This window comes from Pantoea pleuroti, from assembly GCF_014156615.1.
Lineage (GTDB): Bacteria > Pseudomonadota > Gammaproteobacteria > Enterobacterales > Enterobacteriaceae > Pantoea > Pantoea agglomerans.
Genome location: NZ_SBFD01000001.1, coordinates 274314 through 331984 on the forward strand (window position 1 = coordinate 274314; position 57671 = coordinate 331984).

At 54.8% G+C, this 57671-nt stretch carries 48 protein-coding genes, 3 pseudogenes and 1 other annotated feature (2 of these 52 cut by a window edge); of the genes and pseudogenes, 24 read left to right on the plus strand and 27 right to left on the minus strand.

The features are described from left to right. Positions 1 to 75, plus strand: the final stretch of a protein-coding gene (gene ompW / locus EPG66_RS01440) for an outer membrane protein OmpW (RefSeq protein ID WP_182685777.1). Its footprint begins 561 nt before the window's first position; only the last 75 of its 636 coding nucleotides appear in the window; its start codon lies off the left edge, out of view; the stop codon is at positions 73 to 75. A gap of 56 nt (positions 76 to 131) precedes the next feature. On the opposite strand, the gene EPG66_RS01445 is transcribed toward ompW, so the two are convergent. The 6 genes and pseudogenes from EPG66_RS01445 to EPG66_RS01475 all read right to left on the minus strand — a co-directional run bounded on the left by EPG66_RS01445 (position 132) and on the right by EPG66_RS01475 (position 7159). Continuing rightward, entirely contained in the window at positions 132 to 446 is a 315-nt protein-coding gene (locus EPG66_RS01445; RefSeq protein WP_010244430.1) for a BON domain-containing protein, read from the minus strand. A 149-nt stretch (positions 447 to 595) separates the two neighbouring features. Next, complete coding sequence (gene trpA / locus EPG66_RS01450; protein WP_031593124.1) at positions 596 to 1399, minus strand: tryptophan synthase subunit alpha; 804 nt, start codon at positions 1397 to 1399, stop codon at positions 596 to 598. Continuing rightward, complete coding sequence (gene trpB / locus EPG66_RS01455; RefSeq protein WP_010244436.1) at positions 1399 to 2589, minus strand: tryptophan synthase subunit beta; 1191 nt, start codon at positions 2587 to 2589, stop codon at positions 1399 to 1401. Before trpB ends, trpA begins: the two co-directional genes overlap by 1 nt. 46 nt (positions 2590 to 2635) lie before the next feature. Continuing rightward, positions 2636 to 3997, minus strand: a complete 1362-nt coding sequence (gene trpCF, locus EPG66_RS01460; protein WP_031593123.1) for a bifunctional indole-3-glycerol-phosphate synthase TrpC/phosphoribosylanthranilate isomerase TrpF — start codon at positions 3995 to 3997, stop codon at positions 2636 to 2638. 2 nt (positions 3998 to 3999) lie between these two features. Beyond that, positions 4000 to 5594 (minus strand): annotated as a pseudogene (gene trpD / locus EPG66_RS22930) (bifunctional anthranilate synthase glutamate amidotransferase component TrpG/anthranilate phosphoribosyltransferase TrpD). After that, positions 5594 to 7159, minus strand: coding sequence for an anthranilate synthase component 1 (locus EPG66_RS01475; protein ID WP_031593120.1), 1566 nt, complete (start codon positions 7157 to 7159; stop codon positions 5594 to 5596). The pseudogene trpD and the gene EPG66_RS01475 overlap by 1 nt, the downstream one beginning before the upstream one ends. Before the next feature lie 23 nt (positions 7160 to 7182). Beyond that, positions 7183 to 7284 (minus strand) — a sequence feature (Trp leader region). Between the two features lie 153 nt (positions 7285 to 7437). Here EPG66_RS01475 and rnm point away from each other — a divergent pair. Both rnm and EPG66_RS01485 read left to right on the plus strand, forming a co-directional pair. Next, entirely contained in the window at positions 7438 to 8322 is an 885-nt protein-coding gene (rnm, locus tag EPG66_RS01480) for an RNase RNM (RefSeq protein ID WP_413466849.1), read from the plus strand. Between the two features lie 12 nt (positions 8323 to 8334). Continuing rightward, positions 8335 to 8955, plus strand: a complete 621-nt coding sequence (locus EPG66_RS01485; RefSeq protein ID WP_003853883.1) for an L-threonylcarbamoyladenylate synthase — start codon at positions 8335 to 8337, stop codon at positions 8953 to 8955. 10 nt (positions 8956 to 8965) lie between these two features. On the opposite strand, the gene EPG66_RS01490 is transcribed toward EPG66_RS01485, so the two are convergent. After that, positions 8966 to 9613 carry a serine protease gene (locus tag EPG66_RS01490; RefSeq protein ID WP_039386281.1) on the minus strand — a complete coding sequence of 216 codons (648 nt, stop codon included), beginning with the start codon at positions 9611 to 9613 and terminating at the stop codon, positions 8966 to 8968. Between the two features lie 780 nt (positions 9614 to 10393). Between EPG66_RS01490 and rluB the strand changes: the two genes are divergently transcribed. Further along, on the plus strand, positions 10394 to 11284 hold the full coding sequence (rluB, locus tag EPG66_RS01495) for a 23S rRNA pseudouridine(2605) synthase RluB (RefSeq protein ID WP_010670251.1): 891 nt from the start codon (positions 10394 to 10396) through the stop codon (positions 11282 to 11284). 54 nt (positions 11285 to 11338) lie between these two features. Here the strand turns inward: rluB and cobO are convergent, their stop codons facing one another. Both cobO and EPG66_RS01505 read right to left on the minus strand, forming a co-directional pair. Continuing rightward, the gene (cobO, locus tag EPG66_RS01500) at positions 11339 to 11929 is read right to left on the minus strand and encodes a cob(I)yrinic acid a,c-diamide adenosyltransferase (protein ID WP_115758649.1); all 591 of its coding nucleotides are present in this window, start codon (positions 11927 to 11929) and stop codon (positions 11339 to 11341) included. Next, positions 11929 to 12690, minus strand: coding sequence for a YciK family oxidoreductase (locus EPG66_RS01505; protein ID WP_039386366.1), 762 nt, complete (start codon positions 12688 to 12690; stop codon positions 11929 to 11931). The genes cobO and EPG66_RS01505 overlap by 1 nt, the downstream gene beginning before the upstream one ends. Before the next feature lie 173 nt (positions 12691 to 12863). Between EPG66_RS01505 and sohB the strand changes: the two genes are divergently transcribed. After that, a complete protein-coding gene (sohB, locus tag EPG66_RS01510) occupies positions 12864 to 13910 on the plus strand; it encodes a protease SohB (RefSeq protein WP_069026344.1) in 1047 nt (348 codons plus the stop codon). A 30-nt stretch (positions 13911 to 13940) separates the two neighbouring features. Here the strand turns inward: sohB and EPG66_RS01515 are convergent, their stop codons facing one another. Beyond that, complete coding sequence (locus EPG66_RS01515) at positions 13941 to 14189, minus strand: YciN family protein (protein ID WP_031591591.1); 249 nt, start codon at positions 14187 to 14189, stop codon at positions 13941 to 13943. A 371-nt stretch (positions 14190 to 14560) separates the two neighbouring features. On the opposite strand from EPG66_RS01515, the gene topA reads away from it, so the two are divergent. From topA to acnA, 4 genes are all read left to right on the plus strand, one after another. Next, the gene (topA, locus tag EPG66_RS01520; protein WP_031591590.1) at positions 14561 to 17185 is read left to right on the plus strand and encodes a type I DNA topoisomerase; all 2625 of its coding nucleotides are present in this window, start codon (positions 14561 to 14563) and stop codon (positions 17183 to 17185) included. Between the two features lie 184 nt (positions 17186 to 17369). Beyond that, entirely contained in the window at positions 17370 to 18344 is a 975-nt protein-coding gene (gene cysB, locus EPG66_RS01525; RefSeq protein ID WP_003853865.1) for an HTH-type transcriptional regulator CysB, read from the plus strand. A 496-nt stretch (positions 18345 to 18840) separates the two neighbouring features. Continuing rightward, complete coding sequence (locus tag EPG66_RS01530) at positions 18841 to 18999, plus strand: YmiA family putative membrane protein (protein WP_071778593.1); 159 nt, start codon at positions 18841 to 18843, stop codon at positions 18997 to 18999. A gap of 597 nt (positions 19000 to 19596) precedes the next feature. Beyond that, positions 19597 to 22278 carry an aconitate hydratase AcnA gene (gene acnA, locus EPG66_RS01535; RefSeq protein ID WP_182685778.1) on the plus strand — a complete coding sequence of 894 codons (2682 nt, stop codon included), beginning with the start codon at positions 19597 to 19599 and terminating at the stop codon, positions 22276 to 22278. Positions 22279 to 22617: 339 nt separating this feature from the next. Here acnA and ribA read toward each other — a convergent pair whose 3' ends face one another. Beyond that, positions 22618 to 23211, minus strand: a complete 594-nt coding sequence (ribA, locus tag EPG66_RS01540) for a GTP cyclohydrolase II (protein WP_010244482.1) — start codon at positions 23209 to 23211, stop codon at positions 22618 to 22620. A gap of 227 nt (positions 23212 to 23438) precedes the next feature. Between ribA and pgpB the strand changes: the two genes are divergently transcribed. The 5 genes from pgpB (at position 23439) to yciH (ending at position 27057) form a co-directional block, all read left to right on the plus strand. Next, positions 23439 to 24197 carry a phosphatidylglycerophosphatase B gene (pgpB, locus tag EPG66_RS01545; protein WP_064704260.1) on the plus strand — a complete coding sequence of 253 codons (759 nt, stop codon included), beginning with the start codon at positions 23439 to 23441 and terminating at the stop codon, positions 24195 to 24197. Between the two features lie 134 nt (positions 24198 to 24331). Continuing rightward, the gene (locus EPG66_RS01550) at positions 24332 to 24640 is read left to right on the plus strand and encodes a LapA family protein (RefSeq protein WP_010244487.1); all 309 of its coding nucleotides are present in this window, start codon (positions 24332 to 24334) and stop codon (positions 24638 to 24640) included. Between the two features lie 6 nt (positions 24641 to 24646). After that, positions 24647 to 25816, plus strand: a complete 1170-nt coding sequence (lapB, locus tag EPG66_RS01555) for a lipopolysaccharide assembly protein LapB (RefSeq protein WP_182685779.1) — start codon at positions 24647 to 24649, stop codon at positions 25814 to 25816. 198 nt (positions 25817 to 26014) lie between these two features. Next, entirely contained in the window at positions 26015 to 26734 is a 720-nt protein-coding gene (gene pyrF / locus EPG66_RS01560; RefSeq protein WP_182685780.1) for an orotidine-5'-phosphate decarboxylase, read from the plus strand. Further along, positions 26734 to 27057 (plus strand): stress response translation initiation inhibitor YciH, encoded by a 324-nt coding sequence (gene yciH / locus EPG66_RS01565; RefSeq protein WP_010244495.1) that lies wholly within the window; start codon positions 26734 to 26736, stop codon positions 27055 to 27057. The genes pyrF and yciH overlap by 1 nt, the downstream gene beginning before the upstream one ends. A gap of 79 nt (positions 27058 to 27136) precedes the next feature. On the opposite strand, the gene osmB is transcribed toward yciH, so the two are convergent. Next, a complete protein-coding gene (gene osmB, locus EPG66_RS01570; RefSeq protein ID WP_003853848.1) occupies positions 27137 to 27352 on the minus strand; it encodes an osmotically-inducible lipoprotein OsmB in 216 nt (71 codons plus the stop codon). A 347-nt stretch (positions 27353 to 27699) separates the two neighbouring features. Here osmB and araD point away from each other — a divergent pair, with 347 nt between their 5' ends. From araD to EPG66_RS01585, 3 genes are all read left to right on the plus strand, one after another. Then, positions 27700 to 28398 carry an L-ribulose-5-phosphate 4-epimerase gene (araD, locus tag EPG66_RS01575; RefSeq protein WP_031591582.1) on the plus strand — a complete coding sequence of 233 codons (699 nt, stop codon included), beginning with the start codon at positions 27700 to 27702 and terminating at the stop codon, positions 28396 to 28398. 216 nt (positions 28399 to 28614) lie between these two features. Then, complete coding sequence (gene kdgT / locus EPG66_RS01580) at positions 28615 to 29598, plus strand: 2-keto-3-deoxygluconate transporter (protein ID WP_083067934.1); 984 nt, start codon at positions 28615 to 28617, stop codon at positions 29596 to 29598. 144 nt (positions 29599 to 29742) lie between these two features. Continuing rightward, the gene (locus tag EPG66_RS01585) at positions 29743 to 30609 is read left to right on the plus strand and encodes a crotonase/enoyl-CoA hydratase family protein (RefSeq protein ID WP_003853843.1); all 867 of its coding nucleotides are present in this window, start codon (positions 29743 to 29745) and stop codon (positions 30607 to 30609) included. Positions 30610 to 30620: 11 nt separating this feature from the next. Here the strand turns inward: EPG66_RS01585 and pdeR are convergent. The 5 genes and pseudogenes from pdeR to EPG66_RS01610 all read right to left on the minus strand — a co-directional run bounded on the left by pdeR (position 30621) and on the right by EPG66_RS01610 (position 39670). Further along, positions 30621 to 32606: pseudogene (gene pdeR / locus EPG66_RS01590) on the minus strand (cyclic di-GMP phosphodiesterase). A gap of 159 nt (positions 32607 to 32765) precedes the next feature. After that, the gene (locus tag EPG66_RS01595) at positions 32766 to 33056 is read right to left on the minus strand and encodes a YbdD/YjiX family protein (protein ID WP_182685781.1); all 291 of its coding nucleotides are present in this window, start codon (positions 33054 to 33056) and stop codon (positions 32766 to 32768) included. Then, complete coding sequence (locus EPG66_RS01600; protein WP_039386305.1) at positions 33049 to 35118, minus strand: carbon starvation CstA family protein; 2070 nt, start codon at positions 35116 to 35118, stop codon at positions 33049 to 33051. The genes EPG66_RS01595 and EPG66_RS01600 overlap by 8 nt, the downstream gene beginning before the upstream one ends. Positions 35119 to 35319: 201 nt before the next feature. Beyond that, positions 35320 to 37254: an exoribonuclease II gene (locus EPG66_RS01605; RefSeq protein WP_182685782.1), complete on the minus strand. Its 1935-nt coding sequence runs from the start codon at positions 37252 to 37254 to the stop codon at positions 35320 to 35322. Positions 37255 to 37366: 112 nt separating this feature from the next. Further along, positions 37367 to 39670, minus strand: a complete 2304-nt coding sequence (locus EPG66_RS01610; protein ID WP_182685783.1) for an FdhF/YdeP family oxidoreductase — start codon at positions 39668 to 39670, stop codon at positions 37367 to 37369. A 261-nt stretch (positions 39671 to 39931) separates the two neighbouring features. Between EPG66_RS01610 and EPG66_RS01615 the strand changes: the two genes are divergently transcribed. The 4 genes from EPG66_RS01615 to EPG66_RS01630 all read left to right on the plus strand — a co-directional run bounded on the left by EPG66_RS01615 (position 39932) and on the right by EPG66_RS01630 (position 45220). Next, positions 39932 to 41518, plus strand: a complete 1587-nt coding sequence (locus EPG66_RS01615) for a PTS transporter subunit EIIC (protein ID WP_182685784.1) — start codon at positions 39932 to 39934, stop codon at positions 41516 to 41518. 186 nt (positions 41519 to 41704) lie between these two features. Further along, positions 41705 to 43249, plus strand: coding sequence for a methyl-accepting chemotaxis protein (locus tag EPG66_RS01620; protein WP_039386313.1), 1545 nt, complete (start codon positions 41705 to 41707; stop codon positions 43247 to 43249). A gap of 151 nt (positions 43250 to 43400) precedes the next feature. Then, the gene (locus EPG66_RS01625) at positions 43401 to 44132 is read left to right on the plus strand and encodes a YoaK family protein (protein ID WP_031591569.1); all 732 of its coding nucleotides are present in this window, start codon (positions 43401 to 43403) and stop codon (positions 44130 to 44132) included. A 191-nt stretch (positions 44133 to 44323) separates the two neighbouring features. Continuing rightward, positions 44324 to 45220, plus strand: a complete 897-nt coding sequence (locus EPG66_RS01630) for a LysR substrate-binding domain-containing protein (RefSeq protein ID WP_182686025.1) — start codon at positions 44324 to 44326, stop codon at positions 45218 to 45220. Positions 45221 to 45225: 5 nt separating this feature from the next. Here EPG66_RS01630 and EPG66_RS01635 read toward each other — a convergent pair whose 3' ends face one another. The 5 genes from EPG66_RS01635 to sapC all read right to left on the minus strand — a co-directional run bounded on the left by EPG66_RS01635 (position 45226) and on the right by sapC (position 50177). Further along, entirely contained in the window at positions 45226 to 46338 is a 1113-nt protein-coding gene (locus tag EPG66_RS01635; protein ID WP_182685785.1) for a CMD domain-containing protein, read from the minus strand. A 217-nt stretch (positions 46339 to 46555) separates the two neighbouring features. Then, entirely contained in the window at positions 46556 to 47344 is a 789-nt protein-coding gene (gene fabI, locus EPG66_RS01640; protein ID WP_010244547.1) for an enoyl-ACP reductase FabI, read from the minus strand. A 141-nt stretch (positions 47345 to 47485) separates the two neighbouring features. Then, positions 47486 to 48289, minus strand: a complete 804-nt coding sequence (gene sapF / locus EPG66_RS01645; protein ID WP_031591565.1) for a putrescine export ABC transporter ATP-binding protein SapF — start codon at positions 48287 to 48289, stop codon at positions 47486 to 47488. Position 48290: 1 nt separating this feature from the next. Next, entirely contained in the window at positions 48291 to 49286 is a 996-nt protein-coding gene (gene sapD / locus EPG66_RS01650; RefSeq protein WP_010244553.1) for a putrescine export ABC transporter ATP-binding protein SapD, read from the minus strand. Next, positions 49287 to 50177, minus strand: coding sequence for a putrescine export ABC transporter permease SapC (gene sapC / locus EPG66_RS01655; RefSeq protein ID WP_010670235.1), 891 nt, complete (start codon positions 50175 to 50177; stop codon positions 49287 to 49289). Between the two features lie 174 nt (positions 50178 to 50351). On the opposite strand from sapC, the pseudogene EPG66_RS01660 reads away from it, so the two are divergent. Then, positions 50352 to 50632: pseudogene (locus EPG66_RS01660) on the plus strand (Arm DNA-binding domain-containing protein); the annotation flags it as partial. Positions 50633 to 50700: 68 nt separating this feature from the next. Here EPG66_RS01660 and EPG66_RS01665 read toward each other — a convergent pair. Beyond that, positions 50701 to 50904, minus strand: coding sequence for a hypothetical protein (locus tag EPG66_RS01665; protein ID WP_010244562.1), 204 nt, complete (start codon positions 50902 to 50904; stop codon positions 50701 to 50703). Between the two features lie 582 nt (positions 50905 to 51486). Here EPG66_RS01665 and EPG66_RS01670 point away from each other — a divergent pair. Beyond that, positions 51487 to 51864: a helix-turn-helix domain-containing protein gene (locus EPG66_RS01670; RefSeq protein ID WP_240042527.1), complete on the plus strand. Its 378-nt coding sequence runs from the start codon at positions 51487 to 51489 to the stop codon at positions 51862 to 51864. Between the two features lie 236 nt (positions 51865 to 52100). Here EPG66_RS01670 and EPG66_RS01675 read toward each other — a convergent pair whose 3' ends face one another. The 4 genes from EPG66_RS01675 to sapA all read right to left on the minus strand — a co-directional run bounded on the left by EPG66_RS01675 (position 52101) and on the right by sapA (position 56233). Continuing rightward, positions 52101 to 52991, minus strand: coding sequence for a GNAT family protein (locus EPG66_RS01675; protein WP_182685787.1), 891 nt, complete (start codon positions 52989 to 52991; stop codon positions 52101 to 52103). A gap of 295 nt (positions 52992 to 53286) precedes the next feature. Then, positions 53287 to 53493, minus strand: coding sequence for a hypothetical protein (locus EPG66_RS01680; protein WP_031591555.1), 207 nt, complete (start codon positions 53491 to 53493; stop codon positions 53287 to 53289). A 151-nt stretch (positions 53494 to 53644) separates the two neighbouring features. After that, positions 53645 to 54610 carry a putrescine export ABC transporter permease SapB gene (gene sapB / locus EPG66_RS01685; RefSeq protein ID WP_010244573.1) on the minus strand — a complete coding sequence of 322 codons (966 nt, stop codon included), beginning with the start codon at positions 54608 to 54610 and terminating at the stop codon, positions 53645 to 53647. Next, positions 54611 to 56233 (minus strand): ABC transporter substrate-binding protein SapA, encoded by a 1623-nt coding sequence (gene sapA / locus EPG66_RS01690; protein WP_182685789.1) that lies wholly within the window; start codon positions 56231 to 56233, stop codon positions 54611 to 54613. It abuts the gene before it with no gap. A gap of 510 nt (positions 56234 to 56743) precedes the next feature. Between sapA and EPG66_RS01695 the strand changes: the two genes are divergently transcribed. Next, positions 56744 to 57671 carry the 5' portion of an MFS transporter gene (locus EPG66_RS01695; protein ID WP_182685790.1) on the plus strand. 329 nt of this gene lie beyond the right edge of the window, so the window shows 928 of its 1257 coding nt (coding positions 1-928); its start codon is at positions 56744 to 56746; its stop codon lies beyond the right edge, outside the window.

Consider the following 57671-nt stretch of genomic DNA (forward strand, 5'->3'; position numbering starts at 1 on the left):
GGTGGCGAGCAGCAGAATATCAATATGCGCATCGATCCCTGGGTCTTCTTCTTCGGTGCGGGTTACCGTTTCTGATGATGAAGATGATAAAAAGGCCGCTGAATCAGCGGCCTTTTTTGTCTGTTAAGACATTATTTGATCTGCATATTGTTTACCACGGACTTCACGCCCGCCACGCTGCGCGTAACCTGAACGGCACGATTAGCCATCTGTGGTGATGAAACAAAACCGCTCAGCTGAACTTTACCTTTAAAGGTTTCTACGTTGATTTCAGTTGATTTCAGTGAGTCATCTTTCAGCAGTTCACCTTTAACTTTTGTGGTCACCACGGTGTCATCAATATAGCCACCGGTTCCCTCTTTGGTTGCGGTTGGCGCACAGGCGCTCAGTGTCAGCGCAACCACGCCCGCCAGTACAGCACCTGTCAGCAGTTTAACGAATTTCATTGCTTTCTCTCCCTGTCACAAAATGGATGCGACGTTACCGTAACGGCGCATTGTCATTGTGGTGCAGATTTTGCAAAAAGGGCAAATGGGGGAATGAAAAAAAAGGAAACAAATCATGCCTTATCGCGCGATAAGGCATGCTGGCAGGATTAACGGCTGGCGGCTTTAAGGCGGCTGACAAAGTTCTTCAGCTCGCTCAGCATCACCTCAGGCTCTGAATGATGTTTTTCGATGATTCTGACAATCGCAGAGCCGGAGATCGCGCCCGCAGCGCCCGCAGCGATCGCTTCCTTCACCTGTTCAGGCTCAGAGATACCAAAGCCCTGCAGCGGCGGGGCTGCATGGTATTCACGCAGCTTGTCGATCAGATGCTGCAACGGCAGGCTGGCGCGGTTTTCAGCACCGGTAACGCCCGCGCGCGACAGCAGGTAGGTGTAACCCCGTCCGTGCGAAGCGATCTCACGCAGCAGCTCATCGCTGGCGTTGGGCGGACAGATGAAGATGGGTGCCACGCCATGACGCAGCGCGGCCTGACGGAAGGGCGCGGACTCTTCAACGGGCACATCTGCCACCAGCACCGAATCCACACCCGCCTCTGCACAACGGGCATAGAACTCATCCACACCGTTGGTGAAGACCAGATTGGCGTACATCAGCAATCCAATCGGCAGATCCGGATACTTACGGCGGATAGCGGCCAGCATTTCAAAGCATTGGCTGGTGTTGGTGCCCGCCGCAAAGGCGCGTAACGTCGCATTCTGGATGGTCGGGCCATCTGCAAGGGGATCGGAGAAGGGAATACCCAGCTCCAGTGCATCCGCGCCCCCTTCAACCAGGGCGTCAATCACGCGCAGTGAAAGCTCCGGTGACGGGTCGCCCAGCGTAACAAAAGGAACGAAAGCCCCTTCGTTATTCGCTGACAGACGCGTAAACAGTTGATTGTAACGTTCCATCAGATTTCTCCCTGCGCTGTCAAAATGTCATGAACGGTGAAAATATCTTTGTCGCCGCGGCCAGAGAGGTTGACCACAATCAACTGCTCTTTTTCCGGCTCAGCCTGAATCATCTTCATGGCGTGCGCCAGGGCGTGGGATGACTCCAGCGCCGGAATAATACCTTCATCGCGACAGAGCTGTTTAAAGGCGGCCAGCGCTTCGTTATCGGTGATGGAGACATATTCCGCACGACCGATGCTGTTCAGGTGCGCATGCTGCGGGCCTACCGACGGGAAGTCGAGACCGGCAGAGATCGAGTAAGACTCCTCAATCTGGCCATCATGGGTCTGCATCATCGGCGATTTCATACCGAAGTAGATGCCGACGCGACCGTGCTTGAGCGGCGCGCCATGCTCGCCGGTCTCAATGCCGTGGCCCGCAGGCTCTACGCCGATCAGCTTCACGCTGGTCTCATCGATAAAGTCGGCAAACATGCCGATGGCATTGGAGCCGCCGCCCACACAGGCGAGGATCGCATCGGGCAGGCGACCTTCTCTTTCCAGAATCTGCTTTTTAGTCTCTTCGCCAATCATGCGCTGGAACTCACGCACAATCGTCGGGAAGGGATGCGGACCCGCCGCGGTGCCGAGCATATAGTGTGATGTCTCGTAGCTGCCAGACCAGTCGCGCAGCGCTTCGTTACAGGCATCTTTCAGCGTGGCGGAGCCGCTGTGCACCGGGATCACTTCTGCGCCCATCAGACGCATACGGAAGACGTTGGGTGACTGACGCTCCACATCTTTTGCGCCCATATAGATGCGGCATTTCATGCCCAGCAGCGCACAGGCCAGCGCTGAAGCTACGCCGTGCTGACCCGCACCGGTTTCGGCAATGATTTCGTTTTTGCCCATGCGTTTGGCTAACAACGCCTGACCCAGCACCTGGTTGGTCTTGTGCGCGCCACCGTGCAGCAGATCTTCACGCTTAAGATAGAGGCGGGTTTTGGTGCCTTTAGTCAGGTTTTTGCAAAGCGTCAGGGCGGTAGGGCGACCCGCATAGTTCTTCAGCAGGTCGGTAAACTCGGCCTGAAACTCAGGATCTTTCTGGGCGTCGACAAACGCCTGTTCCAGCTGGCGCAGGGCTGGCATCAGGATTTGCGGAACATACATTCCGCCAAATTCGCCAAAGTAGGGATTAAGTAACGTCATTTTTTATCTTCCTTTCTCGGGCCCGCCGTTGAGCAGGCCAGGCAAATCAGTAGGCTCGCAGTGTCTGAAACACAGCGGCAATTTTACGGGCATCTTTGATGCCAGGCGCGCTTTCCACGCCAGAGTTGAAGTCCAGTCCGGCACAGCCGAGCTGCGCGGCTTCAACACAGTTATCCGCGCTCAGGCCACCGGCCAGCAGTACATTGTTGAGCGTCTGTCCCTGCAACAGTGACCAGTCGAAACGCTGTCCGGTTCCACCGTCGCCATTATCAAACACATAACGGTCAACATGAGGCCAGTCGCGCGCCGGTAAGGTGCCTTCAATGCGCAGCGCCTTCCAGATTTGAATCTCTGCTGGCAGAGCCGCGCGCAGTTCAGCCACAAACTCCGGCGTCTCGTTGCCATGCAACTGCACTGCAGCGAGTGAAAGCGCACCGGTTTGCGTGACAACGTCACTTACAGCGGCATTGCGGAACACGCCGACGTAGCGCAGCGGCGCCGCAGCGATCACGGTCTGCGCCGTGGCGGTGTCAATCTGGCGCGGAGAACCTTCCGCGAAGATCAGACCGCCATAGATTGCCCCGGCTTCATAGGCGGCGCGCGCATCTTCGGCACGGGTCAGGCCGCACACTTTATTGCTGCCCAGCGTGACCCGACGCACTGCTGCGGTCAGGTCGGCCTCTTCCATCAGTGCAGAACCAATCAGGAAGCCGTTGGCAAAGTGGCTCAGCTCGCGAATATCGGCATAGCTGTTAATGCCTGATTCGCTGATTACCGTGACGCCGTGCGACAGGCGCGGTGCCAGCTGACGGGTGCGGTTAAGATCGATAGAGAGGTCACGCAGATCGCGGTTGTTGATACCCACGACTTTGGCCTGCAGCGCGATAGCCCGCTCCAGTTCCTCTTCATTACTCACTTCAGTCAGAATGCCCATCTTCAGGCTGTGCGCCACAGCGGCCAGCTGACGATACTGCTCATCATCCAGCACTGACAGCATCAGCAGAATCGCATCAGCCTGGTAGTAACGTGCCAGATAGATCTGATAAGGGTCGATGATAAAATCTTTGCACAGCACCGGCTGGGTGATGGCCGCGCTGACAATCGGCAGAAAGGCGAAGTCGCCCTGAAAATATTTCTCATCGGTCAGCACAGACACCGCGGAAGCGTAATGGCGGTAGACCCCGGCAATGGCGGCTGGATCGAAATCCTCGCGAATAATGCCTTTCGAGGGAGAGGCCTTTTTACACTCCAGGATAAACGCGGTTCTTGCACCCTGCAGCGCGTCGTAGAAATGACGGCTGGCGGGTTCAATGCTGTTCTGAAAGGTAGAGAGAGGCTGCTGCTGCTGACGGGCTTCAACCCAAATCGCTTTGTCCTGAACAATTTTTTCTAACACGGTGCCTTTCATGATTATCCTCTTGCTGCCAGTGCGACAACACGCTCATAAGCCTGTCCGCTGCGGATGGCGTTAAGCGCCTGCTGTGCGTTTTCACGCAGATCTTCCTGACCGAATACTTTAAGCAACATCGCCACGTTGACGGCGACGGCCTCCTCATGGGCCTGCTGGCCATTACCCTGGAGTAAAGAGGTCAGAATGTCACGATTTTCTTCCGGCGTGCCGCCCGCCAGCGCCTCTTTGGGATGGAAGCCAAAACCAAAGTCCTCTGGCGAGAGCTGATAGCGCGTAATTTCACCTTCACGCAGTTCGGCCACATGGGTTACATCGTGCAGCGCCACTTCATCCATACCGCCACCGTGAACCACCGCCGCGCGCTGATAACCCAGCACTTTCAGCGTCTGGGCAATCGGCATTACCAGTTCCGGGCTGTAGACGCCAATCACTGCCAGTGGCGGGCGTGCCGGGTTGATCAGCGGGCCCAGCACGTTAAACAGCGTACGGGTCTTAAGCTGCTGGCGGACCGGCATCGCGTGGCGAAATCCGGTGTGATACTGCGGCGCAAACAGGAAGCAGACATTCAGATCGTCCAGCGCCTGGCGTGCCCGGTCAGCGGGCATATCGAGATTGATGCCAAAGGCAGCCAGCAGGTCAGAAGATCCCGATTTGCTGGAGACGCTGCGGTTGCCGTGCTTCGCCACTTTCAGACCGCAGGTCGCGGCGACAAAGGCGCTGGCAGTCGAGATATTAATGCTGTTACTGCCATCGCCGCCGGTGCCCACAATGTCGGCAAACGCATAATCAGGGCGGGGAAAAGGTTTGGCATCTTCCAGCAGCGCGGTGGCGGCTCCGGCGATCTCTTCCGGCGTTTCACCGCGCACTTTCATGGCGATCAGCGCGGCAGCGAGCTGCGTTGGCTCCAGCTGTCCGGTAATGATGGCGCTGAACAGCTGATGACTCTCAGCCTGATTCAGCGTCTGCGCCTGGTAAAGTTTTTCCAGTGTCTGTTGCATATTTATTCTCCCTGTTACTTCGCCAGCGCCCAGGCCAGCGTCTGCTCAAGCAGGCGCGCGCCCTGAGAAGTCAAAATCGATTCAGGATGGAACTGAAATCCGCATACGCGATCGGTTTCATGGCGAACGGCCATCACCATCCCGTTGTAACTGGCGTTCACCGTCAGCTCATCCGGCGTGTTGCTGCCCACCAGCGAGTGGTAGCGCGCCACCGGCAGCGGATTGCTCAGACCGGCAAACATCGCCTCGCCGTCATGGTCGATTGAAGAGGCTTTGCCATGCAGGATCTCGCCTGCCTGGCCCACATGGCCGCCATAAGCTTCGACAATCGCCTGGTGACCCAGACAGATGCCGATAATTGGCAGACGACCACGCAGCACCCGCAGCAGCTCCGGCATACAGCCAGCATCTTTTGGCGCGCCGGGACCAGGAGAGAGCATCAGCACCGGGTTCTCCATCCGCTGCAGCTGTTCAATTAACAGTTCGGCAGGCAGGTTGTTGCGATAGATCACCACGTTGTGACCAAAGGTGCGCAGCTGATCAACCAGGTTATAGGTAAAAGAGTCGATGTTATCGAGCAGCAGAATATCGGCCATCAGAAGATCTCCTTGCAGTGATGGGCAGTCGCGATAGCGCGCAGTACGGCGCGCGCTTTGTTGCGGCTTTCATCAGCTTCAGCCTGCGGATTAGAATCCAGCACCACACCTGCGCCCGCCTGAACGGTGGCGACGCCATCTTCTACATAGGCGGAGCGGATAACGATACAGGTATCGAGATCGCCCTGGGCGGTGAAGTAGCCCACCGCGCCGCCGTAGCTGCCGCGACGGGTGCGTTCAGCCCCGGCAATCAACTGCATGGCGCGAACTTTTGGTGCACCGCTCAGCGTGCCCATGTTCATACAGGCACGATACGCGTGCAGCACATCGAGGTCCGCGCGCAGCGTGCCCACCACGCGGGAAACCAGATGCATCACAAATGAGTAGCGGTCAACTTTGGTCAGGTCAGCCACGTAACGGCTACCGGGCACGCAGATTCGCGCCAGATCGTTACGCGCCAGATCCACCAGCATCAGATGTTCAGCCAGCTCTTTATGGTCGGTACGCATCTCCAGCTCAATGCGGCTGTCGAGATCGCGGTCCAGTGAGCCATCAGCATGGCGGCCACGCGGGCGGGTACCGGCAATCGGGTAGATCTCAATCTGACGGGAGGTGGCGTCATACTTCAGCGAACTCTCCGGCGACGCGCCAAACAGAGAGAAATCCTGATCCTGCATGAAAAACATGTAGGGGCTGGGATTGCTGTTTTTCAGTGTCTCATAAGCAGCCAGCGGCGACGGGCACGGCAACGAGAAGCGGCGTGACGGTACGACCTGGAAAATTTCGCCGATGCGAACTGCCTGCTGCAGGGTGCGTACTACGTCGCAATACTCTTCATCACTCTGGCTGGTGGTCAGCGTCATCTGTTCAACCGGCTGGACCGGCAGAGCCGGTGCCGGCTGCAGCATCTGGCCGTGCAACTGCTCGATGCGGCGCTGCAGGCGCTGGAACTCGCTGGTGGACGGGCAGAACAGGCTGGCCTGCAGACGCGCACTGCGGGTCTGGTGATCGATCACCAGTAAGGTCTCTGCCAGGTAAAAACAGTAGTCGGGGCAGCGTTGCTGATTATCCAGCTCCGGCAGGGTTTCAAAACCGGCAACCAGATCATAAGCAAACAGGCCACCCAGCAGCACGGCTTCGCGTTCATCGGCAGGAGAGTTGACCAGTTGTGGAATCAGACGCAGTGCATCAAACACCGACAGTGCCTTGAGGCGGGAATCTTCATCCTGCTGATGGTCGGTGCTCTGGGGGAAAGTCAGCTCGCGTCCATCGGGACGAACCTGATTGCTGACCGACGCAGGCAGGGCCTCATCCAGCAGCAGCAGCAGGGCGCGGCCATTTTCTGACAACGCCTGAACGGTGACATTATTGCCCATTGCGCTGACGCGCAGCGCGCTGTCGACAATCAGCAGGCTTTTTAAGTTGCGCTTGCTGTCGATGTCAGCGGATTCAAGCAGCAGGGTTGCCGGACGTGCGCCGCACAGCTGGTGAAACACTGCGGCCGGATCTTCGCGGTAGGGTGCGGTGCCGGTAATCAACTTCACTGTAGGTTTCGCATTTGGCATGATGATTTCTCTAAATTTCGCTCAAAAAAAAGCCCGCTCGGTGGCGGGCTCAGGTATTAGCACAGCGTTTACGCAAAGTGTGCACGACCCTGTCGCCCGTTTTCGGGAACATCGCGCCAACCGTTTAAATGCGTGATTACAACAGCCATGATTGAATACCCGTTACGTGTGAACTTGTGTACTAGTTAACGGGTTCAGGGCGGAAATGTCAATACACTTTTTCACTGACCGTGAAAATCGTTATCATGCTGGCCGGTTTAGTTTTTGCAGGAGTTCTCTTGAGCGATATCGCCCGTTTCCCGGTTTATGATTTACACAGCCACACGCGTGCCTCCGACGGCTTACTGACGTCAGCAGCCCTGGTGCAGCGAGCGGTTGAGATGCGCGTCGGCGTACTGGCGATCACCGATCACGACAGCGTTGCAGGGGTAGATGAAGCGCAGCAAACGGCAATCGATCACGATTTACCGATAAAAGTGCTGGCGGGCGCAGAAATCTCCACCCTGTGGGAAAACCATGAGATTCATATCGTGGGACTCAACATTGATATCCGCCATCCGGCGATGGTGGCGTTTCTGGCCGGACAACATGCCTGTCGGCAGGCACGTGCAGAAGAGATTGGTGAGCGACTGGCGAAGGCACGTATCCCGGATGCGCTGGCGGGAGCCACGCGACTGGCTGATGGCGGCATCATTACCCGCGGTCACTTTGCCCGCTTCCTGATTGAACAGGGTAAAGCAGAGAATATGGTGCAGGTGTTCAAAAATTATCTGGCGCGTGGCAAAACCGGTTACGTGCCGCCACAATGGTGTACAATTAAACAAGCTATTGATGCGATTCATCATTCTGGTGGCTGCGCTGTGCTGGCGCATCCTGGCCGTTACGGTTTATCGGCAAAGTGGCTCAAGCGGCTGGTCGCCCATTTCCGCGAAGCGGGCGGCGATGCGATGGAAGTTGCGCAGTGCCAGCAGCCACCCAATGAGCGCACGACGCTGGCGCAATACGCCAGAGATAATGAACTGGCCGCATCACAAGGTTCTGATTTTCATCAACCCTGTCCGTGGATTGAACTGGGCCGCAAACTCTGGCTGCCCGCGGCGGTTGAGCCGGTCTGGGAACGCTTCCCTGATCTGGCTCCCGGCCTGGCAATCACGGAAAGGTGACACGAGGTTTCTATGAGTCAATTGTTTCATATTCATCCGGACAACCCGCAGCCTCGCCTGATTAATCAGGCGGTAGACTACCTGAACAAAGGCAGCGTCATTGTTTATCCAACCGATTCCGGCTATGCGCTGGGCTGTCGGCTGGAAGAGAAGGGGGCGATGGAGCGTATCTGTCGTATCCGTCAGCTCGACGGGCACCACAACTTTACCCTGATGTGCCGCGATCTCTCTGAGCTGTCGGTCTACTCGCAGGTGGGCAACTCAGCGTTTCGCCTGCTGAAAAACAACACGCCAGGCAACTACACCTTTATCCTCAAGGCGACCAAAGAGGTGCCGCGCCGCCTGATGAATGAAAAACGTAAGACCATTGGTCTGCGCGTGCCCTCTAATCCCGTGGCGCTGGCGCTGCTGGAAGCACTGAATCAGCCGATGATGTCGACCTCATTAATCCTGCCGGGCAACGATTTCACCGAGTCCGATCCGGAAGAGATCCAGCACAGCATCGGCAAGCTGGTCGATCTGATTATCGACGGCGGTACGCTAGGCCAGCAGCCGACCACGGTGGTCGATCTGACCACCGATGCGCCGGAAATTGTGCGTGAAGGGGTAGGCGATACCCGCCCGTTCCTGTAAGCCCTCAGGCTCAGGCACCGCGTGTCGGTGTCTGGGCCAGATTCGACTCTAACCAGCTTTTGAACTGGCCGTAAGGGATATAAAGTGACACATCTTTCAGGATCACTTTGTTATTACGCCCATTTTTAATTGAGTCAGAATAGCCAACAATCACGCCGCCCAGCGTATCATCACGGTTATAAACGCCGCCGCCCGACATTCCCTGAACAACGCCTGCATTGGAGGCCATGGCTATACAGGGACTTTTATTCCAGTTATTCCGAATTGCCGTGCGGGCTAAATTAACTCCCGTCGATTCAACCGGCATCGCCGAAATAAAGCTATAGCCATACATTTTAACCGGATCGCCGATGTCGCTGTTGCGGAACTTAGTCAGCGTGCTGGCGTCATTCTTGTGATAAATAATCGCAAGGTCGCAATAAGGGTGATAAGACTTGACGCGCTGCACGGCAGTTTTGGCGACGTGCGCAGCCGTCAGGCTATATTCAGGCGTCAGAGGAATGCTGGTGCCCAGTGTGCCGAGACCGAGGATCGTCGGAATGCCAGTCACGCTCATATCTACGTGCTGCATCGCCGTACGACTGTACTCAGTGTGGCCCACAGAACACCCGCTCAGCACCAGTGCAGCAAGCACCGGGCACAGCAACAGGTTTTTCATGATGGGTTTCTTTATTCAGGCATGTCGGGAAATCCCTGGTGAAGATTTTTGACATGCAAGCAAGGTTCATCACTGAACCGTATTAACGCAACAACTCCGGATGCGCCGGTTTATTGGATTAATGTAAAAAGACTATTTTTATAAACGAATAACAAAAGCCGGACTTCATTGTTGCAGGACCCCTCTATCGTGAGTCCTGCTTTTTATTGTGCTACAGGAATAAATTATATCAGCTTAATAGTGTCGTACAATTTATTAAAGCTAATAAGAATCAAATGTTATGAAAAATAAGGTTTTAAATAAATCTGCCTTAAGAATAATCTGACATTTTTATATTTACCGACCATTTGTGATGGATAAAATCAACCTGGCAGTTGTTTATTCTGATTTTAATGTTTTATGAAGAAGATTAAAAGCAAGAGTGAATCTATAGAAGTGTAAGATAGTGTTATGGTTTTCATCACCAGAACATCATTTTGATGCCTCCTGAGTGGTAAGAAAATTTAATTGTCATCAGCTATAAAGTTTTCAATAGATGCATTTTATTAATCAAAGGTCTTGTCAGATGATCGCACATTATTCAGAAGCGTATTAAGGATTAATAGAGTTAAAACTATTTGAGGCCAACTCTTCTTTATTGGCTATTAACCCACTCATAAAGCGCGTTACTTCAGGGGGAAATGTCTGTATAATGGGGCCGAATTAATAGGTTAACCTGTTGATTCAGAAAGAATTATCACCCTACCGTGACGCCTGGGAAGGCGACAAAGAGGAAGCTCAATGAGCGAAAAGTTACAGAAAGTCTTAGCGCGTGCCGGTCATGGCTCGCGTCGTGAAATCGAATCGATGATTGCCGCTGGCCGTGTCAGCGTCGACGGCAAGATCGCCACCCTGGGCGACCGCGTCGAAAGCAGCAAATCTCTGAAAATCCGTATTGATGGTCATCTGGTCTCGATTGCTGAATCAGCAACCGAAGTTTGCCGCGTGCTGGCTTACTACAAACCAGAAGGTGAACTCTGTACCCGCAGCGATCCTGAAGGGCGCCCAACGGTATTTGACCGCCTGCCTCGTCTGCGCGGTTCACGCTGGATTGCCGTTGGCCGTCTGGATGTGAATACCTGTGGCCTGATGCTCTTCACCACTGACGGTGAACTGGCGAACCGCCTGATGCATCCGAGCCGTGAAGTGGAACGTGAATATGCGGTGCGCGTCTTTGGTCAGGTCGACGATGATAAAATTCGTCAGCTGAGCAAGGGCGTTCAGCTGGAAGATGGCCCGGCTGCCTTTAAAACCCTGAAATTTGGCGGTGGAGAAGGGATCAACCAGTGGTACAACGTGACCCTGACCGAAGGACGTAACCGTGAAGTGCGTCGTTTATGGGAAGCGGTCGGTGTGCAGGTCAGTCGTCTGATGCGTGTTCGCTACGGCGATATCACCTTACCAAAAGGCCTGCCACGCGGTGGCTGGACCGAACTGGATCTGCCTGCGGTTAACTACCTGCGTAACCTGGTGGAAATGGATGATGAAACGGTCACCAAACTGGTGGTCGAAAAAGATCGTCGTCGCACCAAAGCGAACCAGATTCGTCGTGCCGTGAAACGTCACAGTAAAGTGAGCAGCACCCCACGTGCACCACGCCGCAATCCGGGCAGCAAACGTAACTCCGGCTAAGCACGTTGCCCGATCGCTAAAAACGCAGCCCCAGGGCTGCGTTTTCTTTTTCTGTTACCAGTCAATTCCCTGTTGAGCCTGTATCCCGGCATCAAAAGCGTGCTTAACCGGCCGCATCTCAGTCACCGTATCCGCCATCTCAGTCAGGCTGCGATGACAGCCACGTCCGGTAATGATGACGCTCTGATGCGCCGGGCGCTGTTGCAGGGCCACTATCAGCTCTTCCAGTGGCAGATAATCCATGCTGACCATATAAGTGATTTCGTCGAGCACCACCAGATCCAGCTGCTCATCGGCCAGCATCCGTTTTGCATGTTGCCACACCGCCATACAGGCGGCGGTATCCGTTTCGCGATTCTGCGTATCCCAGGTAAAGCCGGTTGCCATCACCTGAAATTCAACACCGTGCTGTTCCAGCAGGTTGCGCTCGCCATTCGGCCAGTCACCTTTAATAAACTGGATAGCCGCCGCGCGTTTGCCATGACCGGTGGCGCGGAGTGCCGTGCCAAAGGCCGCAGTGGTTTTGCCTTTGCCATTGCCGGTAAAGACCATCAGGATGCCACGAACCTCCGTGGCTGCAGCAATACGCGCGTCAACCTGTTCTTTTAATCGCTGCTGACGCTGTTGATGACGATCGTCAGCCATTATTCAGCGGCTCCCGGTTTTCTGCCTGGCTGGGCATCAAAGCTGATCCCGGTTTTGCGACGGCTGTCATCACCCATCAGATAAAGGTAGAGCGGCATCAAATCGGCAGGGGTTTTCAGCTTATTGGCATCTTCCTGCGGGAACGCGCTGGCACGCATTTTGGTTCGCGTCCCGCCTGGATTAATACAGTTCACCCGCAGCGACTGGTTCTTATACTCATCAGCCAGTACCTGCATCATGCCTTCGGTAGCAAATTTAGAGACGGCGTAAGCCCCCCAGCCCGCGCGACCGGTGCGGCCCACGCTGGAGGTGGTAAACACCAGTGAACCGGCATCCGATTTTAACAGCAGCGGCAACAGCGCCTGCGTCAGGAAGAAGGTGGCGTCCAGGTTGATGTTCATCACCTGCTGCCAGACCTGTGGGTCAAGTTCAGCCAGCGGCACAATCTCACCGAGGATACCGGCGTTATGCAGCACGCCGTCAAGACGCGGGAACTGCTGTGCCAGCTGTTCTGCCAACTGCTGGCAACGTTCTGGTGTCGCTTCGGCCAGATCGAACACCACAGTGTGAGCAGGGCAGAGATTGAGTTGATTGATCGCCTGTTCGACCTGCTGAAGCTTCTCAGGGTTACGGCCCATCAGGATCACTTCTGCGCCATAGCGGGCATAAGTCAGCGCCGCTTCCCGGCCAATGCCATCTGAAGCGCCAGTGACCAGGATAATGCGATGATTGAGCAGGTCGCTTTTCGGTTGATAATGCACAGCGGGGTCCTCCAGCGAAAACAGCATGATTCCGCTTTATGCCTGAATTTACGAATGGGCGCAATCGCCAACCCACGCATTCTGTGCCAGCTGCTGGCATTTCAGGCGACGAAGCGGGGCAAAACGGCTAAACTGGCGAACTGTTTTTGATTCTCTGTTTACTAAGGCGACCTATGGATTTTATTTCAACGTATGGACTGTTTTTAGCGAAAGTGGTGACACTGGTGGTTGCCGTCGCTGTGATTGTCATGATTGTGATGAATGCCGCGTTACGCAAACGGGCACAAAACGGTCAGCTTCGGCTGACTCATCTGGATGATGATTATCAACAGATGAAAGAGGATTTGCAGCTGGCAAAAATGAAGCCTCAGGCACAAAAAGTCTGGCTGAAAAATCATAAGAAAAGTGAAAAACTGAAAGCCAAAGCGGAAAAGCAGGCGGCGAAGCAGGGGCAGGCAGACAGTGCGAAGCCCACGCTCTATGTGCTCGATTTCAAAGGCAGCATGGACGCCCATGAGGTGACCTCACTGCGCGAAGAGATTTCAGCCGTGCTGGCCGTGAAGCAGCCTGGCGATGAAGTGCTGCTGCGTCTTGAAAGCCCGGGCGGCGTGGTTCATGGCTATGGCCTGGCAGCCTCGCAGCTGCAGCGTCTGCGCGATCAGGGTCTGCGCATCACGGCGGCCGTGGATAAAGTGGCAGCCAGCGGCGGTTACATGATGGCCTGCGTGGCCGATCGCATTGTGGCGGCACCTTTCTCGATTATTGGCTCCATCGGCGTGGTTGCGCAGATCCCCAATTTCAACCGCCTGCTGAAACGGAACGATATTGATATTGAGCTGCATACCGCCGGACAGTACAAGCGCACGCTGACGCTGTTTGGTGAAAACACCGAAGAGGGACGTGAGAAGTTCCAGGAAGATCTCGACGAAACGCACCTGCTGTTCAAGCAGTTTGTCCACCAGATGCGCCCGTCACTCGACATCGATCAGGTGGCAACCGGTGAACACTGGTATGGCCGCCAGGCGCTGGACCTCGGCCTGATTGACGAAATCGGCACCAGCGATGATCTGATCATCCGTCAGATGGATAAGTTCAGCGTGCTCGGCGTGCATTATGCCCGCCGCCGTAAGGTGATGGATCGCTTTACGCAGAGCGCCGGCTCGGTGGCAGAGCGCCTGCTGCTGAAACTCTGGCAGCGCGGCGAAAAGCCACTGCTCTGATGATGCGAAACCCGGCCTGCGCCGGGTTTTTTATTCCAGGTGGTAGAGCGGCGACAGCACCACGGCAAGGTGTTTGAACACGTTAAACACCGCCGTGGTTTTTGCCGTCGGCAGTCCATCGGCATCAAGAAAAAACGGTCCGCGAAATACCAGCACATCTCCCTGCTGAATCACCTCATCCGCCTGCATTCCCGCTAAATAATCATCATGTTCTTTGATCAGTGCATTGGCCTTTTCCAGCAACGCCTGGCGGGAAATAGCCTGAGTTGAACTCTGCATTTATTCACTCCTGTTTGACAGCACTCTAATCCTTTCTATATTACTGGCGAGTCACGCGGTGTGACAAATCGGCGTAATCGATGAAAACCTGGCGTAAGTCCGGGCTGAGTGCTAATTAAGTTGCGTAACAGATTTTATCAGGTAGAGTGTGGGCGATTCCGATTTCAGGGATTTTGCACCAGGATGTGCGATGAGTTCAGATAGAAAAAGCACTCTTTATCATGCAGTTGCATAACGCCACATCATCTGATCTGAGATTGACCCCTCCGCCTTGAAATGTTAAACAGGCGCAGCAATATTGAACCCATTGGGTTTTTGGGCATCCAATCCTCTCCCGTTAAGCAGGATGTTTTCATTAGGTAAAGGTAAATATGGGTAAAGCACTCGTTATTGTTGAGTCCCCGGCAAAGGCTAAAACAATCAATAAATACCTGGGTAGTGATTACGTGGTTAAATCCAGCGTTGGTCATATCCGGGATCTGCCGACCAGTGGTTCAACCGCGAAGAAAAGTGCTGACGCCTCGACAGATAAAAAAGTCAAAGACGCTTCGACTGACAAGAAAGTCAAAAAAGTTAAAAAAGATGAGAAGGCCGCACTCGTCAGCCGCATGGGTGTTGACCCCTATCACGGCTGGGAAGCGGACTATCAGATTCTGCCCGGCAAAGAGAAAGTGGTTGCCGAACTGAAGGCGTTAGCCGCCAATGCTGACCACATCTATCTCGCAACCGACCTTGACCGCGAAGGGGAAGCCATTGCCTGGCACCTGCGGGAAGTGATTGGTGGTGATGACTCGCGCTTCAGCCGGGTCGTGTTTAACGAAATAACCAAGAATGCGATTCGTCAGGCGTTTGAAAAGCCGGGCGAACTGAATATTGATCGGGTGAATGCTCAGCAGGCGCGTCGCTTTATGGACCGCGTGGTGGGCTACATGGTCTCGCCACTGCTGTGGAAAAAGATCGCCCGTGGTCTCTCTGCCGGACGTGTGCAATCCGTTGCCGTTCGTCTGGTGGTGGAACGTGAACGTGAGATTAAAGCTTTTGTTCCCGAAGAATACTGGGAAGTTAATGCCGCGCTGACCACGCCGAAAGGTGATGAGCTGTCGATGGACGTGACGCACAAAGGGGATAAAGCCTTCCGTCCGGTCAACCGCGAAGAAACGTATGCTGCCGTCGCGCTGCTGGAAAAAGCGCGCTATGAGATCGTGGATCGTGAAGATAAGCCGACCAGCAGCAAGCCGGGCGCGCCTTATATCACCTCGACACTGCAGCAGGCTGCCAGCACCCGTCTCGGCTTTGGCGTTAAGAAGACCATGATGATGGCCCAGCGGCTGTATGAAGCGGGCCACATTACTTATATGCGTACCGATTCGACCAACCTGAGTCAGGATGCGGTCGCCATGGCGCGTGGTTATATCGAAAGCAATTTCGGTAAAAAGTATCTGCCTGAAAACGCCATAACTTACGCCAGCAAAGAGAACTCCCAGGAAGCGCACGAAGCGATTCGTCCTTCTGATGTGGAAGTGGTGGCGGAAAAGCTGAAAGATATGGAAGCGGATGCGCAGAAACTCTATCAGCTGATCTGGCGTCAGTTTGTTGCCTGTCAGATGACACCAGCGAAATATGACTCCAGCACCATTACTGCCGCCGCCGGTGATTTCCGGCTCAAAGCGAAAGGCCGTATTCTGCGTTTCGACGGCTGGACCAAAGTGATGCCTGCGCTGCGTAAGAATGATGAAGATCGTACGCTGCCTGCGGTAAGCGTGGGCGATGTTCTGGACCTGCAACAACTGCTGCCCGGTCAGCACTTCACTAAACCACCGGCGCGCTTCAGCGAAGCGTCACTGGTGCGTGAGCTGGAGAAGCGCGGAATTGGTCGTCCATCTACCTACGCCGCCATTACCTCGACGATTCAGGATCGTGGCTACGTACGGGTTGAAAACCGCCGTTTTTATGCGGAAAAAATGGGTGAAATCGTCACCGATCGTCTGGAAGAGAACTTCCGCGAACTGATGAATTATGATTTTACCGCCCGCATGGAGAGCAACCTTGACCAGGTTGCCAATAACCAGGCGCAATGGAAAGCGGTACTCGACCACTTCTTCACCGATTTTACCCAGCAGCTTGAACTGGCTGAGAAAGATCCTGAAGAGGGCGGCATGCAGCCGAACCAGATGGTGCTGACCTCGATTGACTGTCCGACCTGTAGCCGTCCGATGGGGATTCGAACTGCCAGTACCGGCGTCTTCCTGGGCTGTTCCGGCTATGCGCTGCCGCCTAAAGAGCGCTGCAAACAGACCATCAACCTGATCCCGGAAAATGAAGTTCTCAATATTCTGGAAGGGGATGATGCTGAAACCAACGCCCTGCGTGCCCGTCGTCGCTGCCAGAAGTGTGGCACGGCCATGGACAGCTACCTGATCGATAACGAACGTAAGCTGCATGTCTGTGGTAATAACCCGGAGTGTGATGGTTACGAGATTGAGAAGGGCGAATTCCGCATCAAAGGCTATGACGGCCCGGTGGTGGAGTGCGAGAAGTGTGGTTCGGAGATGCACCTGAAGATGGGACGCTTTGGTAAGTACATGGCGTGTACCAATGAAGAGTGCAAAAACACCCGCAAGATCCTGCGCAGTGGTGAAGTTGCACCGCCGAAAGAGGATCCGGTTCCGCTGCCAGAGCTGGCGTGTGAGAAGTCAGATGCTTACTTCGTGTTGCGTGACGGTGCGGCGGGCGTTTTCCTCGCGGCCAACACCTTCCCGAAATCACGCGAGACGCGTGCGCCGCTGGTGGAAGAGCTTCAGCGCTTCAAAGATCGTCTGCCTGAGAAGCTGAAATATCTGGCCGACGCGCCAGCAGCCGATCCGGAAGGCAACAAAACGCTGGTGCGGTTCAGCCGCAAGACCAAACAGCAGTATGTCTCCTCAGAAAAAGAGGGCAAGGCAACCGGCTGGTCCGCCTTCTATATAGATGGCAAATGGCAGGAAGCGAAAAAGTAATCCCTGAAGGCCAGCGCTCGCTGGCCTTTTTCTGAGCCTTATATCAATCCGTTCTACTCTCTCACTTAAACTGATATAGTTGTTATAGCATTTCCGACCTTTCCTGATGCATAGCATCTCTTTACCCTCGCGACTATACGTCAACCGGGGATGCGACTCTGTAACTTACCGGGATGGAATAGATATGAAATTACAGCAGTTGCGCTATATCGTTGAAGTGGTCAATCACAATCTCAACGTCTCTTCGACGGCGGAAGGTCTCTACACCTCTCAACCCGGCATCAGTAAACAGGTGCGTATGCTGGAAGATGAACTGGGCGTGCAAATCTTTGCCCGCAGCGGTAAACATCTCACCCAGGTCACGCCTGCAGGGGAAGAGATTATCCGTATAGCGCGTGAAGTTCTCTCCAAAGTGGATGCGATAAAATCGGTAGCCGGTGAACACACCTGGCCTGATAAAGGCTCGCTCTATGTCGCAACCACGCACACCCAGGCTCGCTATGCGCTGCCTGGCGTAATCAAAGGATTTATTGAGCGCTATCCTCGCGTCTCTTTGCACATGCATCAGGGCTCTCCGACCCAGATCGCTGAAGCCGTCTCCAAAGGTAATGCAGATTTTGCCATCGCCACCGAAGCTCTGCATCTCTATGACGATTTAATCATGCTGCCGTGCTACCACTGGAATCGGGCGATTGTCGTGACTGCCGACCATCCGCTGGCAGGAAAAGGACAGGTCACCATTGAGGAGCTGGCCGAATATCCGCTGGTAACCTATACCTTTGGCTTTACCGGGCGTTCAGAACTGGATACGGCCTTCAATCGTGCAGGATTAACGCCACGCATCGTCTTTACCGCGACCGACGCCGACGTGATCAAAACCTATGTCCGCTTAGGTCTGGGGGTTGGCGTCATCGCCAGCATGGCGGTGGATCCGGTAGCCGATCCTGACCTGATTCGCATTGAAGCAGCCGATATCTTTACCAATAGCACCACTAAGATTGGTTTCCGCCGCAGCACCTTCCTGCGTAGCTATATGTATGATTTTATCCAACGTTTTGCGCCACACCTGACGCGCGATGTGGTAGATACCGCGGTTGCGCTGCGCTCCAATGAAGACATTGAGGCGATGTTTAAAGATATCAAACTGCCGTTTAAATAGAATTTAACCTCCCCGCGTAAACATAAGGCTGCCTGGTGCAGCCTTTTCTGTCTCCAGGCTTTAGCGCCAAATGAGAATCAAAAGTTTTGATGATTTTTTTGTAAATGAAACATTGATCACATGTTTCTCCATCGGTCTTTCTTAAATGCGAATTACAACACATTTTTAACTATGTTACTTTGCGGCTTGCCAGGATTATTCCCATACTCCAGTTAAGAGCTGATGTGGGAAGCCAGTAAACATAAGGTTCTTAAGTTGTCTCTATAGTATTAAGTGGATCTGTTTTTAAATTAACTCAAATTTTTAAGCGGGTCTTTTAATTAAATATTGGTTCCGGGATTAATGATTTCTTACGTTACTTAAGCTCATTGATTAATACCGTTAATCGTTTTACTCAATAAAAATAACTGGATTTTTGGCCTTAACGCGTTTAGGATTCCTCCTAAATCTTAATCGATGTTATCAATCATTTTGTTGAGAGTGATTATCAAAAACTATGAATACACGACTGACTGTACAACCGGGTTTCCCGGCAAAAAGCACCAAGGTTGAGCGTACCGGCAACACTCGTCGCAAAGCCTGGTTAACCGTATTCGCTGCCTCTGCGCTGTTTTGGGTAGTTGTTGCGTTAATGATTTGGCGTATCTGGGGCTAAAGCCATGTGGGCAAATACACTCAGCCATAAACGTTCCCTGACCTCGGGTCAGCACAAGACGGTCTCCTGTAAAGGAAAAGAACCCCTTGCAAAGGACGAAAAAGTGTCTATCCCCGATTCGTGGGATTTGAGTGATAACCAGCGACTTTTTATTGAGTCATTTCTGGACCCTAAAAACAAATAACGTTGTCAGACCATTTAATAGTCACTGTTCTTTAATAGCCGGATTTTCCGGTGGGCGTTTAAATGCCCTTCACCACATCCTGTACGACCAAAGGGTGTCGCCTCTATAAGGTGACCGCAAAAACTTTTACGCCCGATTCCGGCGAAGGAGTGAACCAAATGAATATCATTAAAATGTCCTGGCTCAGCGCGTATGCATTCTCCTTTGCGTTCTGGTCTGCGGCGGTGTGGATAACCCTGTAATTTGAATTAAAACACCTTTTTATGATGCCTCGTGACTTCACGGGGCATTTTCGTTTGCGAGCGATTGTAGCAATTTGTGTTGTAATCAAAACGTTAACGAATTTGTGGTCTATCTTTAACATAAACCTTTGTCTCTCTAAGGTTTAAAGACCATGAATGAAAGGAGGAGCTATGTCGTCTACCCTACGCGAGCAGAGTCAGGAAGTACTGCAGGTCGACACCAAAAAATATCACATCTTCAGTCTTCCCCATGCTGCTCAACACCTTGGCAATATCGATCGCCTGCCAAAATCCCTTAAAGTCCTGCTGGAAAATTTACTGCGCTATCAGGATGGTGACTCTGTTACGACGGAGGACATCCAGGCGCTGGTTGACTGGCAAAAAGATGCCCACGCCGATCGTGAAATTGCCTACCGGCCAGCCCGTGTATTAATGCAGGACTTTACTGGCGTGCCTGCGGTAGTTGACCTTGCTGCGATGCGAGAAGCAGTGAATCGGCTAGGCGGCGATGTGGCGAAAGTTAATCCGCTGTCCCCGGTTGATCTGGTCATCGACCACTCGGTCACGGTTGACCATTTTGGCGATGATGACGCCTTTGAAGAGAACGTCCGGCTGGAGATGGAGCGAAACCATGAGCGCTACGTCTTTCTCCGCTGGGGCCAGAAGGCGTTTGATAAATTCCGCGTGGTGCCGCCTGGCACCGGTATTTGCCATCAGGTGAACCTGGAATATCTCGGCAAGGCGATCTGGCATGAAACCGTGAATGGTGAAGAGTATGCCTGGCCCGATACCCTGGTCGGTACGGACTCTCACACCACCATGATCAACGCGCTTGGCGTGCTGGGATGGGGAGTAGGGGGAATCGAAGCCGAAGCCGCCATGCTCGGTCAGCCTGTCTCAATGCTTATCCCGGATGTGGTGGGTTTCAAACTCACGGGCAAACTGCGGGCGGGCATTACGGCAACCGACCTCGTGTTGACCGTTACCCAGATGCTGCGTAAGCACGGCGTTGTCGGTAAATTCGTTGAATTTTACGGTGATGGCCTGGCCGATCTGCCGCTGGCAGACCGCGCGACCATCGCCAACATGGCACCGGAATATGGCGCGACCTGCGGATTCTTCCCGGTTGATGACGTCACGCTGAGCTACATGACCCTGACCGGACGTGATGCCGAACAGGTAGCATTAGTGGAAGCCTATGCCAAAGCGCAGGGGCTGTGGCGCAATCCTGGCGATGAGCCGCGTTTTACCAGCACTCTGGCGCTGGATATGAACGAGGTGGAATCGAGTCTCGCAGGACCAAAACGTCCGCAGGATCGGGTGTCACTGGGCGATGTGCCCGCCGCGTTTGATGCCAGCAACGAGCTGGAAGTGAATCAGGCGCAGAAACCCCATAAAAACGTTGAGTATATCGACAGTGATACCGGGCTGACGCATAAGTTGACCGATGGGGCGGTGGTGATCAGTGCGATTACCTCCTGTACTAACACCTCCAACCCCAGCGTCTTAATGGCGGCCGGTTTACTGGCGAAGAAAGCGGTCGAGCGGGGTCTGAAACGTCAGCCCTGGGTCAAAGCCTCACTGGCACCCGGTTCTAAAGTTGTCTCAGACTACCTGGCCGTCGCGCAACTGACCTCCTATCTCGACGAGCTGGGCTTTAATCTGGTTGGTTATGGCTGCACCACCTGTATCGGTAACTCCGGCCCGCTGAAAGATGAGATCGAGTCTGCAATTAAAGCAGGCGACCTTACAGTAGGTGCTGTGCTGTCCGGCAACCGCAACTTTGAAGGCCGTATTCATCCGCTGATTAAAACCAACTGGCTGGCGTCGCCGCCGCTGGTGGTGGCCTACGCGCTGGCGGGTAACATGAAGATCAACCTGCAGACCGAGCCGCTGGGCCACGATCGTCAGGGCCAGCCGGTCTACCTGAAAGATATCTGGCCTTCACCGGAAGAGATCGCGACGGCCGTGCAGCAGGTCACCAGCGACATGTTCCATAAAGAGTACGCTGAAGTCTTCGACGGTACGCCAGAGTGGCAGGAGATTAAGGTCAGTGAAGCGGCGACTTACGACTGGGATGAGGGCTCGACTTATATTCGTCTGTCACCTTTCTTTGACGATATGGAGAAAGAGCCTAAGCCGGTGCAGGATATTCGCGGTGCGCGGGTGCTGGCCATGCTGGGCGACTCGGTCACCACTGACCATATTTCACCGGCGGGCAGCATCAAAGCGGAAAGTCCGGCTGGCCGGTATCTGCTGTCACACGGCGTGGAGCGTACAGACTTTAACTCCTATGGTTCGCGTCGCGGTAACCATGAAGTGATGATGCGCGGCACGTTCGCCAACATCCGTATCCGCAATGAAATGGTGCCCGGCGTGGAGGGTGGTTATACCCGACATTACCCAAGTGGCGAACAGCTGGCCATCTATGATGCGGCAATGAAATATCAGGCGGAAGGCGTGCCGCTGGCGGTCATCGCTGGTCTTGAGTATGGCTCTGGTTCAAGCCGCGACTGGGCGGCGAAAGGACCACGTCTGCAGGGGGTCAGGGTAGTGATTGCGGAATCTTTTGAGCGTATTCACCGCTCAAACCTGATTGGGATGGGCATCCTGCCACTGGAGTTCCCGCAGGGCGTGACTCGCAAAAGCCTTGGGCTGACCGGTGAGGAGCGCATTGACGTGGAAAATCTTCAGGCACTGACGCCAGGCTGCAGCGTTAAAGTGACGCTGACCCGAGCTGACGGCAGTAAGGAAGAGCTGGACACTCGCTGTCGCATCGATACCGGTAATGAGCTGACCTATTATCGCAATGACGGCATCCTGCACTACGTTATCCGCAATATGCTGGACTGAAAAAAAAGCCGGGGAGACCCGGCTTTTTTATGTAGCTTACAAAGTCTGTAATAAGAAGCTGTGAGACCGTGGCTGCACAGGAACACGGTCAGATCGGAAAGACGCTAATGCCAGTCCATGACATGCCCGGCCCGCGCAATTACGCACCTCATCCCGGAGGTGCGCCCGTACCGGGCCAACGCTTTGCGTTGTTCAAAAACGCTCCCGGCGTTTTTATCCGGGCGGCGGGACGCTTTCCTCTTCTGACTGTGCATCCTGCGCGTTGAGCTAATCCGTTGCTTCAGGATTCTCTCAGATTTGGCTTCTTCAGGGGGCAGATGCCAGTGAGTCCCAGCTTAATTATGACTTCGGCAGCAGATGCCCCATCTTTTCCGCTTTCGTATCCAGATAGTGCGCATTCTTCGGATTACGTCCCACGACCAGCGGCACGCGTTCAACAATGTTGATCCCGGCTTCGCTGAGGATCTCCACTTTACGCGGGTTATTGGTCAGCAGTCGCACTTCATTAACGCCCAGCAGTTTGAACATATCGGCGCACAGCGTGAAGTCGCGCTCATCGGCGGCAAAGCCCAGCTGATGGTTCGCTTCTACCGTGTCATAACCTTTGTCCTGCAACGCATAGGCACGGATTTTGTTCAGCAGACCGATGTTACGGCCTTCCTGACGGTGATAGAGCAGTGCGCCGCGACCCTCTTCTGCGATGGCATTGAGGGCGGCTTCCAGCTGAAAACCACAGTCGCAACGCAGGCTGAAGAGTGCATCGCCGGTCAGGCATTCAGAGTGAACGCGCGCCAGTACCGGCTCATTATCATTAATATCGCCAAAAACCAGTGCAACGTGGTCATGTCCGGTTGCCAGTTCTTCAAAACCAACCATCAGGAAATCTCCCCATGGCGTGGGCAGTTTGGCTTCTGCCACCCGTTTAAGCTGCATGTGACTCTCCAGAACCTTCAGAGGATGCACTATCATCATGATAGTGCACAGGCCAGTGTGGCCCGACAAACGTGCAATATTGTGCCACAACCCGCTAGCGGGCTGGTAATCTCTGATACCAATTGCAGTGATAAAGCACAATTATCCAATCGGCAACGGTTATGTTATTCTTTTTTAAGCTAAAGTTATGGAATTGCTCTCTTTTGACGCCGGGATAAGGGAAGAGGATGTTTAAGATTTCACGTCGTACCACCTTTGGAATGCTGCTGCTGCTGATTATGCCGGTTGCGGTCTGGCTGAGCGGCTGGCGCTGGCAACCAGATGAAAGCAATGCGCTGCTGAAAGGTCTCTTCTGGATGACCGAGACCGTCACCAACCCCTGGGGCATTGTTACCAGCGTCGTGCTGAGTGCCTGGATGCTCTGGTGCCTGCGCTTTCGGCTGAAGCCAGCCATCCTGCTGCTGCTGATCATGAACGCCACCATTCTGGCCGGGCAATACACTAAATCCTATATCAAAGAGCAGATTCAGGAGCCGCGTCCCTATGTGATCTGGCTGGAACAGCATCACGGGCTGGATGAAAAGACCTTCTACGAGCTGAAGCGCAAACAGCGTGGCGAGATGGTAACCTCACTGATTGCCGATGAGACGCAGATCCCAGGCTGGCTGAAACGGCACTGGGCGTTTGAAACCGGTTTCGCTTTCCCGTCGGGACATACTATGTTTGCCGCCAGCTGGGCGCTGCTGGCATTGGGTCTGCTCTGGCCGCGTCGGCACTATAAAACCGTGGTAGTGATCTTTCTGTGGGCCGCCGGCGTGATGGCGAGTCGTCTGCTGCTGGGTATGCACTGGCCACGCGATCTGGCGATGGCAACCATACTCTCCTGGCTACTGGTCACCATTGCCACCTGGCTGGCGCAGCGATTCTGTGGCCCGCTGACGCTGCCGCCGGAAGAGCAAAAAGAGATGGCGCAGCGGGAGCCCTGATTGTAATTCACCCGTAAGACCCCATATTATTAGACGGGTCTGCGTAAAAGCGACTCGCCCGATGCTGCTGGGAGCAGCATTTTTGCTGGAGTTTTGGCATAATTCTACCCGACAACCTCACAACAGGATGCACTGTGAAATATTTGCTGATTTTTTTAGTGGTACTGGTCATTTTCATTATTTCCGTCACCCTGGGTGCGCATAACGATCAGGTCATTACTTTTAACTATCTGCTGGCGCAGGGTGAGTTCAGCATCTCGACCTTACTGGCATCCCTGTTTGGCGCAGGTTTCGTGCTTGGCTGGATTATCTGCGGTTTGTTCTGGTTACGGACCCGCGTCTCCCTGGCGAATGCCAACCGGAAAATTAAGCGTATGCAGACCCAAATCGAGCAGAGTACCGCCCTGGCGACTACGCCATCTTCTCCGGCTGGCCGGGAATAATCCCTGATGCATGAATTGCTGTTTCTGTTACTGCCGGTGGCGGCAGCGTATGGCTGGTATATGGGCCGTCGCAGCGCGCATCAGGATAAGCAACAGGAAGCCAACCGACTGTCACGTGAATATGTCGCTGGCGTAAACTTCCTGCTCTCCAATCAGCAGGACAAAGCGGTCGACCTCTTCCTTGATATGCTGAAAGAGGACAGCGGCACGGTTGAAGCGCACCTGACGCTGGGCAATCTGTTCCGTTCGCGCGGGGAAGTCGACCGCGCTATCCGCATCCATCAGGCTTTAATGGAAAGCGCTTCCCTGAGCTATGAGCAGCGACTGCTCGCCGTACAGCAACTGGGCCGCGACTATATGGCGGCGGGCTTATATGACCGCGCGGAAGATATGTTTAAGCAGCTCACCGATGAAACTGACTTTCGGGTGGGTGCGCTGCAGCAACTGCTGCTGATCCACCAGGCAACCAGCGACTGGCAGCAGGCGATTGAGGTCGCAGAGCGGCTGGTTAAGCTTGGCAAAGAGAAGCAGAAAGGCGAAATAGCCCACTTCTACTGCGAGCTGGCTCTGCAGGCGATGAGCAGCGACGATCTCGATCGTGCCATGAACCTGCTGAAGAAAGGGGAGTCGGCCGATCGCAACAGCGCACGCATCTCGATCATGATGGGCCGTATCCTGATGGAAAAAGGGGATTACGCCAAAGCGGTGGGCCATCTGCAGCGGGTGCTGGAGCAGGATAAAGAGCTGGTGAGTGAAACGCTGGGGATGCTGGAAACCTGTTTCCAGCAGCTCAATCAGCCAGACGCCTGGTCAGAGTTTCTTCATCGCTGTGTTGAAGAGAACACCGGCGCGGCTGCGGAGCTCTATCTGTCTGACATCCTTGAGCAGCAACAGGGATCCGAAGCGGCCCAGAATTACATCAGCCGTCAGCTGCAGCGTCATCCTACCATGCGTGTGTTCCACCGCCTGATGGATTTGAATCTGCATGAGGCGGAAGATGGCCGCGCGAAAGAGAGCCTGATGGTGTTGCGCGACATGGTTGGCGAACAGATCCGCACCAAGCCGCGCTATCGCTGCCAGAAGTGCGGCTTTACCGCCCACGCACTCTACTGGCATTGCCCATCCTGCCGCACCTGGTCTTCGGTTAAGCCTATCCGCGGCCTCGACGGCCAGTAAACCAGCCGTTACTGCCGCACTGTTAATAGTCCATTGTAGTTACAACATACTATAGGTTAAGTTAGCTTACAGCCCTCAGCAACAGAGCAGAATTTGCCAGGCAGGAGGGCAATGGCGATTGTGATGGTCAGACACCGCAGGTAGAATGCTTGCCGTTTGTCTAATGCGCCTGCGGGCGCCTGTTGCAGAGGAAATGCCATGCCTTCACCCCATAACGTGACCGCTTCGCCGATTCTGGTAGCGCTGGATTATCATGACCTCGACAGCGCACTGCGTTTTGTCGACCAGATCGATCCCCGCAGTTGCCGCCTTAAAGTGGGCAAAGAGATGTTTACGCTATTTGGCCCCTCGCTGGTTAACACTCTGCAGCAGCGCGGCTTTGAAATCTTTCTCGATCTTAAATTCCACGATATTCCCAACACCACCGCTCATGCCGTGGCGGCCGCTGCCGATCTCGGGGTCTGGATGGTCAACGTCCATGCCAGTGGCGGGGCACGGATGATGAACGCGGCGCGTGAGGCACTGCTTCCCTTTGGTAAGGATGCGCCTCTGCTTATTGCGGTGACTGTACTGACCAGTATGGATTCAGAGGATCTCAAAGGGCTGGGCATTACGCTTTCGCCTGCCGAACAGGCAGAGCGACTGGCGAAGCTGACCCTGTCGTGCGGGCTGGATGGTGTGGTCTGTTCCGCCCATGAGGCTGTCCGCTTCAAACAGGTTTTAGGTCAGGACTTTGCACTGGTTACGCCGGGGATTCGCCCGGCAGGCAGTGATGCAGGCGATCAGCGTCGCATCATGACACCTGAGCAGGCGAAGCAGGCGGGCGTGGACTATATGGTTATCGGGCGTCCGATCACCCAATCCGCCGATCCCGCCGCCACTCTGCAGGCGATCCTGCACAGTCTGGAGACACAATAATGGCGAAGGATAATCCACTGGTTTACTCAACCGACAGCGGACGCATTACCCAGCCGGAGCCAGCGAAGGAGCGGCCAAAAGGGGATGGTATTGTGCGTATCCAGCGCCAGACCAGTGGCCGCAAGGGAAAAGGCGTCTGTCTGATTACCGGTATCGACCTGGACGACGCGGCATTGACGCTGCTGGCGGCCGAACTCAAAAAGAAGTGCGGCTGCGGGGGTTCGGTGAAAGAGGGTGTTATCGAAATTCAGGGGGATAAGCGCGATTTACTGAAAAGCCTGCTGGAAGCCAAAGGCATGAAGGTCAAACTGGCGGGCGGCTGAATAAAAAAATCGGGCTACCGAAGTAGCCCGATTGTCGTGTAGATGCTTAGCGTAGCCGATTATTCTTTTAATAAGGTCTTTAGTGGACCTGATGACCGATAATACCACCGACAGCGGCGCCACCGACTGTGCCGAGTGCGCTACCATTGGTCAATACTGAACCCCCAATCGCACCCGCGCCCGCGCCAATAGCGGTGTTGCGGTCACGTTTAGACCAGTTAGAACAGCCGCTCAGTGCAACAGCTAACGTGGTCGCCAGTACAACGGCAGTGATTCGTTTCATTGTTGTTGTCATACACTTCTCCTTTGATGTGCTCACAGAGGCAACACTCTTAGTATAGCTCCGATATTTCCTCAGCCCGCTTGTGTCGCATCATTGCCGCATCCGTGTCGGCATGGAAATGTGATCACCATGGACAAACCGTTTGTAGCGGGAGAGTCACAATGCAAACCCGACAGGGCCACGCATTGCCTGAGAGGATTCTAAGCGTTCTGGTTAAATTCCGAAGATAGAAAATTCTGAAATCACGACACATTTTTGCATTCACAGCCATTCCTTCTGCGTTTATAGCCATTTGCTCCATAACTCTTTCGCGTCCGACTCCGCAAAATTCAGGGACGATTGTCAGCAGGAGAAAATAGATGCTGGAACACCTGAAACAACAGGTTCTGGAAGCGAATCTGGATCTACCCAAATACAACCTGGTGACATTCACCTGGGGCAATGTCAGCGCTGTTGATCGCGAACAGGGTTTGCTGGTGATTAAACCTTCCGGCGTGCGCTATGAAGTGATGACGCGCGATGACATGGTTGTGGTCGATCTGGCGAGTGGCGACGTGGTGGAAGGGGATAAACGCCCCTCATCGGACACGGCGACGCACCGCGCGCTTTACCTCGCCTGGCCGGAGGTGGGTGGCATTGTCCATACCCATTCGCGGCATGCGACCATCTGGGCCCAGGCAGGACGACCGATTCCTGCCTGGGGAACCACCCACGCCGATGACTTCTATGGTGAGATCCCCTGTACCCGGTCGATGCGCAATGAAGAGATTCAGCACGACTACGAGTGGAACACCGGTGAGGTGATTATCGAGACTTTTGCGCAACGCGGGTTGTCTCCTTCGGCGATTCCGGCGGTACTGGTCAACTCTCATGGCCCGTTTGCCTGGGGCAAAGACGCCCATGCAGCGGTACACAGCGCGGTTGTGCTGGAGGAGGTGGCATATATGGGCCTGTTCAGTCAGCAACTGACCGCTAATCTGCCGCCGATTAACCAGACGCTGCTTGATCTGCACTACCTGCGAAAGCATGGCGAGAACGCCTGGTATGGGCAAAAATAGCAAGCGGGACGCCACGGCGTCCCTTTTTTTAGTCTCATCTGAGACTGGTATGGCGATCTCCATCATAGTTATCAAAACAACCGCCCATTAAAAATAAAACAGCGTTTCATTTTATCGAAGCGATCACTGTTTTGGTTACCTCAAGTCACTACTTTGCTTGCATCGCCTTCGGGCACTTCCTGCTCCACTCTCTGGCATAGCAAAGGTGACATCCATATGCATATCAAACGTGCAATAGACAAAATTCCGGGCGGTATGATGCTCATTCCGCTCTTTATCGGCGCACTCTGTCATACGTTTTCTCCGGGCGCCGGGAAATATTTCGGTTCTTTCACCAATGGCCTGATGACCGGCACGGTGCCCATTCTGGCCGTCTGGTTTTTCTGTATGGGCGCGTCGATTAAATTCAGCGCCACCGGGACGGTACTGCGAAAATCGGGCACGCTGGTGCTTACCAAGATTGCCGTCGCCTGGGTTGTAGCTGCCATCGCCTCACGGGTGATGCCGGAGAATGGCGTAGAAGTAGGGATGTTTGCCGGGTTGTCGACGCTGGCGCTGGTGGCTGCCATGGATATGACCAATGGCGGCCTTTATGCCTCGATCATGCAGCAATATGGTTCCAAAGAGGAGGCAGGTGCGTTTGTGCTGATGTCTCTGGAGTCCGGGCCATTAATGACCATGGTTATCCTGGGCACCGCCGGCATCGCCTCATTCGAGCCGCACGTGTTTGTGGGGGCGGTCCTGCCATTTATTGTGGGATTTGCATTAGGGAATCTTGATCCGGAGCTGCGCGACTTCTTCGGAAAAGCGGTCCATACGCTGATTCCTTTCTTCGCCTTTGCTCTGGGTAACACCATTAACCTGGGGGTCATTGCGGAAACCGGACTGCTGGGCATCATGCTGGGCGTGTCGGTGATCATCATTACCGGTATCCCACTCATTCTGACCGATCGGCTGATTGGTGGCGGAGATGGCACGGCTGGCGTGGCTGCATCCAGTACGGCAGGTGCAGCGGTGGCGACACCGGTGCTGATTGCCGAAATGCTGCCGCAGTTTAAACCGATTGCCCCTGCTGCCACAGCGCTGGTGGCGACCTCCGTTATTGTGACCTCCGTGCTGGTGCCAATCATCACGGCCATCTATTCAAAACGTGTTAAGCGTCTTCATGTTGCGGTGGAGCAGCGTGCCGCTATTAAGTAACCCGCCTAATCAATCCCCGACGCGCGAGTCGGGGATCACTCTGGATTTTGTGTTGTAAATCAATCTCTCATTTGGTCTGGCCTCACTCTGCATTACGCTGATGTGGCGTATTTTACGCATCAAATATAAACAGAGGATGAGACAATGACAGTTATTAACCAAGCAACGTGCAGATTATTTACCGAAGTCGGCAACACCACGCAGTTAGTCGCCTATTACGAAGAAGGGCGTCGTACTATGTGGATGATGTTGCGTGCACAACCCCGTCCGAGCTTCAACCATGAACTGATTGAGGAGATCATGAATCTGAGCTACGCCGCTCAGCGTTCTGGTCTGCCGATCGACTTCTGGGTTACCGGCTCTCTGGTGCCACAGATGTTCAACGCCGGTGGCGATCTGCGCTTCTTCGTCGAGTGCATTCGCAACAACCGCCGCGAGGCGCTGCGGGCCTATGCCCGTGCCTGCGTTGACTGCATCCATTCGGCAGCACGGGGGTTTGATACCGGCGCGGTGACGCTGGCGATGATTGAGGGCAGTGCGTTAGGCGGCGGATTCGAAGCGGCGCTGGCGCATCACTTCATTCTGGCGCAGAACAACGCGCGGATGGGCTTTCCGGAAATTGCGTTTAACCTCTTTCCCGGCATGGGCGGCTACTCACTGGTCGCGCGTCGCTCCGGCATGAAACTGGCAGAGGAGTTAATTTGTGAAGGGGAGTCCCACAGCGCTGAGTGGTATGAAACGCGCGGTCTGGTGGATAAAGTCTTCCAGCCTGGCGACAGTTACCGCGCCACCCGCACCTTTATCGATACGTTACGTCCTAAACTCAACGGCGTGCGGGCTATGCTGAAAGCGCGTCAGCGCGTGCTGCAATTGTCACGCGCTGAGCTGATGGATATTACCGAAGATTGGGTCGATTACGCCTTTACCATCGAACCTAAAGACATTGCTTACATGGAACGCCTGGTTCAGCTACAAAACCGCCACAGCGCATCACTGCGTAAAGCGGGTTAATTGAATTAGCGTTAAACGCGGGCAGGATGCTTAGCCAGCCAATGCCCAAACTGTTCCGCGGGCATTGGTTTTGCGTAGTAGTAGCCCTGACGCCCATCGACACCACTATTAAGGACAAACTTCTCTTCATCCGGGGTTTCAATACCCTCTGCAATCACCTGCAAATCGAGCGCCTTGGCGACGGCGACGATAGCTCGTACCAGCGATTGTGAGACGGGCTGTTTATTAATATCGCGGATAAAGCTTTGGTCGAGCTTAATGGCATTGATCGGCACACGTGCGAGCTGAGAAAGCGATGAGTAACCGGTACCGAAGTCATCCAGATGAACCTGTGCGCCCAGCTCCTGAAACTGCTTCATCAGCCGCAAGGCTTCAGCTTCATTCTCTATCAGGCAGCTTTCTGTGAGCTCAATATCGATAGGACAGTCGGTGATATTCGCCTCATGCAGCGCCTGTTTCAGGTCAGTATAGATGCTTTGATCAATCAGCTGACGTGCCGACACGTTGACGGCGACGCGCAGAAAAATGCCCTGCTGGCGCCAGACGATAATCTGTTTCAGCACATTGAGCATGACCCAGCGTCCAAGCGGCACAATCAGCCCCGACTCTTCGGCATAGGGAATGAAATCAGCGGGGGAGACCAGGCCGCGCTCGGGTGAGTTCCAGCGTACCAGCGCTTCGGCACTGCGGACTTCACCATCACTGTCGATTTTCGGCTGGTAATGCACCAGCAGGTGATCCAGCTCCAGCGCCTTACGCAGATTGGTGTCCAGCCACAGGTATTCAAAGACCCGCTGGTTCATCTCTGCCGCAAAAACGCAGAACTTGCCGCGACCATTCTCTTTGGCGTGATACATCGCGGTGTCAGCATTGCGAATAAGGCTCTCGCGATCTTCACCGTGCAGCGGCGCGAAAGCGATCCCGATAGAGCAGCCGCTGTACACTTCGATCAGTCCGATACGGAAAGGCTGACGCAGGCGCTCAAGAATGCGGGAGGACATCGCCTCCAGCGCAGCCTGGCTGGTGTGCTCAGCCAGCACCACAAACTCATCGCCACCCAGCCGGCCCAGGGTCTGGTCTTTACCCAGACAGCTAAGAATCGCCAGTGAGACCGCCTGCAGTAACTGATCGCCGAACATATGACCGTAGGCGTCGTTCACTTTTTTGAAATTATCGAGATCGAGGTAGACCACGCCGGTCTCATCGCGCTCAGATCGCTCCAGCGCCAGGCTAATCTGTTGATGAATTGCGTTGCGATTAGGCAAACCGGTCACCGTATCGGTGTTTGCCAGCACCCGGAGGCGTTCCTGGGCGCGTCGCTCCTCGGTTATGTCGGTGCCAGAACAGATGAGGAAAATTTCATTTTTGCCACTGCCGCTGTGAACAAACTTATTACGAAACAGAAACAGTCGCTGACCTTTTTTGGTTTTAACCCAGCGCTCAACCTCATAGGAGTTGCCGTCACGGAAGAAGCCCGCGATGTTGCGTCGTGACTGAGAAGCCTCCTGTTTGGTCATAAAAAGCTGAAAGACGTTACGGCCAATAACCTCATGCTCATTCAGACCGGTATATTCTTCACTAAGACGATTAAAACGCTGAATATTGCCGCGCTGATCGAGGATCACTATCACCGAGTTGGCTTAAGAAACCACCTGTTCGGCGAATGAAAGACCCAGGGTTAAGTCGCGGGCTACCGCTGAGGTATCGCCCCAGGCAGAAGCGGTTCCTGCCCATGTCGCCTGGTTCACTTTGCGTCCGACAAAATGCATCGGAACATCAATGCCCTGCAGCGTCATAGTCAGATTGATGCTTGAAGTGATGACCGGCATCGCGCGTATCATGGCTGCCTGGCCGGGAGTTAACGGCAGGGCGATATTAGTTTGTGACGACTCATCTTCGGCAAAATGCAACGCATCGCTGTCCGCGGTCAGACGCCAATGAGGGCTGGTTGTACCGAAAAGGGTGTACAACAACGTTTGCCCTTGTTCATCGGTCATGGAAACTTCCTCCGGGAAGTGCTCTGCAGGCGTTATCTCATTATTTTAGCAACAGTATTCATCATCTGACGCCAGCACAAGATGCAAACCGAATATATTTTCCCATCCAGATAAGAATGGCACAAAAAAGCCCCGACTATGCGGGGCTGTTTAGTGCGGTCAGCAGGGACATTTACCCAGTTTGCCTGCCTGGCTGGGGAAGCGGGCATCAAGACAGTAACGGTGGAAATCGCGCTCATTCATCGGCGGCTGATCGGGATGATGCAGTCGCATATGCTGCAGATATTTTTGATAATCCTGCACCCCGACCATTAAGCGAAAACACTGTTGCAGGCCGCGCCAGAATCCCCGCCAGCTGAATGCCTGTGGCTGTGGGGAGGCGGCAGGCTGGCAGCGGATAATCTGCCACTCTCCCTGCGGACGCTGGGACTGATGAATAGCATCAGACATGACGCACCTCCTTGTTGCGCAGCGTCACAACGGACTCATGCGTAGTAGGAAGATCGCTGCGCAGCGCCCGGCGAATGACAAAGAACGCAGAGATCAGCATCGTGACCGCCACCAGCATAAAGAAGGCGCACAGGGCCGCATTAATCTGATTGCTGAAGACGATAGTCTGCATATCCGCCACGCTTTTTGCCGGGGCGATGATCACCCCTTCATCCAGCCCTTTGCGGAACTTATTCGCCTGCGCCAGGAAGCCAATAGAAGGTTTTTCATGGAAGATTTTCTGCCAGCCGGCAGTCATCGAGGTGATAAACAGCCAGACGGTTGGCAGGATAGTTACCCAGGCGTAACGCTGCTTTTTCATTTTGAACAGCACCACGGTGCCGAGGATCAGCGCCATGGACGCCAGCATCTGATTGCCGATACCAAACAGCGGCCACAGGGTGTTAATGCCGCCCAGCGGATCGACCACGCCCTGATAGACAAAGAAGCCCCAGCCTGCGACCGCCACGGTCGTGCCGGCCATATTGCCCAGCCAGGAGCGGTTATTCGCCATAGAAGGCACCACGGTGCCCACCAGATCCTGCACCATAAAACGGCAGGCGCGGGTACCGGCATCGACCGCCGTCAGAATGAACAGCGCTTCAAACAGGATGGCGAAGTGATACCAGAAGGCCATCATCGCCCGACTGTTAAAGATCTCGGTAATGATGTGGGCCATCCCCACCGCGAAGGTTGGCGCGCCGCCTGCGCGGGACAGGATCGAGCCTTCACCCACATCACGGGCGATGCCGCTCAGCATTTCCGGCGTGACGACAAAGCCCCAGCCGTTGATCACCTGAGAGGCGCTTTCAACGGTGGTACCAATCAGTGCAGCCGGGGAGTTCATGGCAAAGTAGACGCCCGGATCGAGCACCGAGGCACAAATCAGCGCCATGATCGCCACAAAGGATTCCATCAGCATAGCGCCATAGCCAATAAAGCGGATATGACTTTCCCGTTCCACCAGTTTTGGCGTGGTGCCGCTGGAGACCAGCGCATGGAAGCCGGAGATGGCACCGCAGGCAATAGTAATAAACAGGAACGGGAACATCGCGCCGGAGAAGACCGGGCCGGTGCCGTCGATAAATTTGGTGACCGCCGGCATTTTCATCTCTGGCATGGCAAAGACAATCCCCACCGCCAGCCCGACAATCACGCCGATTTTAAGAAAGGTCGAAAGGTAGTCACGCGGAGCCAGCAGCAGCCAGACCGGCAGCACGGAGGCAATAAAGCCGTAGATCACCAGCACCCAGGTCAGTGAGGTGCCTTTCAGGGTAAAGAAGGGCCCCCAGTAAGGATGCTGGGCTACGTCACCGCCATAGATAATCGCCGCCATCATCAGCACAAAGCCAATCAGTGAAACTTCGGCGATTTTACCGGGCCGGATAAAGCGCATGTAGACGCCCATAAACAGCGCAATCGGAATGGTGGCCGCGATGGTAAAGAGTCCCCACGGGCTGTTCGCCAGCGCCTTGACCACTACCAGCGCCAGCGCCGACAGAATAATGATCATGACGCCCAGCGCGCCGAGCATGGTCACCACACCGGCAAACGCACCCAGCTCCTGCCGCGCCATCTCGCCCAGTGAACGGCCATCACGACGGGTCGAGATAAACAGGATCAGGAAATCCTGTACTGCACCCGCCAGCATCACCCCGACCAGGATCCAGATGGTGCCCGGCAGAAAGCCCATCTGCGCCGCCAGAATCGGACCCACCAGCGGGCCGGCACCGGCGATAGCCGCAAAGTGATGGCCAAACAGCACCCATTTATTGGTCGGGACATAATCGAGCCCGTCGCTCAGCCGCTCAGCAGGCGTCATCCGGCGGTCGTCCAGTTCGAAAATATTGCGGGCGATAAACAGGCTGTAGAAGCGGTAAGCGATGCTGTAACAGGCGACAGCGGCTATCACCAGCCAGACTGCGTTGACGTGTTCGCCGCGGCTGAGGGCCAGCATGGCGAAAGCGCCCGCGCCGATTAACGCCACCACTAACCAGATCGCACTGGTTTTGACGTTTTTCATGACTAACTCCTTGTGAGGACCGAGAGGAAAGCGATCGAAAACAACGAGTCAAACTTAATGTAATGGAATGTAAGTGAAAGTTAATCAGTGGAGAAGTGTGAAGCGGGGTACAAATTTAACTTTTTTGCAATGCGGGCGGGGCGGAAACAGGCGGGATAACCGGAGTTATCCCGCCTGATTGACTGCTCAGAACATCACTACTTAGACGGCAGGACGTGCCACGACGCTGCGGGTTTCCATGCGGACTTCGGCGATGGTGACATCAATCACATCGGTCACACGGTAAACCACTTCGCCTTTTATCTGTACGCTGCCATTTTCCTGGCTGCAAACCAGCTCATCACGCACCGCGTGAATGAACGGAGCCGGGATAAAGGCGACCGCGCCAAACTCCAGCAGGCGAACACGCATGCCACCACGGGATACATCGATAATCTCGGCGCTGAAGCGACGGTCGGTGGCCGCAAACGGCGCCAGATAACGGGCGTAGAGCCAGTCGCCAACATCACGTTCCGCCATACGGTTCAGGCGGCGGCGCTCACTCATCGTCACCGTCAGCGCATCATCCGGACGAGCGATCTGCTCACCGCGAATAATTGCTTTCAGCAGTCGATGGTTGATCATGTCGCCGAACTTACGAATCGGTGAGGTCCAGGTGGCGTAAGCCTCAAGTCCCAGGCCAAAGTGCGGGCCAGGCTCGGTGCTGATCTCAGCGAAGGTCTGGAAGCGACGGATCCGGCTGTCGAGGAACTGGGTCGGCTGGGCATCAAGCTCACGACGCAGCACCCGGAAGCCTTCCAGCGTGGTAATTGCCTGCGCATCCACGGTAATACCATGGTTGGCCAGCACGGCGGCGGCCTGTTCAGCATTGGTGGCATCGAAACCGGCATGGACGTTATAGATACCAAAACCGAGACGGTCACGCAGCACTTTCGCCGCGCAGACGTTGGCCAGAATCATAGACTCTTCGACAATGCGGTTAGCGATGCGGCGCGGTTCAGCCACGATCTCCAGCACTTCACCTTTTTCACCCAGCAGGAAGCGGTAATCCGGGCGATCTTTAAACACCAGCGCGTGGGTCTGACGCCATTCGCTGCGCGCCAGGCAGAGGCGATGCAGCAGGCGAATCTGTTCAGCAATCGCTTCACTTTCCGGCTGCCATGCGCCGCTGTTTTCCAGCCAGTCAGAGACGTCGTCATATGCCAGCTTGGCTTTGGATTCGATCCAGGCGGCAAAGAACTCAACGTCATCACCTAAGCTGCCATCGGCTGCCACGGTCACGCGGCAGGCCAGGGCCGGACGGCGCACATTCGGACGCAGCGAGCAGACATCATCAGAGAGTTCGCGCGGCAGCATCGGGATGTTAAAGCCCGGCAGGTAGTTGGTAAACGCACGCTGCGCCGCCAGCTTATCGAGCTGACTGCCTTCCGGCACATAGGCGGTAGGGTCGGCGATAGCGATAGTCAGACGCAGGGCGCCATCGTTCAGGGCTTCCGCAAAGAGCGCATCATCCATATCCTGGGTGCTGGCGCTGTCGATGGTAACGAAATCCAGCGCGGTCAGATCTTCACGCGTCAGATTTTCATCCAGCATCTCGCCAAAACTGACATCGGGCGCTTCACGCTCAAGGTTATGACGCGACAGCGTCACCCACCACGGCGCCAGATGGTCATCAGCTTTGACAATAAAATCGGTAAGTTCGGCATAAAAGCCGCGATCGCCTTTCAGCGGATGGCGACGCATCTCCGCCACGGCCCAGTCACCATTTTCAAACTCATGGCTGACATCGCGCGCAGGGCGACACTGGATCGCATCCTTCAGCAGGGGATGATCCGGCACAATCGACAGGCGATCGTCTTTCTTCTGTACCCGGCCAACAAAGCGGCTCAGGAACGGCTCAACCAGGGTTTCCGGCTCAGCGCTTTCGCGATCTTTATCGCTGTGGATCACGGCGGTGATACGATCGCCGTGCATCACTTTCTTCATCTGCGGTGGCGGAATGAAGTAACTTTTTTGCGCATCGACTTCCAGAAAGCCGAAGCCTTTTTCAGTGCCTTTTACGACGCCTTCAGCACGAGGCGTTTGCGAATGGAGCTTCTCTTTCAGCTGCGCGAGCAGCGGGTTATCCTGGAACATAATTTTTACGTTTCGTTGGCTGATTGCGGCTGACAGTTTTACGCGAATCGACGTCGCGCGGCAAGGCAAAAAGCCGGACGAGCCGGCTTTTTAGGGGGGAGTGAAAGGGCTGTCAGGCGATGCGCTGATCGGCCAGTGCCTCAGAGAGTTCCAGCTTCACCGGCACCGATTTTGAGGTCGGTGTACCACTGTCATCACCAAAGCTGTTCAGCGGCACCAGCGGGTTGGTTTCCGGATAATAGGCCGCCAGGTTACCGCGTGGAATATTGTAGGGAACCAGTTTGAATCCGCTGACGCGACGGGTAATGCCATCATTCCACAGCGTTTCGATATCGACATTCTGGCCTTCAGTAAAGCCCAGGCCTGCCATATCGTCCGGGTTGATGAACACCACTTCACGCTGACCAAACACGCCACGGTAACGGTCATCAAGGCCGTAAATGGTGGTGTTGTACTGGTCGTGCGAACGCAGCGTCTGCAGGGTAAAAGGCACGTCCTGATCAAGATTCGGGAACAGTGAGGTCGGCAGCGCCGAGGCGTTGAACTCCGCTTTCTGGCTCGGGGTATTGAAGCGCAACTCGGCTGCTGCGTTGCCCAGATAGAAACCGCCCGGGATATCGCATTTGGCGTTAAAGTCGGCAAAGCCCGGGATCGTCGCGGCAATGTGCTCACGGATCAGGTTGTAATCACCCGCCAGCTCGCGCCATTTCACTTTTTCATCACCCAGCACCGCCTCGGCGATACCGGCAACAATCCAGGTCTCTGAACGCTGTGTTTCCGCCAGCGGAATACCGATCCCTTCAGAGGCGTGCACCATGCTGAAAGAGTCTTCCACGGTAATAAACTGATTGCCGGTGGCCTGCAGATCGCGCTCGGTGCGGCCCAGCGTCGGCAGAATCAGCCCTTCGTGACCTGGCACCAGATGGCTGCGGTTCAGTTTGGTGCTGATATGCACGGTCAGACCACAGCGTGACATCGCCTCTTCGGTGCGCGGTGAGTCGGGTGCGGCCGCTGCCAGGTTGCCACCCAGCGCGATCAGCACTTTCACTTCATCGCGCAGCATCGCGTTCAGCGCTTCCACGGTGTTGTGGCCTGCCGCACGCGGGGGCTCGAAATTGAAATGATTCCCCAGCGCATCCAGGAAGGCTTTCGCCGGTTTCTCATCGATGCCCATGGTGCGGTTGCCCTGCACATTACTGTGACCGCGAACCGGGCAGAGGCCTGCGCCTTTTTTGCCCAACTGGCCAAACAGCAGCTGCAGGTTGGTGATCTCGCGCACCGTGTCGACAGAGTGTTTGTGCTGGGTGATGCCCATCGCCCAGGTACAGATCACCCGGTCAGCGCTCTGGTAGATCGCCGCGGCTTCACGGATCTGCGCCTGCGTCAGGCCCGACTGCGCCACAATCTGCATCCAGCTGGTGTTATCCACGGCGTCGAGATACGCCTCAATGCCGTTGGTTTTAGCATTGATAAAGGTCTGATCGAACAGGCCGCTTTCACCAGCCGCCAGACGCGCGCGGTGGGTTTCCAGCAGGGATTTCACCATGCCGCGCACCGCCGCCATATCACCGCCCAGGTTCGGCTGGTAATAGGAGGAGCTGATGTTGCCTGCTTTCGAGGTCACCACTTCCAGCGGTTTCTGCGGATCGGCAAAACGTTCCAGACCGCGTTCACGCAGGGTATTAAAGGTGACGATTTTCGCACCGTGATCGGCAGCGTGACGCAGGCTGTGCAGCATACGCGGATGGTTAGTGCCGGGATTCTGACCGAAGACAAAAATGGCATCTGCGTGGTCGAAATCATCCAGACGAATGGTGCCTTTACCGACGCCAATGCTGCGCTTCAGGCCGGTGCCGCTGGCTTCGTGGCACATATTGGAGCAGTCAGGGAAGTTATTGGTCCCCATCAGGCGACCAAACAGCTGATAGAGCCAGGAGGCTTCATTGCTGGCGCGACCGGAGGTGTAAAGCTCCATCTGATCCGGATGATCCATCGCCTTGATGTGCTGCGCGATCAGCGCAAACGCATCATCCCAGCTGATGGGCTCGTAGTGGTCGGTTTCCGCGTTGTAGCGCAGCGGATGGGTCAGACGTCCCTGATATTCCAGGAAGTAGTCACTCTGGGTATAGAGCGTGGTTACGCTGTGTTTAGCGAAAAAGTCGGTGTCGACCATCCGGCGTGTCGCTTCCCAGGTCACCGCTTTGGCGCCGTTTTCGCAGAAGCTGAAGGTACTTTTATTGTCATCACCCCAGGCGCAGCCCGGACAGTCAAAACCGCGTGCTTTGTTCATGCGCATCAGGTTGCGCATATTTTTCAGGGCCGCTTTGCTGTCAAGAACGAAACGCGTGGTGGCTTCCAGTGAACCCCAGCCGCCCGCTGCCGCGCGATAGGGTTTGATTTGGCGTTTAAATTTCATATTGAGTGCAGGCTTTTTATAGTAGGAATTATTGTTTGGTGTTTGTTATCAGGTTATAGCCTGATGGTGAAAGGAAGTCTGCAGCTATCCTCATACCTTGTCTAATTGATTGACTTAATGGTGCGATAGCTGGCGTTTATCGTGCATAAGTCAGAAATGTGATGCTGGTCAGATTTTACCCGCCTTTAACCTGCTGATAACGGGAGTTCTCCCGACAACAGGCTAATACTTGCTGTTCACAATCAGAAAGGGCGCGACTCCATGAAACAGCTGACCAGCCAGATTCATGCATTTGGCAAAGCGTTGATGATGCCAATCTCGGTCATCGCTGCCGCCGGTATCTTCCTTGGGCTGGCGGCGGCCATGCAGAACCCGGCGGTCACCGGCGATGCCTTTGCGCAGATGCAGGTGCCGCAGTTAATTATCGGCTTCATTCGCAAGGTTGCCGGAGCGCTATTCGCTAATCTGCCGGTCTTCTTTGCGGTAGCGAGTGCCATCGGACTGGCGAAAGCGGAAAAACCTACCGCCGCCTTTGCCGCGGTGATTGGCTATATCGTGATGAACGTCGGCATCAGCGCGACGCTGGCGGCCAAAGGGATCACCGCCGCCACAACCACACCAGCAGCCCTGCAGCAGGCGGGAATGGATCAGACCACCGCCATGATGACCTCGGCGGAATATATCAACATGCTGGGCGTCTTTACCTACAACATGAGCGTACTGGGCGGGGTGATTGCCGGACTGATAACGGTGGCGCTGCACAATCGCTTTTATACCCAGCAACTGCCTACCGCGATCAGCTTCTTTGGCGGACGGCGTTTTGTGCCGATTGTGACCGTGGTCTGTCTGCCACTGATCGGAGTATTGCTGGCGCTGATCTGGCCGACCATTGGCGACGGTATCGCCTGGATTGGACAGATGATTGGCAAAAGCGGGCAGTATGGCGCTTTTCTGCTGGGAGCCTTTGAGCGCATCCTGATCCCCACCGGCCTGCATCACATCCTTAACGAAACCGTGCGTTTCACGCCTATTGGCGGCATGGCGGTGGTCGATGGTCAGACCGTGGTTGGCGCACTGAACATCTTCAACGCGTCACTGACTCATCCGGGATCGATCCCCGATGAGACGCTGCGCACCGCCACGCAGTTTCTGGCGCAGGGTAAGATTCCGGTGATGATGTTCGGCCTGCCCGCCGCGGCGCTGGCGATCTATCACACTGCCCGACCCGAGCATAAACAGCGGGTCAAAGCACTGGTCATGGCAGGGGCGCTGACCTCCTTCACCACCGGCATCACCGAACCGCTGGAGTTCTGCTTTATCTTTGTCTCACCGGTGCTCTACCTGTTGCACGCTTTCCTGACCGGCCTGTCGTTTATGCTGATGTCGATGCTGCATCTGATGATTGGCAACGTGCAGGGCGGTGTTATCGACCTGGTGGTGTTCGGCATGCTGGGTGGGGCAAAAACCCACTGGTGGTGGACGCTGGCACTGGGCGTGATCTATGCGCCGATCTACTACTACGCTTTCCGGCTGGTGATCACCCGGATGAATGTTGAAACGCCGGGCCGTGAATCGGAGGATGAGAAACCGCAACAGGTCACCGCGGATGAACGGACTCAGGTCATTATCAGCGGGCTGGGCGGGCAGGCCAATATCGAGGATGTCGATTGCTGCTTTACCCGGCTGCGCGTACGGGTCAAAGAGATGAATCAGGTGGTCGATCAGACGCTGATGAGCACCGGTGCCAATGGGATCAATCGCGTCAGCGAGCACGACATTCAGGTGATCTACGGCCCGCAGGTCGAGAAGATCGCCAACGAGGTAAAAATGGCGCTGGGCGTCGCTTAACGGCAGCCTGTTTCACTCTTAGTCATGACGCTAACCGCCCGACGCCCGTGGGCGGTTAGCCCCTGTTCCCCGGAGCGCTCCGCCCGCTGCCGTCCCGCTTATTGTAACTAAAAAAAGCCCAGCCCTAATGGGCCGTACCTTTCTGCCGATATAGCGACTAATCCTCTTACTTTTCGGAACACCGCGATGTCGTTAAAAAAATCCTCCCTGATTATCTTCTCCTTTCTGCTGGCGCTGTTTCTCACCAGCGTGGCAATCAGTACCTGGCTGCTAATCCAGAGCAATCACTCGCTGAATGCGGTTAACAAAGAGATCCGTGTGGTGCTCTCGGTGATTGACCCCATCAACCACAGCCGCACGCTGCGTGTGCGTCTGATGGAGTACATGAAGGAGATTGAGGGCAGTGACGCAAACAATCCCGCCACGCTGGACAGCGTTCGGACCGTGGCCAGCAAAGCGGATGCTGCATTTCAGGCCTATATGAACGCGCCGCGTCTGCCGGGCGAAGAGGCGGAAGCCGACGCCTATAGCCAGGCTTATCTGGCCTATCGTCAGCAGGGTTTACAGCCGTTGATTGAGGCGGCAGAAGCGCACGATCAGGTGCGCTTTAAAAATCAGATCGCCACCGTGGTTCGCCTTGACCGTCAGTATGAAATCATTCTGGACCGGGTGCTGGCTCAGCATGAAACCTATGCCAAAAAGCTTAACAGCGATGCACAGAGTCACTTCACCTCCGGCATTACTCTGCTGGGGCTGTTTGGCGTGCTGTTTTTCGCCATCATCGTCGCCATTTACATCTTCATGAAGCGCTATGTGCTTTCGCCGATCAATGATGCGCAGGAACACTGCAAGCTGATTGCAGCGGGCGTCCTTGATACCACGGTGCCGGTCAAAGCCGGTTCGCGCAGTGAGATTCAGTTGCTGATGGGCTCGCTGGAGCAGATGCGCAGCGCGCTCACCGCCATTATTCTCCAGGTGCGCGATTCAACCCGCTCAGTCTCCACCGCCTCTCAGGAGATTGCGGCGGGCAACATCGACCTCGCCTCGCGTACCGAACAGCAGGCTGCTGCGCTGACGGAAACCGCCGCCAGCATGGAACAGCTGGGTGCAACGGTGAAACAGAACACCGAAAACGTCTTTGAAGCCTGCCGCCTGACCAGTGAAGCGGTGAAAAACGCGGAAAGTGGCGAAAAAGTCTCGCAGGAAGTGGTGACATCGATGGCGCTGATTAATGCCAGCTCGAAGAAGATCGAGGAGATCACCACCGTGATCGACAGCATCGCTTTCCAGACCAATATTCTGGCACTGAACGCGGCAGTCGAAGCCGCCAGGGCGGGTGAACAGGGTCGCGGTTTTGCGGTGGTGGCGGGGGAAGTCCGTAATCTGGCCCAGCGCAGCGCTACCGCAGCCAAAGAGATTGAGGGGCTGATTGCGGAATCTGTTTCGATCATTCATGCCGGTTCCGATCAGGTCAGCCGGACCGGTGAGGCGATGAGCGCCATTATCTCCTCAGTCAGCCGCGTGAATCTGCTGATGGAGCACATCTCAACCGCTTCTGATGAACAGAGTCGCGGTATCGGTCAGATTGAGCAGGCCGTTACCGAGATGGACAGCGTCACACAGCAGAACTCGGCGCTGGTGCAGGAGTCTGCCGCGGCATCTGCCTCGCTGGAAGAGCAGGTGCAGTATCTGACGCAGTCGGTCTCCACCTTCCGTCTGGCAAACAGTTAATCAGGGCACTCCGCGCTGAGTTTATCCAGCGCGGAGGCCTGAGTCCCGATGCTGAGTAATGCCCGGCAAAGAATGGAGAGTTTGATTCAGTGCCTTGTGGTGCAGTGCTAATCGGCGGATTATAAGGCTTTCCAGTAAATATGGGGTGGTCATGCTAATCAGCACGGAAAGTGCCCGCAGCAACAGCGCGGATACCCGACTGGCCTGTACGCTTGCCGCTGCCGCAGGCGCACTGAATACCGCAGCCTTTGAGATCGTCGGTTTTTTTTCAGCCAACATGACCGGTAATGTCTCGCTGCTGTCCGATCACCTGGCAAAAGCGAATCTGGGGCCTGGCCTGTTTTTTCTGTCGATCGTTCTTCTGTTTATTGCGGGTTCCATGTGTTCAACGCTGATCATTAATGCCGGGCACCGCAGAAATATCCGCACCATCTATGCCTTTGTCATCCTGATTGAGGGCAGCGCGCTGATTGCACTGGGGGTGATTGAAAATCACTTTCCGCCGCGGTCACCTGGTGTCGTGTTAATCATGAGCCTGAGTTTTTTAATGGGGTTGCAGAATGCGGTGGTGACGCGGATCTCCAATGCCCGCGTTCGCACCACCCATATCTCCGGCACGGCGACCGATATCGGGATTGAGCTGGCAATGCTGTTTGAGGTGCTGCGGCGTAAAGCGTCACCGAAAGAGGCGCCGCTCTATCTGAGCCGGCTGCGACTGCACTGTCTGACCCTGCTTTCTTTCCTTGCTGGAGGGATAGCCGGAATCGGGCTTTACCGACTGCTTAGCTACGATTTCCTGCTGCCCGTAGGGTTTGGGTTAATCTGTCTGGCCCTGAATGCCATCTTTACTAAGCCAGCAAAACAACAGGGCGCGATGATTTAAGTGCGCAACCCTCACTGCTGCTTAAACCAGGGCGGCGCGGAGTCCTGATTTCATCGATCCGCCTATGCAAATGAACCGTGCGGTTAAAACATCCGAGCCTGCGCGGGGTAACATTCAGCCTTATACTCTGGTTGATCCTGCGAACGAGACAGTAATGCGAACAGCCTTCAACCTGCTGATGGATAATTAACATCGACATTAAACAACTCATTTACTTGTGTAACCTGGAGCGTGAACGCCATTTCGGGCGGGCCGCGGAAGCCAGTTTTGTTACACAGCCAACCCTCTCTATGCGCCTGAAGAATCTTGAGCGCGAGCTGGGCCTGCCGCTGATTAACCGCAGCAATAATTTTGCCGGATTTACGCCGGAGGGCGACCGTGTGCTGGCGTGGGCGCGGGAAATTGTTTCGGTTTATCAGGGGCTGAAGCTGGAAGTGGAATCGCTGAAACATGGGGTGAACGGCACGCTGCGGGTTGGCGTGGTGCCGCAGTGCAGCATGGCACTGCCGCTGCTGCTGAAATCGGTGCAGGCGCGTTATCCTCAGCTCGACTATCGCATTGCGGTACTCAGTGCTGACCAGTTGCTGGAAGCACTCAACAGCCACACCGTGGATGTCGGGATCGGTTTTTTCGAGATGGCAACCCTGCGTGAACTCCATTTTCAGACCGAGATGCTGGCAGATCGGGGCGTTGAAGCCATATTCCATCCCGACCATTTTCCTGAGCTGGTGGGGGAAACCGCGCTGACGCTTGATGAAGTGGCACAACAGCCGCTCTGCCTGGCGGAGCCGACGCGTTATTTCCGGCGTTATCTCGATATGGCTTTTCGTGAAGCGGCGCTGGTGCCCCGGGTGATCGTGGAGAGCGCCTCTGTCATGCAGCTGATGCAGTGCGCGCAGGTCGGCCTGGGGCTGCTGGTGTCGCCGGTCGGTCATCTGCTGGCCGCTTCATTACAGGGGCTGCAGCAGCGCGCCATCACGCTGCCGCCGATGGCGCGCCAGGCGGCGCTGGTCATCGCTGAGCCTGGCCGTGCCACACCGCTGGCACAGCACTTTTTCGACGAAGCGCGCGGCCTGCTACCGGTTTAACGCGGTTACTGCGATTCGCCCAGTGCGTAAAACAGGCGGCTGTTCCAGTTGCCTATGGCAACACTCTGCATCAGCGCGAACAGTGCATCAGCCTCCCAACCCGCCTCCATTAGCGGTTGCAGATGGGCCGCGCTGAATCGTTCTGGCGAACGGGTCAGCTGCGCCGCCAGCGCAATAATCTGCTGCTCCGGGTCTTTTGCCCCCGCATCATCCACGCCCTCAATTAACATCTCATTTCCGGCCAGCAGCCCGAATGCCCAGCGACTGCCCAGAATCCGGGCGGCCGTCGCCTCTGCCAGGGTATTGTCCTGAGTGAGATGCTGACGCAGTTGCGCCCAGTCATAGAGCACCGAGGGATCGTGGGCCAGCAGCCATACCGCGTCCTGCATTCCCGGCAGTGACTGACAGCGGGTAATAGCAGCGAGCTGCTCAGCACTGGCATAACGCAACTCCAGTGGTTTCAGCACCGGCTGCCAGCGGGCAGGCTGATCAAAACCTGTGGCCTCAGCATCGGGTGGTGCAGTGCTGCCGGGCAGCCAGCGTACCGGCTGGGCCTGCAGCGCCTGTAAACCGGCGACCACCCGCGCCTGATAACTGACAAAGCCGATCACCTGATTCAGCGTCACAATATCAGGCTCTGTCAGGCCGACCGCATCCAGGGCGGTGATTGCGCTGGCGCTGATCAGCTCAGGCTGCATCGCCAGCTGGCGTGCATACTGCGTAATCTGGGTGAGGCGATTATTACTTTCACGTGAGGAGTCGGGCCCGGGCAACGGATTGAGGCGGGCAGAGTAGTGATTACACAGCCGCTGTACACCCGCCACCTGCGCCACCGTCAGCGCCGTGCTGAGGCGATCGTAAAGCGTTAAGGTGTGTGTGAGGGTGGTGACGACGCGATCGGGGAACAGCAGCTGTGCCAGATCGCGCGCCGCCAACAGGGCCGGCTGATTGGTGCGCAGCAGTGACTGCACCACGTTGTCATCGGCGTAACATCCCAGCAAAAAGCGGTCATCAATATGGGCGGCTTCTGGCACCAGCGGTGCGGCCTGTGAGGTACGTGGACTGGTCTGGCTCTCGTAAAACCAGTGGTTATGGCCCGGATAGCGGCGTTGTTCCATGATCAATCCTTTTGCAAATTCGGGTTCGGTATGCAGGCGGCAGAATCTGAAAATGTGCATAAACCGAAGGGCAGGCTTATCGTCGCTGATGGCCAGTCCGGGGCAAAAGATTGATCGGTGATAATTAATAGCGTTACGGTATAACGGCAGCGAAATCAGGCAGGAAGGGCGAGGCGGGAGCAAAGAGAAGGGCGAGCCAGGCTCGCCCTTGCAGAACTTATTTCAGTTCCAGTTCGTTCATTGCGGCGATGCTGAAGCCGCCATCAACGTGTACCACTTCACCGGTGATGCCGCCAGCCAGGTCAGAGCAGAGGAATGCTGCTGAGTTGCCGACATCTTCGATGGTGACAGTACGGCGAATCGGGGTGACCGCTTCGCAATGTGCCAGCATCTTACGGAAATCTTTGATGCCTGATGCTGCCAGGGTGCGGATTGGACCGGCAGAAACGGCGTTAACACGCACGCCTTCCGGGCCCATGGCGTTTGCCATGTAACGCACGTTGGCTTCCAGCGACGCTTTCGCCAGACCCATCACGTTGTAGTTCGGGATCGCGCGCTCAGCACCCAGGTAAGAGAGGGTCAGCAGCGCAGAGTGTGGATTCAGCATCTCGCGGCACTCTTTGGCCATCGCGACGAAGCTGTAAGCACTGATGTCATGCGCGATTTTAAAGCCTTCGCGGGTAACGGCGTTCACGTAGTCGCCAACCAGCTGCTCGCCAGGGGCGAAACCGATAGAGTGAACGAAACCGTCAAATTTCGGCCAGGTTTTTGCCAGTTCAGTGAACAGAGATTTGATGCTCTCATCTTCGGCTACGTCACATGGCAGCACGATGTCTGAACCCAAATCTTTGGCAAACTCTTCCACACGACCTTTTAATTTGTCGTTCTGGTAGGTGAAAGCCAGTTCTGCGCCCTGTTTGTGCATCGCCTGTGCAATACCGTAGGCGATGGAAAGTTTACTGGCAACGCCAGTAATCAGAATGCGCTTACCGGAAAGAAAACCCATAGCTGTAATCCTTATGGTCATTGTAGTTGGCGGCCGCATGGTTAAAAAGTAAGCGACCGACGTTAATCGACGTGCGGATTCTAGCACGTCTCTCATAAATCAGGTAAATCGCCCCGCAATTTCCGCGATATGCAGCAAAAATCAACGCTCTCGTCGCCAGGCTTCGGCACTCAATGCTTCGCCAAAGTGGCTGCTGATCAGTCGTCGGGTCAGATCGTGCAGCGGGGAGGCCAGCACATCAGCGGTGCCGCCGCGCTCGACCACTTCGCCCTGATGCATCACCAGCACTTTGTCGCTGATGTGCTTCATCATTCCCAGATGCTGGGTAACATAAATGTAAGCGATCCCATGCTTCTCCTGCAGTTCCAGCATCAGATTCACCAACTGGGAACGCATCGTCATATCCAGCGAGGCCAGCGCTTCATCAGCCACAATCACTTTGGGTTGCAAAATCAACGCGCGGGCCAGACCCAGTCGCTGCTTCTGGCCGGGTGCCAGCATGTGCGGATAATAGCCGGCGTGATCGCGCAGTAATCCCACCTGACGCAGGGTGGCGATAATGCGCTTTTCGCGTTCCTCCGCGCTGAGATCGGTATTGAGCCGCAGCGGGAACTCCAGAATCTGGCTGATACGCTGACGCGGATTCAGCGAGGTTGAGGGGTCCTGGAAAATCATGCGGATGCGCTGACTGCGATAACCATAATCGCCAAAGGTCAGCGGATGATCGTCTATCAGAATCTCACCTTCGGTAGGGGCGACCATGCCGCTGAGCATCTTCGCCAGCGTGGACTTGCCGGAGCCATTTTCACCGATAATTGCCAGCGTCTGCCTCTCGCGTAGGGTAAAACTGACCGACTTCACCGCCTCAACGTGCTGACGGCGGAACAGGCCCGTACGATAACGGAAGGTTTTACTCAGGTTGCGCACTTCCAGCAGAGTCTCCATGCTACTGGCCCTCCATATTCAGCGGGAAATGACAGGCGTAGAGATGCGTTTTGCTGCCGGTGAGCCGTGGCGTTTCAATACATTTGCGCTGCGCATAGGGACAACGCGGCCCCAGACGACAGCCAATCGGCAGGCTCTCCAGCGACGGGATCGCTCCTGACAGGGTATTGAGACGGCTTTTATGCGGCAGGGATCGTCCAAAATCGGGCATCGCCCGAATCAGCGCCTGAGTATAAGGATGGTGCGGCGTACTCATTAAATCTTCACTCTGGGCGGTTTCTACCGTCTGACCACAGTACATCACGTTGATACGGTCCGCCCACTGGCTCATAGTGCGCAGGTCATGACTGATCAGCAGAATGGTGGTGTTGTTGTTCTGGTTCAGCCGGCTCAGCAGGCGGAAAATCTGCGCCTGCGTCGTGGGTTCCATGGCGTTCGTCGGCTCATCGGCGATCAGCAGACGCGGCTGGTTAGCCAGCGCAATCGCGATCATCACTTTCTGGCATTCGCCTTCGGTCAGCTCATAGGGGAAGCTGCGCATAATATCTTTGTGATCTTTAATGCCGACGCGATGCAGCAGTTCGATGGCGCGGGTTTTGCGCCAGAACCAGAAGCGTTTCAGCCACGGACCTTTATACGTCCAGCGTGGGATCACCTGCATCAGCTGACGACCGATGCTTTCAGAGGGATCCAGACAGGATTGCGGCTCCTGAAAAATCATCGAGACGTTATGCCCGATAATGCGGCGGCGCTCGCGCGACGACAGGCGCAGCAGATCCACATCATCAAACACCATGCGATCGGCGGTGACACGCCAGTTATCGTTGGTCACGCCGCAGATCGCCTTGGCAACCAGGCTCTTACCGGAGCCGGACTCACCGACCAGACCACGGATTTCACCTTCGCCCAGCGTCAGATTGACGCGATCGACCGCTTTGACCGGCCCGTCAGCGGTCATAAATTCAATGGTCAGATTACGGATATCGAGTAACGGCATTTATTCCACTCCCGCTTCGACGGCGCGACGGATGCCGTCACCGAGCAGGTTAACAATTAATACGCTGACCATCAGCGCCACACCCGGCAGCATAACGGTCCATGGTGCGACGTAGATCAGCTCCAGCGAATCACCCAGCATCGCTCCCCATTCGGGCGAAGGCAGCTGCGCGCCCAGGTCGAGAAACCCGAGTGCGGCAATATCCAGAATCGCCATCGACAGCGCGCGGGTAATTTCGGTGATCAGCAACGGTAAAATGTTAGGCAAAATGGCGTAGCGCAGGATGTTGCGGCCTCTGGCACCGTCAAGACGTGCCGCCACCACATACTCTTTTTCCAGCTCATCATGCACGGCACTGTAAATCTCGCGCACCAGACGTGGAATCAGCGCCAGCCAGACCGCCAGCAATGCGTGCTCGAGTCGTGGCCCGAGAAACGCCACCACGATAATCGCCAGTAACAGCGACGGAATAGAGAGCAGGGTGTCCAGAACGTGGTTCATCACCGCCGAGCGTATGCCATGCGTCATGCCCGCCAGTACGCCCAGCACCAGCGCGCCGAGCGTGGCGAACAGCGTCACCAGAATCGCCGAACCCACCGTCGGGCCCGCGCCGCTCAGCAGGCGGCTCAGCACATCCCGACCCAGATCGTCGGTGCCGAGAAAGAAGGAGACATCGCCGTAGTGTGACCAGGATGGCGGCAGCAACTGATAACCCAGGAACTGCTGATCGATATCGTATGGCGCTATCAGCCCGCCAAACAGGCAGAGCAGCAGCAGTGCGCCAAAGCCATACAGCCCGACCATCGAAATCGGGTTGCCATAAAAATGGTGCCAGCTCTGACGAAACGCGCTGGGCAGGCGTTTTTCGGCGTAGATATTATCGGAGGGCATACGCTTTCACTTTATTGTGCTTGAGTTCGGACAACGTTTCTTTATAAAAATCACTCATATCAGAGGGTTATCCTGAGGACATGCTTTATGTTTCTTTATCATGGCTGACTCTGAGTAGCGTTAATTTATGTGTTTTGTGTGCTTCTCTGCGTAGAGGCAAAGAAGATGTCCACATTGCAGACAGACACTAAGCTCAGGAAAGCGCTGGGTAAGCGCCGCGACAAAGCAGAGGTTATCTTCGACTCGTCCGGACTGAATGTCAGGCTCTCCCGTTGAGGCAACGTGACATTTTTCTACCGGTATCGCTGGGAGGCTTAGCCCGTCAGCTGACTACAGGGGATTATCCGTCGATATCCCTGTTACAGGCAAGGAAACGGCGTCAGCAATTTCGACTCTGGATTGCAAAGGGTTATGATCCGAGTCGGCATATCGTCCTGAACAGAGTGAAAAAAGTCATATTCACCTCCGGATAACAGGCAATAAAAACCGCCCTGTTGGGCGGCGGATTAGATCTTAGCGGAGGCTATGCTGGCCGGACCCTGGCCTTTGTCGGGTGTCCATCAGGCCCGTCGTCATGGGTGTGGTCAGGATCCGGCTCAATGATAACGATATAATCTTTACCTATCCCATCGCGCGTTAACGTCACTAAATCTCCGGCAACAGGTTTGGTGTCAAACTCATGTTCCTCTTCAACGCCGGTATCTTCAAAAATTACAGCGAATTTCATTTTTCGTCCTCTTTCTGATAAACCGCGTCGTTACCGCGAGGTTTGTTGCTGACGCTTACATAAAGAATTTTAGCCTATCCTGAAAATATCAGGCATCTCAGTGGATTACTTCATGCCGATATTATCCGCGATTACCGGCTGGCTTCAGGTGTCCCGGTGTTCAGACCGCTATGGACGCATACCCGCCTGGCGGTTTCAGGTGCAGACGCTCTACGCGACTAGCTCAGTACTGAAACCCTGCCGGAACCCGCACAGGAAATTGTTCATGATGCTGCTTGAGTAATACACCGTAAATCATCCACAGAAGACGGATAATCCAACACCTAAGACGTTCGCCTCAGCAGAGATCACTTTTTGTGCAACATTGACAGATTCTTCATCATTTCCTGATTGTTCATTGATGACTTTGAGGGATAGTCGCGTCCTGAGTGGGAACTCTTTACTAAAGGAGATAAATCGGTGGCGAGAATAGAGTAAAAAAGCTTAGAAAAGAAACGTGTAAACGATCAGTTTATAATTAAATTTAGTGCGGCAATGAGTTACCTTTAAAAGGTACTGCAAAAAACGCAAAAGGGGCATGGCATGAAAGATAAAAACTTCTTTAATGCATTAACAGAATGGATAGATGATCATTCGGATGAAAAAATAAGCCTGGATAAAGTGGCTAAAAAAAGTGGATATTCAAAATGGCACCTTAACAGAATGTTCACAAAGCATTGCGGAGTCAGCCTCGGGAAATATATTAATAACACCAGAATGCAGGCGGCCTCGCTGAGTTTAAGGTTTACTGAAGCCACTATTGCAGAGGTAGCTGATCAGTTCAACTACGACTCACAGCAAACGTTCACGCGCGCCTTCTCACGACATTTTGGTATGCCTCCTGGCATCTGGCGAATCACTGATGCTGCAAAAAAATCAGATAAAAACTCTCTCTGCTTCCCCAGCGATGACGCCATTTGAGGCAGCGGTTGATAGCTTACATAATGCCGTAGGTTTACCGGATTGCATCCTCAGAGAAGTATTATCAACAGGACGGCGGGGAAGGAGAGTGATGCATAAAAATTAAAATCGGCCCTGAGATTAAACGTTTTATCTTCAAACAGCCTTCGTTGGTGCCTGGCATTTCATGATTCGGCGGTTTTGTGCTTATTTCCAGCTGCTCCGTTGCAGAAAATAAGCCAGCCTCTACTGAAAGATTAAAAAATTGTTTTTCCCGTGGAGTGCGCATCCGCCCAGCGAAGCTTATACGTCCACTCTTTATCAAGTGAGCCGATGGAAAGCCTCATCTCCTTGCCCGTCTGCTTACAGTAGTCCCTTGCCGCACCAATGTTTTTCCACATAAGTAAACTACCCGGACTAAGGTCCGAATATTTCGTGTTAACGCCGCCGTTTGGCACATCAAAATAGATGATGTGTTCACTCTCAGCCATGAAGAGCAGATCCATCGCGCAGGGCTCGTTCCCTACAAAAAGAATATAGCCGAAGAGCATCCTTTTCATGGCATTGATAAGCGTGATCAGGTTCTCCCTGGAATAACAGGTTACTCTGTCAGAAAAACGGGATTTAAAAAGGAAGATATAATAGTCTGCCAGCTCTTCAGGGCTGAATTGATTCATATCACAGCAGCGGCCACCCGCACGTATGAACCGGTTGTATTCGTTGCGGCGATTTTTTTCTGTTTTAACTGAATAGCTCTCTTTTACAAAGCATACTTTATTTTTTCGGGCAAAAGAAAAGTTAAAATTTATGAAGTTGTGCTTGTTGAAATGTGACATTTTATTGGTTTTTTCAGGGAAAAGCATCGAGGCATTTTTAGCCGCCGGCACCATGATCTCATCATAGGATAGCGGGAATTGTTTCCATTGATCGACACCTATCCGTGAGTGATCCAGCAGGGCATACGCGGCAGTATAGCCACCTTGCTTTTCTTTATGAAAATACGTTGCCTCATGACCTGTGCGAGATGAGAAAAACCTGATCACGTCAGGATGCATATTAACACTCCCGCCAAAACGGTTAAAACAGTGCTCATAAATGTCAGCGTCGGATTTTTCCCAGCCGTAAAGTATTCTTTTGAAGTGGCTCATATAAAATGTTAAACCTGATAGTTGTTCTGATAAACTGAGTTAAAAAGATGGCTCCTGAATGTCAGCCGCCCTGGGCTATTTTTTTCTGTCACTAACTCCGGACAGATATCTCTGCTGTGACGTTTTAGTCAGGGCATTATGCATTTTTTTTATCAACGTAAAGGCAAGGAAATATCAAGAATCTATCAAGCGATGTCGTTTTAATTGCTTTATATTTGTGAGGGCTGTCTGACATTTATATCAAGTTTATCTGAGTCACCCGCGTAATAGCCTGACCCGGTGACTTCATTCTCTCTCAGACAATCCGCTGGCTTTGCTCCCGACGATGCTTGTGATAATCCTCATCACACTCGCTTGAACAGAAAGCAGTTTCAGCCACTACGGGCTCATCTTTACACCAGATGCATAAGCCGTTTGGGCTTTTAAGTCTGGTCTTACGAGCTGCCAGAGAGGCTGCGAGATGCGCTTCTTCACGCTCCTGTGCCAGATCAACTTCATCCATAAATGTTCATCACCTCATCGATTTTTTCGCTTCGAACTTAAATCGCTTTCTGCAGGACAATTATTTGTGTACATCAATGCCTGCTTTCAGAACGACTTCTGAAAGAGAAAATTCATATGTTTATTTTGTGTCTGCCTTAGCGCCCTGAGCGTTAGCGCAGGGCATACCATTCCTTATGTTTCAGCGGATTCATGGCCGCACCAATCACGTCAGAAATCACATTGACCAGAATCACCAGCCCGCCAATCACCATCACGCCAGCGGAGATCGCCGCGTAATCCTGCTGACGAATCGCGTTAATCAGCCAGCGCCCCAGACCCGGCCAGTTAAAGACCATCTCGGTGATCATCGCCAGCGTCAGCATCGTGGAAAATTGCAGGCCCAGACGTGGGATCACCGGCGGCAGCGCATTATGCAGCACGTGGCGGCGGATCACGGTAAACGGCGAAAGACCCCGCGTAGCCGCCGCTTTGACATAATTTTTGTCCATCACGTCGCTGGTGCTGTTGCGCAGCAGGCGGATCACTTCCGTCGTCGGTGCCATCGCCAGCACCAGCACAGGTAAAATCAGGTGGTTCAGGACGCTGATTATCATCTCATGTCGCCAGGGCGAAGGACTCATCCAGGCATCAATCAGCGCAAAGCCAGTGACACTCTGCACCGGATAGAGCAGATCGTGACGACCGGACACCGGCAGCCAGCCCAGCGTCAGCGAGAAGAACAGCGTCAGCAGCAGCGCCAGCCAGAAAATTGGCGCAGAAAAGCCAATCAGCGCCAGCGCACTGATGGTTTTATCCTGCCATTTATTGCGCATCACGCCGGCACAGATCCCCAGCGGGATCCCGACCAGCAGCGCGAACAGAAACGCCAGAATGCACAACTCCATGGTGGCCGGGAAAACCTCACGCAGCTGCAGGCCAATCTCCTGACCGTTGGTGCTGGAGACGCCGAAATCAAACTGCAGCATCCCTTTAAACCAGAACCACCAGGCGTCCGAGAGCGCCGCGCCTTCCAGCGGGGCGTCAGGCGTAAAGTAGCTCAGGCTGAAGCTCACCAGCGACAGCAGAAACAGGGTAATGATCAGTAGCAGCAGGCGCCGCAAAATATAGATAATCACTTACTTTTCCTTATCGCGTTCACGATAAACCCCGGCAAACGAGGCGTTGCCAAACGGACTCAGGACCAGCCCTTTAATATCATGACGAAACGCCTGCAGTCGCAGAGAGGATGCCAGCGGCAGCACCGGCAACTCCTGCGCCAGAATCTGCTGCGCTTTGTCATAACTGTCGATGCGGCCAGAGAGTTGTTGTGATAACAGCGCATTCTGCAGCGTTTCGTCAAAGGCCGGCGAGCACCAGTGCGCGTAATTGGTCTGCGAGCGAATCGCTGCACAACTGAGCAGCGGCCGGAAGAAACTGTCGGGATCGTTACTGTCGGTGGCCCAGCCTGACAGTGTCAGATCATGATTCATCGCCATCAGCTGCGCCTCCTGAAAACGGCCCTCTACCGGCACTATGGTCAGCCGGACGCCGACCTGCGCCAGATCCGCCTGCAACAGTTCGGCGGTTTTCAGCGGGCTGGGATTCCACGACTGCGACGCGGCAGGCACCACCAGCCGCAGATGCAGATCGCTGATGCCCAGAGCCGCCAGTGCGGCACGGGACTTCGCCGGATCATAGCTGGTGATGCGCGCATCATTATCATATGCCCATGAGGCGCGAGGTAATATCGAGGCGGCGGTTTCGGCGGTGCCGTAATAGATGGACTCCATCAACCGCTCATTGTTGATCGCCAGCGCCAGCGCGTGACGTACCTCAGGGCGGTCGAGCGGCGGCTTGCGGGTATTAAAGGCCAGATAGGCGATATTCATGCCGGGACGAAGCGTCATCCGCAGGCGCGGGTCATCGCGCAGGATGGTGAGCTGGCTGGCCGCGGGATAGGCAAGCACGTCACATTCACCGGTCAGAAGCTTGGAAAGCCGCCCGGTGCCGCCTGAGCCGAGATCGATCACCGCCTGTTGCAGACGCGGCACCCCTTTCCAGTAGTGAGGATTGCGCGCCAGGCGGATGTACTGACCGGTGCGGTATTCGCTGAGCTGATAAGGACCGGTGCCAACCGGTTGTCTGTCCATCTCTTCCTGCTGGCCCTGTGCGGTGAGCTGGTCGGCATACTCTTTCGACAGCACTGGCGCATAGTGGGTCGCCATGTGCCACAGGAACGACGCATCCGGGCTGTTTAACCTGAACTCAACCGTCCTGTTATCAATTTTCTTCACGCTCTGCACGGAGTCGGAGAATTGCAGACTGTCAAAGTAGGGATAGTTGCCGCCATTGACGTTGTGCCAGGGGTGATTGCGGTCAAACATTCGGGCGAAGCTGAACACGACATCGTCGGCGTTCAGTGCACGGGTGGGGCGGAACTGATTCGTCTGCTGGAACTGCACGCCGCTGCGCAGATGAAAGCGATACGTTGCGCCGTTATCGCGCACTTCCCAACTGGACGCCAGATCGGGCTTGAGACGATAGGTGTAAGGATCGACATCCAGCAGGCGGTCATAGAGTTGTGCCGCCAGCGTATCGACAGTCAGCCCGCTACTGGCCATCTGCGGATTAAAGGTGTTCAGCGTGCCGCTGACGCAATAGACGAAGCCGGTCTGGCGGATATCACCCGCAGGCGCTGACCACGCAGGGGCACTCAACACGCTGAGACTTAGCAACAGCGAACATAATAGTTTTGACATAGAACTCAACGATTTTGAGGCATTAAACAGAGTGTATCGCAAAGCGGGCATTGTCCCAAAACCTGCAACCGCTGCCAGACTGATTTTCATCATCGCGGCGGTAAAAAGAGCGTACAGAAGGTGTGGTAATGAGAAAAATTCTCAATAACATGTTTACAGATGATAATAAGAATGATTATTATTCATCTGCGCTTCGACGGTGGCTCTGCCGTAGAAGAGCACGACATTGCTCACATTGCTTCCAGTATTGTTGCCCGCCTTTTGGCGGGCTTTTTTTTTGGCTTAGGCAGAGTGGCATGCCTGCCTGGACGGGGAAGGGAAAGCTGCTGAAAGAGCCGGCGCTTTGAATGCGGTGTGGCGATGAAAAAACGGGAGAGAAAAGTGAGTTAATGATGATGTTATCTCTGCTGGCCTCCCGTTTAGCTAAGCGGGTCCTGAATTAAACCGCACTTAACTATTACAAAAACGCAGGTACTATAAGCTCATCTTCTGGTCATCCATTTCCTGGCAATGAATAAATTCCAAAAAAACGTTCAGGCATTTCAGCATACATCCTTTCGCTATCTCTTTTTTGGGCGCCTGTTCACCGTGCTGGGCAATGGGATTGCTCCCATTGCGCTGGCTTTTGCGGTACTGGATATTGGCGGGTCTGCTTCTGATTTAGGGATAGTGGTTGCGTCCCGTTCACTGTGTAACGTGCTTTTCCTGCTGGTGGGCGGTGTTGTCGCCGATCGCTACTCACGCAGTCGGGTATTAGTTTCATCGGCAGTGGTTGCCGCTGTTTCACAGGCTATCGTCGCCTGGTCTGTACTTGATGGCTCAGCAACTGTAATTAGCCTGACTTTGCTGGGTGCCCTGAATGGTGCGGCGGCAGGAATCGCGCTGCCTGCATCGTCTGCGCTGGTTCCGCAGGTGGTTCCAGCAACGGATTTGCGTCAGGCTAACGCATTAATTCAGCTGGGGATTTATGGCGGTACGGTGATGGGGGCATCGCTGGGGGGGATTATCACCAGCGCTGTCGGGCCGGGCTGGGGGCTGGCAATTGATGCGCTGGGTTTTGCCGTTTCCGTACCGCTCTATTTCCTGATCCGTGTGAAATCGAATAAAACCGCGGCTTCGCAAGGCAATATCCTGCGCGATATCAAAGAGGGATGGGCAGAGTTCGCCGGACGAAGCTGGATTTGGTCGATAGTCCTTCAGTTCGCCATTATCAACGTCGCGTTCAATGGCATTGTGGTGGTACTTGGCCCGATGATTGCCGACGTCTCTTTCGGACGGGCGCGATGGGGGATTATTGTGGCCGCCCATAGCGCGGGTCTAATTGCAGGTTCGTTTCTGGCTATGAAATGGCATCCACGTCGTGATCTCTTTATTGGCGCGATGCTGGCAGGTCTTTACGCACTCCCAATATTTATGCTGAGCCAGGATGCGTCAGCAG

Coding starts and splice junctions, on each gene's coding strand:
- EPG66_RS01680 (WP_031591555.1), bottom strand. CDS start 53,493: ATGGATGAAGTTGATCTGGCACAGGAGCGTGAAGAAGCGCATCTCGCA.
- EPG66_RS01595 (WP_182685781.1), bottom strand. CDS start 33,056: ATGTCTGATGCTATTCATCAGTCCCAGCGTCCGCAGGGAGAGTGGCAG.
- EPG66_RS01610 (WP_182685783.1), bottom strand. CDS start 39,670: ATGAAATTTAAACGCCAAATCAAACCCTATCGCGCGGCAGCGGGCGGC.
- pgpB (WP_064704260.1), top strand. CDS start 23,439: ATGTTTAAGATTTCACGTCGTACCACCTTTGGAATGCTGCTGCTGCTG.
- ribA (WP_010244482.1), bottom strand. CDS start 23,211: ATGCAGCTTAAACGGGTGGCAGAAGCCAAACTGCCCACGCCATGGGGA.
- EPG66_RS01620 (WP_039386313.1), top strand. CDS start 41,705: ATGTCGTTAAAAAAATCCTCCCTGATTATCTTCTCCTTTCTGCTGGCG.
- trpCF (WP_031593123.1), bottom strand. CDS start 3,997: ATGAAAGGCACCGTGTTAGAAAAAATTGTTCAGGACAAAGCGATTTGG.
- EPG66_RS01485 (WP_003853883.1), top strand. CDS start 8,335: ATGAGTCAATTGTTTCATATTCATCCGGACAACCCGCAGCCTCGCCTG.
- EPG66_RS01600 (WP_039386305.1), bottom strand. CDS start 35,118: ATGAAAAACGTCAAAACCAGTGCGATCTGGTTAGTGGTGGCGTTAATC.
- EPG66_RS01675 (WP_182685787.1), bottom strand. CDS start 52,991: ATGAGCCACTTCAAAAGAATACTTTACGGCTGGGAAAAATCCGACGCT.
- acnA (WP_182685778.1), top strand. CDS start 19,597: ATGTCGTCTACCCTACGCGAGCAGAGTCAGGAAGTACTGCAGGTCGAC.
- EPG66_RS01615 (WP_182685784.1), top strand. CDS start 39,932: ATGAAACAGCTGACCAGCCAGATTCATGCATTTGGCAAAGCGTTGATG.
- yciH (WP_010244495.1), top strand. CDS start 26,734: ATGGCGAAGGATAATCCACTGGTTTACTCAACCGACAGCGGACGCATT.
- osmB (WP_003853848.1), bottom strand. CDS start 27,352: ATGACAACAACAATGAAACGAATCACTGCCGTTGTACTGGCGACCACG.
- araD (WP_031591582.1), top strand. CDS start 27,700: ATGCTGGAACACCTGAAACAACAGGTTCTGGAAGCGAATCTGGATCTA.
- sapC (WP_010670235.1), bottom strand. CDS start 50,177: ATGCCCTCCGATAATATCTACGCCGAAAAACGCCTGCCCAGCGCGTTT.
- EPG66_RS01605 (WP_182685782.1), bottom strand. CDS start 37,254: ATGTTCCAGGATAACCCGCTGCTCGCGCAGCTGAAAGAGAAGCTCCAT.
- EPG66_RS01475 (WP_031593120.1), bottom strand. CDS start 7,159: ATGCCAAATGCGAAACCTACAGTGAAGTTGATTACCGGCACCGCACCC.
- sapF (WP_031591565.1), bottom strand. CDS start 48,289: ATGGAGACTCTGCTGGAAGTGCGCAACCTGAGTAAAACCTTCCGTTAT.
- EPG66_RS01530 (WP_071778593.1), top strand. CDS start 18,841: ATGAATACACGACTGACTGTACAACCGGGTTTCCCGGCAAAAAGCACC.
- EPG66_RS01665 (WP_010244562.1), bottom strand. CDS start 50,904: ATGAAATTCGCTGTAATTTTTGAAGATACCGGCGTTGAAGAGGAACAT.
- trpA (WP_031593124.1), bottom strand. CDS start 1,399: ATGGAACGTTACAATCAACTGTTTACGCGTCTGTCAGCGAATAACGAA.
- EPG66_RS01490 (WP_039386281.1), bottom strand. CDS start 9,613: ATGAAAAACCTGTTGCTGTGCCCGGTGCTTGCTGCACTGGTGCTGAGC.
- topA (WP_031591590.1), top strand. CDS start 14,561: ATGGGTAAAGCACTCGTTATTGTTGAGTCCCCGGCAAAGGCTAAAACA.
- cobO (WP_115758649.1), bottom strand. CDS start 11,929: ATGGCTGACGATCGTCATCAACAGCGTCAGCAGCGATTAAAAGAACAG.
- kdgT (WP_083067934.1), top strand. CDS start 28,615: ATGCATATCAAACGTGCAATAGACAAAATTCCGGGCGGTATGATGCTC.
- rluB (WP_010670251.1), top strand. CDS start 10,394: ATGAGCGAAAAGTTACAGAAAGTCTTAGCGCGTGCCGGTCATGGCTCG.
- EPG66_RS01585 (WP_003853843.1), top strand. CDS start 29,743: ATGACAGTTATTAACCAAGCAACGTGCAGATTATTTACCGAAGTCGGC.
- EPG66_RS01635 (WP_182685785.1), bottom strand. CDS start 46,338: ATGGAACAACGCCGCTATCCGGGCCATAACCACTGGTTTTACGAGAGC.
- EPG66_RS01515 (WP_031591591.1), bottom strand. CDS start 14,189: ATGCAGAGTTCAACTCAGGCTATTTCCCGCCAGGCGTTGCTGGAAAAG.
- EPG66_RS01670 (WP_240042527.1), top strand. CDS start 51,487: ATGAAAGATAAAAACTTCTTTAATGCATTAACAGAATGGATAGATGAT.
- sohB (WP_069026344.1), top strand. CDS start 12,864: ATGGATTTTATTTCAACGTATGGACTGTTTTTAGCGAAAGTGGTGACA.
- sapD (WP_010244553.1), bottom strand. CDS start 49,286: ATGCCGTTACTCGATATCCGTAATCTGACCATTGAATTTATGACCGCT.
- pyrF (WP_182685780.1), top strand. CDS start 26,015: ATGCCTTCACCCCATAACGTGACCGCTTCGCCGATTCTGGTAGCGCTG.
- EPG66_RS01625 (WP_031591569.1), top strand. CDS start 43,401: ATGCTAATCAGCACGGAAAGTGCCCGCAGCAACAGCGCGGATACCCGA.
- fabI (WP_010244547.1), bottom strand. CDS start 47,344: ATGGGTTTTCTTTCCGGTAAGCGCATTCTGATTACTGGCGTTGCCAGT.
- lapB (WP_182685779.1), top strand. CDS start 24,647: ATGCATGAATTGCTGTTTCTGTTACTGCCGGTGGCGGCAGCGTATGGC.
- EPG66_RS01445 (WP_010244430.1), bottom strand. CDS start 446: ATGAAATTCGTTAAACTGCTGACAGGTGCTGTACTGGCGGGCGTGGTT.
- sapA (WP_182685789.1), bottom strand. CDS start 56,233: ATGTCAAAACTATTATGTTCGCTGTTGCTAAGTCTCAGCGTGTTGAGT.
- cysB (WP_003853865.1), top strand. CDS start 17,370: ATGAAATTACAGCAGTTGCGCTATATCGTTGAAGTGGTCAATCACAAT.
- trpB (WP_010244436.1), bottom strand. CDS start 2,589: ATGACGTTACTTAATCCCTACTTTGGCGAATTTGGCGGAATGTATGTT.